This is a genomic window from Mariniradius sediminis (assembly GCF_021491425.1).
GTDB lineage: Bacteria > Bacteroidota > Bacteroidia > Cytophagales > Cyclobacteriaceae > Mariniradius > Mariniradius saccharolyticus.
This window is the reverse complement of the sequence record NZ_JAKEVZ010000004.1, coordinates 115344-173014: the sequence shown is the minus strand read 5'-3', so window position 1 is coordinate 173014 and position 57671 is coordinate 115344. Positions and strand designations below refer to the sequence as shown.

At 46.7% G+C, this 57671-nt stretch carries 49 protein-coding genes (1 of these 49 only partly in view); 31 read left to right on the top strand and 18 right to left on the bottom strand.

Annotated features, from left to right (window positions below):
* The 3 genes from L0U89_RS06860 to L0U89_RS06850 form a co-directional block, all read right to left on the bottom strand.
* On the bottom strand, positions 1-2216 hold the 5' portion of the coding sequence (locus L0U89_RS06860; RefSeq protein WP_234860852.1) for a T9SS type B sorting domain-containing protein. It extends 1255 nt beyond the left edge of the window; only the first 2216 of its 3471 coding nucleotides appear in the window; it begins with the start codon at positions 2214-2216; its stop codon lies beyond the left edge, outside the window.
* Between the two features lie 304 nt (positions 2217-2520).
* Positions 2521-3270: a peroxide stress protein YaaA gene (yaaA, locus tag L0U89_RS06855; protein WP_234860851.1), complete on the bottom strand. Its 750-nt coding sequence runs from the start codon at positions 3268-3270 to the stop codon at positions 2521-2523.
* Positions 3271-3273: 3 nt separating this feature from the next.
* The gene (locus L0U89_RS06850; RefSeq protein ID WP_234860850.1) at positions 3274-8700 is read right to left on the bottom strand and encodes a T9SS type B sorting domain-containing protein; all 5427 of its coding nucleotides are present in this window, start codon (positions 8698-8700) and stop codon (positions 3274-3276) included.
* A gap of 151 nt (positions 8701-8851) precedes the next feature.
* Between L0U89_RS06850 and L0U89_RS06845 the strand changes: the two genes are divergently transcribed.
* The 4 genes from L0U89_RS06845 to L0U89_RS06830 all read left to right on the top strand — a co-directional run bounded on the left by L0U89_RS06845 (position 8852) and on the right by L0U89_RS06830 (position 12407).
* Positions 8852-9898 carry a PorP/SprF family type IX secretion system membrane protein gene (locus L0U89_RS06845; RefSeq protein ID WP_008625399.1) on the top strand — a complete coding sequence of 349 codons (1047 nt, stop codon included), beginning with the start codon at positions 8852-8854 and terminating at the stop codon, positions 9896-9898.
* A 2-nt stretch (positions 9899-9900) separates the two neighbouring features.
* Positions 9901-11136, top strand: coding sequence for a M48 family metallopeptidase (locus tag L0U89_RS06840; RefSeq protein ID WP_234860848.1), 1236 nt, complete (start codon positions 9901-9903; stop codon positions 11134-11136).
* A gap of 109 nt (positions 11137-11245) precedes the next feature.
* Positions 11246-12109, top strand: coding sequence for a phytanoyl-CoA dioxygenase family protein (locus L0U89_RS06835; RefSeq protein ID WP_234860847.1), 864 nt, complete (start codon positions 11246-11248; stop codon positions 12107-12109).
* A gap of 73 nt (positions 12110-12182) precedes the next feature.
* On the top strand, positions 12183-12407 hold the full coding sequence (locus L0U89_RS06830; RefSeq protein WP_008625406.1) for a hypothetical protein: 225 nt from the start codon (positions 12183-12185) through the stop codon (positions 12405-12407).
* Between the two features lie 48 nt (positions 12408-12455).
* On the opposite strand, the gene L0U89_RS06825 is transcribed toward L0U89_RS06830, so the two are convergent.
* Positions 12456-13826, bottom strand: coding sequence for a transglutaminase-like domain-containing protein (locus L0U89_RS06825; protein ID WP_234860846.1), 1371 nt, complete (start codon positions 13824-13826; stop codon positions 12456-12458).
* A 172-nt stretch (positions 13827-13998) separates the two neighbouring features.
* On the opposite strand from L0U89_RS06825, the gene L0U89_RS06820 reads away from it, so the two are divergent.
* A complete protein-coding gene (locus tag L0U89_RS06820; RefSeq protein ID WP_234860845.1) occupies positions 13999-14418 on the top strand; it encodes a rhodanese-like domain-containing protein in 420 nt (139 codons plus the stop codon).
* A gap of 708 nt (positions 14419-15126) precedes the next feature.
* Here the strand turns inward: L0U89_RS06820 and L0U89_RS06815 are convergent.
* Both L0U89_RS06815 and L0U89_RS06810 read right to left on the bottom strand, forming a co-directional pair.
* Positions 15127-15474 (bottom strand): hypothetical protein, encoded by a 348-nt coding sequence (locus L0U89_RS06815; protein ID WP_234860844.1) that lies wholly within the window; start codon positions 15472-15474, stop codon positions 15127-15129.
* 62 nt (positions 15475-15536) lie between these two features.
* Entirely contained in the window at positions 15537-15980 is a 444-nt protein-coding gene (locus L0U89_RS06810; RefSeq protein WP_234860843.1) for a DUF8192 domain-containing protein, read from the bottom strand.
* Between the two features lie 394 nt (positions 15981-16374).
* Here L0U89_RS06810 and L0U89_RS06805 point away from each other — a divergent pair, with 394 nt between their 5' ends.
* Positions 16375-16905, top strand: coding sequence for a hypothetical protein (locus tag L0U89_RS06805; protein WP_234860842.1), 531 nt, complete (start codon positions 16375-16377; stop codon positions 16903-16905).
* A gap of 48 nt (positions 16906-16953) precedes the next feature.
* Here L0U89_RS06805 and L0U89_RS06800 read toward each other — a convergent pair whose 3' ends face one another.
* The 8 genes from L0U89_RS06800 to L0U89_RS06765 all read right to left on the bottom strand — a co-directional run bounded on the left by L0U89_RS06800 (position 16954) and on the right by L0U89_RS06765 (position 24381).
* Positions 16954-18648 carry a GMC oxidoreductase gene (locus tag L0U89_RS06800; RefSeq protein WP_234860841.1) on the bottom strand — a complete coding sequence of 565 codons (1695 nt, stop codon included), beginning with the start codon at positions 18646-18648 and terminating at the stop codon, positions 16954-16956.
* Positions 18649-18659: 11 nt separating this feature from the next.
* Positions 18660-19211, bottom strand: coding sequence for a gluconate 2-dehydrogenase subunit 3 family protein (locus tag L0U89_RS06795; RefSeq protein WP_234860840.1), 552 nt, complete (start codon positions 19209-19211; stop codon positions 18660-18662).
* Positions 19212-19412: 201 nt separating this feature from the next.
* Complete coding sequence (locus L0U89_RS06790; protein ID WP_234860839.1) at positions 19413-19817, bottom strand: hypothetical protein; 405 nt, start codon at positions 19815-19817, stop codon at positions 19413-19415.
* On the bottom strand, positions 19814-20662 hold the full coding sequence (locus L0U89_RS06785; protein ID WP_234860838.1) for a hypothetical protein: 849 nt from the start codon (positions 20660-20662) through the stop codon (positions 19814-19816). The genes L0U89_RS06790 and L0U89_RS06785 overlap by 4 nt, the downstream gene beginning before the upstream one ends.
* Positions 20663-20805: 143 nt before the next feature.
* Entirely contained in the window at positions 20806-21540 is a 735-nt protein-coding gene (locus L0U89_RS06780) for a 3-keto-disaccharide hydrolase (protein ID WP_234860837.1), read from the bottom strand.
* Entirely contained in the window at positions 21540-21965 is a 426-nt protein-coding gene (locus L0U89_RS06775) for a c-type cytochrome (protein ID WP_008625423.1), read from the bottom strand. The genes L0U89_RS06780 and L0U89_RS06775 overlap by 1 nt, the downstream gene beginning before the upstream one ends.
* A 21-nt stretch (positions 21966-21986) precedes the next feature.
* Positions 21987-23039, bottom strand: a complete 1053-nt coding sequence (locus L0U89_RS06770) for a sugar phosphate isomerase/epimerase family protein (RefSeq protein WP_234860836.1) — start codon at positions 23037-23039, stop codon at positions 21987-21989.
* A gap of 172 nt (positions 23040-23211) precedes the next feature.
* Positions 23212-24381, bottom strand: coding sequence for a Gfo/Idh/MocA family protein (locus tag L0U89_RS06765; protein ID WP_234860835.1), 1170 nt, complete (start codon positions 24379-24381; stop codon positions 23212-23214).
* A gap of 268 nt (positions 24382-24649) precedes the next feature.
* Between L0U89_RS06765 and L0U89_RS06760 the strand changes: the two genes are divergently transcribed.
* From L0U89_RS06760 to L0U89_RS06740, 5 genes are all read left to right on the top strand, one after another.
* Positions 24650-25882, top strand: coding sequence for a nucleoside permease (locus tag L0U89_RS06760; protein WP_234860834.1), 1233 nt, complete (start codon positions 24650-24652; stop codon positions 25880-25882).
* Positions 25883-25896: 14 nt separating this feature from the next.
* Positions 25897-26775, top strand: coding sequence for a hydroxypyruvate isomerase family protein (locus L0U89_RS06755; protein WP_234860833.1), 879 nt, complete (start codon positions 25897-25899; stop codon positions 26773-26775).
* 26 nt (positions 26776-26801) lie between these two features.
* Positions 26802-28481: a GMC oxidoreductase gene (locus L0U89_RS06750; protein ID WP_234860832.1), complete on the top strand. Its 1680-nt coding sequence runs from the start codon at positions 26802-26804 to the stop codon at positions 28479-28481.
* A gap of 18 nt (positions 28482-28499) precedes the next feature.
* Positions 28500-29057 (top strand): gluconate 2-dehydrogenase subunit 3 family protein, encoded by a 558-nt coding sequence (locus L0U89_RS06745; RefSeq protein ID WP_234860831.1) that lies wholly within the window; start codon positions 28500-28502, stop codon positions 29055-29057.
* Between the two features lie 113 nt (positions 29058-29170).
* Positions 29171-30070 carry a sugar phosphate isomerase/epimerase family protein gene (locus L0U89_RS06740; RefSeq protein ID WP_234860830.1) on the top strand — a complete coding sequence of 300 codons (900 nt, stop codon included), beginning with the start codon at positions 29171-29173 and terminating at the stop codon, positions 30068-30070.
* Between the two features lie 58 nt (positions 30071-30128).
* Here the strand turns inward: L0U89_RS06740 and L0U89_RS06735 are convergent, their stop codons facing one another.
* Complete coding sequence (locus tag L0U89_RS06735; protein WP_234860829.1) at positions 30129-30782, bottom strand: MCP four helix bundle domain-containing protein; 654 nt, start codon at positions 30780-30782, stop codon at positions 30129-30131.
* Between the two features lie 217 nt (positions 30783-30999).
* Between L0U89_RS06735 and L0U89_RS06730 the strand changes: the two genes are divergently transcribed.
* Genes L0U89_RS06730 through L0U89_RS06720 form a run of 3 tightly spaced genes read left to right on the top strand, consistent with a single transcriptional unit; the run spans position 31000 to position 33657 of the window.
* Positions 31000-32160 (top strand): dipeptidase, encoded by a 1161-nt coding sequence (locus L0U89_RS06730; RefSeq protein ID WP_234860828.1) that lies wholly within the window; start codon positions 31000-31002, stop codon positions 32158-32160.
* A 1-nt stretch (position 32161) separates the two neighbouring features.
* Positions 32162-32887, top strand: a complete 726-nt coding sequence (locus L0U89_RS06725) for a VIT1/CCC1 transporter family protein (RefSeq protein ID WP_234860827.1) — start codon at positions 32162-32164, stop codon at positions 32885-32887.
* Positions 32887-33657 carry a DUF5995 family protein gene (locus L0U89_RS06720; protein WP_234860826.1) on the top strand — a complete coding sequence of 257 codons (771 nt, stop codon included), beginning with the start codon at positions 32887-32889 and terminating at the stop codon, positions 33655-33657. Before L0U89_RS06725 ends, L0U89_RS06720 begins: the two co-directional genes overlap by 1 nt.
* Here the strand turns inward: L0U89_RS06720 and L0U89_RS06715 are convergent.
* Positions 33638-34678, bottom strand: a complete 1041-nt coding sequence (locus tag L0U89_RS06715) for a DUF4407 domain-containing protein (protein ID WP_234860825.1) — start codon at positions 34676-34678, stop codon at positions 33638-33640. The genes L0U89_RS06720 and L0U89_RS06715 overlap by 20 nt on opposite strands.
* Positions 34679-34919: 241 nt before the next feature.
* Here L0U89_RS06715 and L0U89_RS06710 point away from each other — a divergent pair, with 241 nt between their 5' ends.
* The 9 genes from L0U89_RS06710 (at position 34920) to L0U89_RS06670 (ending at position 44828) form a co-directional block, all read left to right on the top strand.
* Positions 34920-35600 (top strand): GDSL-type esterase/lipase family protein, encoded by a 681-nt coding sequence (locus L0U89_RS06710; protein ID WP_234860824.1) that lies wholly within the window; start codon positions 34920-34922, stop codon positions 35598-35600.
* 95 nt (positions 35601-35695) lie between these two features.
* Positions 35696-35983 (top strand): thiamine-binding protein, encoded by a 288-nt coding sequence (locus L0U89_RS06705; protein WP_234860823.1) that lies wholly within the window; start codon positions 35696-35698, stop codon positions 35981-35983.
* Positions 35984-36133: 150 nt separating this feature from the next.
* A complete protein-coding gene (locus L0U89_RS06700; protein WP_234860822.1) occupies positions 36134-37303 on the top strand; it encodes a hypothetical protein in 1170 nt (389 codons plus the stop codon).
* A gap of 3 nt (positions 37304-37306) precedes the next feature.
* Positions 37307-39697 (top strand): OmpA family protein, encoded by a 2391-nt coding sequence (locus L0U89_RS06695; RefSeq protein WP_234860821.1) that lies wholly within the window; start codon positions 37307-37309, stop codon positions 39695-39697.
* 387 nt (positions 39698-40084) lie between these two features.
* Complete coding sequence (locus L0U89_RS06690; RefSeq protein WP_234860958.1) at positions 40085-40429, top strand: PadR family transcriptional regulator; 345 nt, start codon at positions 40085-40087, stop codon at positions 40427-40429.
* A gap of 51 nt (positions 40430-40480) precedes the next feature.
* Positions 40481-41167, top strand: a complete 687-nt coding sequence (locus L0U89_RS06685) for a hypothetical protein (protein WP_234860820.1) — start codon at positions 40481-40483, stop codon at positions 41165-41167.
* Positions 41164-41868, top strand: coding sequence for a hypothetical protein (locus tag L0U89_RS06680; RefSeq protein ID WP_234860819.1), 705 nt, complete (start codon positions 41164-41166; stop codon positions 41866-41868). The genes L0U89_RS06685 and L0U89_RS06680 overlap by 4 nt, the downstream gene beginning before the upstream one ends.
* A 268-nt stretch (positions 41869-42136) precedes the next feature.
* On the top strand, positions 42137-44059 hold the full coding sequence (locus L0U89_RS06675) for an ATP-binding protein (protein ID WP_234860818.1): 1923 nt from the start codon (positions 42137-42139) through the stop codon (positions 44057-44059).
* Positions 44060-44210: 151 nt separating this feature from the next.
* Complete coding sequence (locus tag L0U89_RS06670) at positions 44211-44828, top strand: response regulator (protein ID WP_051069519.1); 618 nt, start codon at positions 44211-44213, stop codon at positions 44826-44828.
* Positions 44829-44867: 39 nt separating this feature from the next.
* On the opposite strand, the gene L0U89_RS06665 is transcribed toward L0U89_RS06670, so the two are convergent.
* Positions 44868-45905: a hypothetical protein gene (locus L0U89_RS06665; protein WP_234860817.1), complete on the bottom strand. Its 1038-nt coding sequence runs from the start codon at positions 45903-45905 to the stop codon at positions 44868-44870.
* 295 nt (positions 45906-46200) lie between these two features.
* Here L0U89_RS06665 and typA point away from each other — a divergent pair, with 295 nt between their 5' ends.
* Together typA and L0U89_RS06655 are read left to right on the top strand one after the other, a co-directional pair.
* Complete coding sequence (gene typA, locus L0U89_RS06660; RefSeq protein WP_234860816.1) at positions 46201-48006, top strand: translational GTPase TypA; 1806 nt, start codon at positions 46201-46203, stop codon at positions 48004-48006.
* 274 nt (positions 48007-48280) lie between these two features.
* Positions 48281-49342: a serine hydrolase domain-containing protein gene (locus tag L0U89_RS06655; protein WP_234860815.1), complete on the top strand. Its 1062-nt coding sequence runs from the start codon at positions 48281-48283 to the stop codon at positions 49340-49342.
* 68 nt (positions 49343-49410) lie between these two features.
* Here the strand turns inward: L0U89_RS06655 and L0U89_RS06650 are convergent, their stop codons facing one another.
* Positions 49411-50865: an NADP-dependent isocitrate dehydrogenase gene (locus tag L0U89_RS06650; RefSeq protein WP_234860814.1), complete on the bottom strand. Its 1455-nt coding sequence runs from the start codon at positions 50863-50865 to the stop codon at positions 49411-49413.
* A 213-nt stretch (positions 50866-51078) separates the two neighbouring features.
* Between L0U89_RS06650 and L0U89_RS06645 the strand changes: the two genes are divergently transcribed.
* From L0U89_RS06645 to L0U89_RS06620, 6 genes are all read left to right on the top strand, one after another.
* Complete coding sequence (locus L0U89_RS06645) at positions 51079-51864, top strand: enoyl-CoA hydratase/isomerase family protein (RefSeq protein ID WP_234860813.1); 786 nt, start codon at positions 51079-51081, stop codon at positions 51862-51864.
* 24 nt (positions 51865-51888) lie between these two features.
* The gene (locus L0U89_RS06640) at positions 51889-53412 is read left to right on the top strand and encodes a lipopolysaccharide biosynthesis protein (protein WP_234860812.1); all 1524 of its coding nucleotides are present in this window, start codon (positions 51889-51891) and stop codon (positions 53410-53412) included.
* Complete coding sequence (dut, locus tag L0U89_RS06635) at positions 53409-53843, top strand: dUTP diphosphatase (RefSeq protein ID WP_234860811.1); 435 nt, start codon at positions 53409-53411, stop codon at positions 53841-53843. The genes L0U89_RS06640 and dut overlap by 4 nt, the downstream gene beginning before the upstream one ends.
* 125 nt (positions 53844-53968) lie before the next feature.
* Entirely contained in the window at positions 53969-55696 is a 1728-nt protein-coding gene (locus L0U89_RS06630) for a tetratricopeptide repeat protein (protein WP_439651539.1), read from the top strand.
* A complete protein-coding gene (lolB1, locus tag L0U89_RS06625) occupies positions 55689-56423 on the top strand; it encodes a lipoprotein insertase outer membrane protein LolB1 (protein WP_008625481.1) in 735 nt (244 codons plus the stop codon). Before L0U89_RS06630 ends, lolB1 begins: the two co-directional genes overlap by 8 nt.
* Before the next feature lies 1 nt (position 56424).
* Positions 56425-57669: a murein hydrolase activator EnvC family protein gene (locus L0U89_RS06620; protein WP_234860808.1), complete on the top strand. Its 1245-nt coding sequence runs from the start codon at positions 56425-56427 to the stop codon at positions 57667-57669.
* The last annotated feature ends 2 nt before the right edge of the window (positions 57670-57671 follow it).

Below are 57671 nucleotides of genomic sequence, written 5' to 3'. Positions count from 1 at the left end.
TCAAAATCAACCAAATCTTGGCTTGTCGATAGAGTCAAAAATTTCCGTCCAACTTCACACCCCTGTTCATTATACATGACTGTCTCATAGGTTCCTGGCTTGCTGACGCTGATTTCCCGCAAATCGAGGTAATTCTCAAGCGATTCCTGGCGCCCGCTTTGGTCGATGTACAACCAGACGATCTTTTTCACAATGTCAAAATCCGTCGTAAGCTCGAGCGTCGTCTGGGTGCCTGGACAGAGTACCCCTGATTTCAATTCCGCAGCGACCTCCAAAACGGATCTTTCAATCATAAATGTCTTGGGTGGCACCGGACAAACCTCCGAATCCTTTGGCTGAACATCGAGTTTGAATTCGCCAAAAGAAGTCGGGAATAGAAACTGCTCGGTGCCAACAACCTCGTTTTTCTCATTGAACCAGCGGATATTGACCTTGCTGGGGTCTGCACCAAAGAGGTTGACCCTATATTGCTTGTTGCCAAAACAGTCCGTGGATATCAGTTCGGGCTGATATTCGATCGGGTTGGTTAACCTTACAAAAAAGCTCAATTCTCTCGGACACAATCCATCCACGGTGTTTTCGTCCAAACCTAGGATGGTGTATTCTCCTTCCTGATCAAGCCTGAAGGATTCCCCTTTCGACTTGGTCACGATCTGGTTGTCGGGATAGGTGAGTCTGAAGAAAAGGTTTTGGCTAGTGGTAGGTACAAAATCGAAGTAGCTACAGACAGTGAATCTGTCGGGCACGGAGAAGTTGACCTGGCCTTTGGTTCGGATGATAACCCGATTCGGTGCCGGAAAAACACATCCAGTCGCGTTCGTGATTTCGAGGAAATAGGTTCCAGCTGGCGCAGTGATCTCAAAATCCTGCAAACCCTCCAGCTGGCCAGTTCGAATCACAGATCCAGTAGACCCCAAAAGTCTGAAGGAGCCCTTAAAGCCAGCATCAGCCATGCGTACTTTGATCTTTCCGTCCACTTTCCCGTTTTCGTTGCATGTCTCATCGACGACTTCCGTGATTTGGAACTGCATATCCGCAGGGGGGTTGACCAATGGGACCACCAGCACCCTTGTTCTTCCACAGGAACCGAGGCTTCCTGATGCCCTGTACAAACCCGGCGCTAAACCCGAAACCTTGAAAGTCTCCCCTTTTTTGACATTTTCAAATCGCGCGATCTCCGTGTTGTCCCTTCTCAGGCGCAGCAAAGTCAAGTCAGTCAATGCCTCCAAAACCAACTCCCCATTTCTAGCATCGCAGGCATCCGCAGGCTTTTCCAAACGCATGGCAACATCGCCAGTCTCGAACACATTCAAGGCCACGGATTCTGAAAGCTTGCAATAGCGCTTCTCGGAATTATCTACTTCAAAAATGATCTGGTAACTGCCAGGCCCACCCAAAGAATTGCTCAAGAAATCAACCCTGCTTCCTTCCCCGATTAATCGCCTCTCCGTTGTACCGTCCAATTGGGCATACCACTTGCCAAAGACGCCTGAACCGGCACTGAGGCGAATTTGCGCTTGTCCCTCACAGACATTTTGGGTGTTGATACTTACCTTAAAATCTTTGGGGATGTAAACAAAAGTATTGATGCTAAAGGGGCAAGTCTCGTTGCCAAATTCATCAAGCAAGGCAAAATTCACGGTGTACTTACCTTCTTTGGAAACGGTAATCTCATTTGAATTGCCGATCTGTTTGCCGCTTGGATCCAGCCATTGGATCTTAAGTTTGTCCTTTTGCGGGGAACTCGGATCGACCAAACTTAGTGTTGCTGTACCTGCTTCACAGAGCAGATAGCTGTTTTGGATCACCAAGTCGGCCCCGGGATTGATCTTGATGGACTTTTTTCCCGAAAAGACAGGATCAACCCCCCGCCTCACTTCCAATTCAATGGTGTAGACCCCGATTTCGGAAAAAGTATGGCTGAAAGTCTGGAAACCACCTTCCCTGTCTACCAAAACCGTTCCGTCTTCTTTCAGTACCTTCCAGCGAAAGACGTCTGTCATATCTCCTCCACCGAAAAAATCGCCAATCACACTGCCATAATAAAGACAAAGTTCATCCGGTCCAGCAATACCCCATTGAAGCATCTCTGTGGGATCGATCGTGTCATAATCGTTCAGATTTGGTGCAGACGCCGGTGTATTGGCCGAAGCAAATCGGACAGAAAGGAATGCGTACAACGCAAGAAAACGAAAAAACAAAACCTTCTGATACATGCGAGATAGGACCTTTAGACGCTGGTTCTTGGCTCAAATCTAGGATAAAAAATTATTTGAACAAATTTTTAATGTATTTAAAATACATTTTTTACGTTTTAAAAAATTTATAATAAATATTTACACACAAAATATCATGACAAATGTATTTCATCAAAAAATTGACCATCAAACTTTCTTCAAAAAGATGTGATTATCCCAATCCGACTATTTGGCGGAAGCTACCCAGGCATATCCTTTGGCGACAAATTGAAAAAGGACACAATCCCTAAAGGTCAAAAATAGAGGAACTGAAAGAGTATGATTACCTCACAAATCTCCAAGTCCCCTCTGCACCTTCTCCAGCATACTCATAGTTTGCCTCTCGGAAGGCCTTCAATTGTTCGGGGTCCTCGATACGGTTTTTGACAATATGGTTGACCATCATGCCTCTCGCTTTTTTGGCAAAAAGTCCGATCGTCTCGTATTTCCCATTTCGGTACTCTAGAAAAATCGGTGTCACTACCGAAGATTTCAACTTTTTGGTATCAACTGCCTTGAAATACTCTTGGGATGCAAGATTGACAATTGGCTGCTTATCGGCTGCTTGATTGATGGCTTTCGCAATTCGAGAACCCCAGAACTCATATAGATTCTTGCCCTTTTTGTTTTCGAGCCGCACCCCCATTTCCAACCTGTACGGTTGAATCAAATCCATGGGACGCAGGAGTCCATAAAGCCCCGAGAGAATCCTCAGATGGCGCTGGGCAAACTCAAAATCCTCCTTTGAATAGGACTGCACTTCGATTTGGGTATACACATCCCCATGGAATGCCAACAAGGCCTGCTTCGATGTGCTGAAGTCAAATCTCTTCTGGAAATCCAAATAGCGCTTTTTATTCAATACTGCTAGATTATCCGAAATATCCATCAATTCCTTGATATCCTCTACGGACTTCTTTTTCATCACGGAGACCAATTCGAAAGTCTCCTTCTGAAAATCAGGCAATGAATGGAAATCAATAGATGGATCAGACCAATCTAATGTCTTGGCGGGTGAAATAAGGGTAAGCATGTTTTACTCGATTACAATGATGGATTTGGTAATGGAATTGGTGACACCCTGCCTTTGGCTGCGGTACTTGACGACCACGGGATAAACTCCGATGGGTACGTACTTGCCACCAACTGTTCCGTCCCATTGGCAAACATTGATCTCGCCGTTGATGTTCGACTGTTGGCAATAAAAAATCAATTCTCCCCACCGATTGAATATAAATACCTCAAGATCAGAGACAAAATCATTGGTATACACTGCGAAGCGCTTGTCCGGATTGCTTGGAGTCATTGCATCAGGGAAAATCACCCTCAATGCACAATCCTCATTGACTGTGAACGAAACGGTGTAGGTACAGCCCAAGTCATCACCTACAGTCAACAGGTAACTCCCAGCTTCCGTCGGGGTCAATTGAGGTTCGGTACTAATTTCCACACCATTCAGAAGCCATCTGTAAGTCGAATATGTTCCAGGGGTAATCGTCGCAGTCACGCCCTCGATCGCACATATCGTATAAACAGGATCAATAACCGGAGGCACGATGGTCGATCGGATTACTTGGATTTGCTCCCTTGCCAATTCGCATCCATCAACGCTTGTCAGAACAACTTGATAGATTCCTTCGTCCGAAACGTTGATCGAAGTCAAATTCTCATATTGCGGCAGCGCTACTGGATTGTTGTTCACCACAAAAAACCAGTCAATCCGCTCCACAAAAGTCTGGTCAGCCTCCAGCGAAACCACTGTAAAGGCATCTTCCACGCAGAATGGAATCACTTCCAATGTGGCATCCACACTCAAAGCATAAGGTGGTGCGGTAAATGTGATGATTCTCGGCGGGCAAAGCGCACCCGACCTAGGCTGGACTTCCAATGAATAGGTTCCCGGAGCTGGGGGGAAAAACCGCTGATCACGTCCCACTATATCACCTGCCTGGTTTCTCCAGAAGAAATTGACGTTTGCAGGATTCGTATTGTTCAGGATCGCATCAAAATACTGTCCGAGCGCACAATCCACTTGGGCAAAGCTCACCGCAAAATCTACGAAAATATTGTTGAGGATCGTTATTTGCCTTTGGGCAGGACAAAGAAGCCCATTCGGATCTGTGCCTGTCATCGTGTATTGACCGGTTACGGAAATCGTGTAAGAGCCATCTTGGTTCGGATTGATAGGTTGACTGTTGGGCCCTACAAGGGTATAGACAAGATTTTGTTGCGAAACTGGGGTAAAGGTAAACTCCTGGCAAATAGACAAATCATTTGGAATTGAAAACTCCGCCGGTTCCCTTTCATCCACAATGTATTGACCTGGATCAGGAACCGAGCAATTGAATTGGTCGATAATCTCGATGGTATAGGTTCCTGCCTCCACCGAAATTCTGACCGAATCTTCATTGGTAAAGGAACCGGTCGTTTCCAGGCCATTTTCGGTCCGGATTGCCCTGTAGGTACCAGTCTGAGGACCTGCAGGGAATATCACCAAAAGCTCACCATTTTCGACACCAACCGGGCCGCAGACCTCTGGGCTTGCTTGTACGATGAAGTCTTCAATCCCTGTAGGCGGATTCAGATTTCTGATTTGAACTGGAAGCGAAAACTCGCAGCCTGTATCATTTGTAGCCCTGACGGTGTACACTCCCGGCTCCAAATTGGAGACAATTGGTAGGACGTCTCCTGCATTTACATTGGTGAATCGCTGACCAGTTTCAACTACGATGATCTCATCAGCCGCAGTTAACGCGGTAATCTCAAAACTTCCCGTAGGCTGGCCACAAGCATCTGCGTCGGTCAATACCACAGCCTCAACTGCCGGAAGTGGCCAAACGATCAATTCCACCACCTTCTCAACCAAGCAACCTGGGACAATCGGATCTTCGGCTACAAAAATGATATCGTAGATTCCAGGTCCGGGTAGGGTATTTGCCACCAATTCCAATTCAAAGAAGTCACCAAGAGAAACCCGGTTGTTGGTCCCTTGAACCTGGTAAAACCATTCGCCAACTATTGGGGTATTGGGCGCAAACACCACCAAACTCTCATCAAAGCAAACTTGGTCAGCAGTCTGGGTAAGGTCAAAATCAAACGGAGGGCCTACAAATACCGATGCAGTGGCGGGACATGGATTGAAGAATTCGGCAGGAATATCATCAGGTCTTCTGTGCGACACAGTGACAGTAAAAATGCTTTCCTCATTTACGAAAATCGTGTTGGAATTGCTGTCGCCAAAAAGCGTCCCTTGGGCATTTCTCCACTCAAAATCATACAATCCATCGGCAGGATCATATCCGTCTATAGCGGTCAAAGAAACTGGATTTCCCGAACAAAGTGTCGCATCGCCCGGCAAAGTCAATGTCGGTGGAGCGATCACCTGTACCTCCAAGGATGCCTCATAAAAATCCGGATCACCGCACCTGTCTACGCGAAGGCTGACGGTGTAAGTGCCAGGTCTTGTAAACGGCTGCTCCAAAGTTTGGAAATTTTCTCCTGGCCCACCAAAATTGTTCAAGATCGACGTCCCATCCTCGTGGACAATCGTCCAAAAATAACTGTCAATATCCGGCTCTCCGCCCCCTTCGAACTCTCCCAAGGCTCCGTTTTGCGGATCGATACACAGGAAGGGAGTTCCCGCCAGCGCTGGTTCCGGAATACTGCTGCCCGACTGTTGCACAAAAGAAGGCAATCCAAGATTGGAGGTACCAAGTAAAGTCGATGTACCGTTTTCATTGTAGGCGCTTCTGTTACAGTCTTGTCCCGCATTGATCGTTCCTAATACATTTTGGCCTGGTCGGGCAACGTAAATTTGACCGTCTGGACCGATCTGCAAAGCGCCAAAAGGTCCAGAAGTTGTCAGGGTATTTCTAACCGTGGAATTCAAAATACATGCCTCACGCTGTGGCCTTGTGGTGGCGCTGCTGAAGCAAGTTGCACAAGGAATTGGGTTATTTCCCGTCTGTTCAGGGGCCTGGATCAAAAACTCGTCGATTTTCCCGTTGCCTCCCCGATAGGATACATAGACGCGGCTGCCGTCGTTTGAAAATTCCAAACCATATACTTGATCATTGTTGCAACCCAAATCCAATAGGGCATATTCGGTCATTTCGCCCGTGTTTTGGTCGAAATCAAATATCTCCAAGCGGCTACATGCACCGTCCGAAATCGTCACGGCCACCTTGGTGCCATCCGGACTGAATTTCATGCTTCCGACGCCACTATTGAAACCATGCGAGGACCCGACCGAGGAAAGAACCGGCCGACCTATCCCATGGATAGATACAGGATAGGCCCTGAACGTATTGTTCCCCAACTCATGGAACAGCACCCAAGTCGTATCCCCTGCCGCCAAGGCGGCTGAATGCTCTGTCGAAGGACTGAATAGGAAATTATCCTTCGTCACCACATTCCCGACACCATTTTGGTTTTCGGCTTTGATATCGACCACGGAGAACTTGACTTGATTACTGCCATCTTGGGCCAGTTGGGTCGTAAAAAGATAGAAAATGGTCTCATCCGTGGGGACCGGGACAGCTATGACACTTTGCGAGGAAAGGTTGCTTCCCCCGATGGAATCACCGTTTTCCATGATGTTGCCGTTGAGGTCCCAAACTGTTTCTCCATCCGTGAAAAACAATACTTGTCCCGTTCCATCCGAAATGGTGGTGGTCCCTGCGGGAATATTCTGGTTGTGCCCTACCGGTCTTGGCAAAGGCGCATTTGGATTGTTCGGATCGGGATTGAAGTCAAGTCCTGCTCCATCGCCAAAGTACCAAACGTTATTACTTTGGTCCAAAAGATCCCAAATCCGCACCCTTACGCTTCCATAGGCATAGCAGGATGAACCCGGTTCCCTGACCAAAACCCAATACAAGCCTGGCAAATCCACGCAGTTGTCTTTGCTGGAACGCCACTCGCGGATATTGGACCAGAAATACTCGTAATTGCCTTGGCCGCCACCTTGTCCCCCTCCTTGCCCACCGCCCTGCTGCACTTCGAGCATCGAGCCAATGTCCACGCAGGCTCCTTCGCAGACTGTGGTGTCTTGCGAGCTAAATTGCACCTGAAGATCATTTTCCAACAAAGAAATGGTCTTGTTGACCGTTTGGGTCGAACCATCTGCAAAAGTCACAGTCAGAGTCACATCAATGCTTTGGTTAGCCGTCGCATCTTCAGGAATCAACAGATGCTCTTGTGTAAAATCAATGTCCACCGGCTGCCCATCCTCATCGACCAAAGGCGGATTAAAGGTCCACTCAAAGCTAACCGGCCTGTAATTTTCCGGCGTGATCAAGCTCGTAAGTTGCACAGGATTGTTGCTACAGGGTTGGTCAGGCTCCCAAGTAAAGTCAACCGTGGGCGATATGGTGGCGTTTGGTGCAAACTTGGGGAAAATACGTCCACAGAAATCAGTGCCATTAAATGGATCCTCAGCCAACACCAAGTCATCCAAAACCGGCTCATTTGGATTATTGACCCGCCCGATCAACTGTGGGCCGCCAAGCACTTCCTCATAGATATAATAGAGCCGCCCGTCCGGCCCGACTTTCACATCGTAAATTGCATGAACTGGATTATCCAGCGGAATTGGCTCCGGCGCTGCGGTCAAATTGTTTGATGGAATTCTGAAAAGCTGGTTTCCTCTTGAGAAGTAAATAAATGCCCCATCTGGGGAAAAGCTCGCTCCGCCGTATGCCTGACCGTTTGAAGACTGGGAAATTGGCTCCTGACTTCCGAAAGTCCCGCTTGCCGTGTCGAAACCCAGGACAACAATATTTTGGTTGGGATCATCAGGGATCAGAATGATTCTTTGGGATGCCTCATCAAACACCATAAACTTTGGTGTGAATGGAACCGCTGCATTTGAAATGAGTGTAAATTCCCCTGGATTGGCTCCGATCCTTCTGGAAACTATCGAACCGCCTTCGATGCTGATAAGATAAGAAGGGGATTGAGGGGTTTTGACAACGAGGATTGGGCCATTGACCGCGCCGACGACCACCTGGTCCTTCTCAATGATTTCACCCAAGGGCGGCTCATTGCCAACGGCCTGACCCGGCGCATTCATGTCTATCAGGGCATATTGGAGGTCGCCCGCGGGACTGACATAAAATATATAATATAACCTATCTCCCTGAGGTTCATAGGACAAAATCCCAATACCCACCTGCTGTTGACCATTGATATCACCGTTGATCCCAGGAGCGACGCCTTCGAGGATTTGGTTGTTGGCATCGTAGACCAAGACACCGTTTGAATAAAAAATAATGTTGCCAGATATTGGATCAATGGCGACAGCGTTGTTATTTTGCCCAACTATCACCCCTGACGGTAAAGTCCTTACAATCGGATCACCCCCTTTACCAAAAGATAAATAATTGTTTTGACCGGTGCCACAGTCACCAAACACCCATTCATTGTTGTTGAATCCTTGACCAAAAACAATTGTCGGATTCATCCAAAAGTTCAGAAGCGTTACTCCAACAAAAAAAAAGATAATTTTTATGGAAATAATAGGGCTTTTCATAATTTACACCTTGCGACTAAAACAACCAAACGCATTCAACGTTGCTATGGTGGGTTTGAACACTAACATAACGAATAACAACTTGCGAAGGTCTTTTTTCTACCGTCTTTTTTTTATGGGCCTTATCCTGTTGGGCTCAGGAAAAGCTTTGGCGCAGGATCCACAGTTTAGCCAGTATTACGCAGCGCCTCTGTACCTAAACCCTGCATTTGCCGGATCCGAATTGTTGCCGCGTATCGGCGCCAACTATCGAAACCAATGGCCTGGCTTAGAAGCGCAGTTTACGACATTTTCGGCATACTTCGATACCTACTTAGATAATTACAATTCCGGCCTCGGCTTCTACGTGATGAACGATGTCGAGGGCGGTGCCAAACTGAGGTCTTTCACCTTCGCGGGGCAATATTCCTACGAACTTCGCATCAGTGACAACGCCTATTTCCGCCCTGGTTTCCAAGCCGCCTACATGCGGCGCGATATCGGCTATTATGAAAATCTGGTTTTTGCGAACCAAATCAATCCGGGTGATCCATTCGGGCCCCTACTTCCGAGCAATGGACTCGACGGCTCCGGAGATCCGGTAAACCTTCTTTCTCTTTCATTCGGGGGCTTATTCTTTACAGACAAGTTTTGGTTTGGCATCTCCGCTCACCATGTCAATGAACCCAACCAATCGTTTTTGGAAGGGGTGAGCCCATTGCCTGCAAAATACTCCATCCATACTGGTTATAGGATTTCATTGGGGACTGGCACTTATCGGAGGGATTTTACCCATTACAGAAAGGATAGATACCTTTTGCCAACCCTGAATTACAAGCGCCAGGGGCCATTCGAACAGTTGGACTTGGGCGCGTATATTCACTTAGAGCCGATCAATTTTGGCCTTTGGTATCGGGGCGTGCCATACAGACCTGTGGAAAACCAAAACAACCGGGACGCCATCGTCATGATGATTGGCTTGAACCTTCCGACTGGCATGAGCATGGGCTACAGCTTTGACTATACCGTTTCCCAACTTGGTATCCAATCGGGCGGCGCCCATGAGGTCAGCATTGCGTTTCTACTTGCAGATAAAAACAGGTCAAAAACCAACAAAAGAGAGACAATCCTACCCTGTCCCAAATTCTAAACATGCAGCCATTGGAAATCAAATACCTGATCCTGGGCATTCTAAGCCTGGGATTTTTTGCTGATAAGGTATTGGATTACCTCAATATCAAGCGACCGGTTCCCCGCGTGCCGAAAACTTTGGAAGAGTACGTCAATCCCGAAAAACTTGAAAAAGCCAAAGAATACCAATGGATCAATTACCGATTCGGCTTGGTGACCGGCGCAGTCGCTTTCTTTCTAACTTTTTTGTTGATCATCTCTGGCGCTTTCGGAGTATTGGATCAGTGGCTATCAGCCCTTATCCCAAATCCAATCCTGCTTTCCATCGTCTTTTTTGGAATCGTCTTCATCGGGAGCGATATACTGTCGATCCCGTTTGACTACTACCAAACCTTCGTGATCGAGGAAAAGTACGGATTCAACAAAACCACCCGAAAAACCTATTTCCTTGACAAAATCAAAGGCTACGTGCTGTCCATCATCGTGGGAGGTGGATTGCTCGCCCTGCTACTGTTTCTTATCCATCAGATAGGGAAGGATTTCTGGTGGCAGTTTTGGCTGATTTCGGCCATCTTTATGGTTCTGGTCAATCTTTTCTACACCTCTTGGATATTGCCTATTTTCAACAAACTGACCCCACTCGAAAATGGGGAATTGAAGGAAATGATCATCCGATATGCCAAATCGGTGGATTTCCCGCTGGAAAATATCTTCGTACTCGACGGCAGCAAGCGCTCTTCCAAGGCCAATGCCTTTTTCTCCGGTTTTGGGAAAAGGAAGAAGGTGGTACTTTTCGATACCCTGATCGAGCAGCATACACCCCAAGAACTGGTTGCGGTTTTGGCCCATGAAATCGGCCACTACAAGAAGAAGCACATTCTTTCCGGGATGTTCCTTTCTGTGGCGCAAGTCGGTCTACTGCTTTTCATTCTTTCGGAATTTATTTTCAGCGAAAACATGAGCCTCGCTCTTGGTGGCAGCCACATGGCAATCCACCTCAACATCATAGGCTTTACCATATTGTTTTCGCCTATTTCCACGGTATTGGGAATAGGCATGAACATGATCAGTCGAAAAAACGAATTTGAAGCGGATGCCTACGCCAAGGCTACTTTTGATGGAATCCCGCTCGCCGAAGCTTTGAAAACCCTCTCGGTCAATACCTTGAGCAATATCAATCCGCATCCTTGGTATGTATTCGTCCATTATTCGCATCCCCCACTTTTGCAGCGATTGGAAAGATTGGAGGCGGTTTGACAGGGATTTGTTTTTCTCGTTTTATGCCGGAGCCATCCTTTCAAAAAACATTTCCCAAATTCATTTTTCGGATTAAATTGGTGGAGATTAACCCAAAATCGCTCCAACCATGCAGGACCTTTCGCATTTTCACCAACCCATAACGGATTTGTTCTCTTTTCCAAAGACGGCAAAAGATTGGGAACCCTACCGCCTCAGCCAAGAACAACTCGATTTCTTTGACGAATACGGATACCTAAGCGGCATCAAGCTACTCGACGAAAATCAGATCGAAACCCTCAAAAAGGAACTCGATGAGGTAGCAGATCCCAAGCATCCGCTTCACCACCTGTTCCATGAGTTCCACAGCAACGAATCCGCGGACCCCAATACGGTACTTTTCCACTCCCTAGGACATTGGCGGATTTCGAAGGCATTTCACGATGTGATCTGGAATCCCGCATTTGTCATGGCAGCATCTCAGTTGCTGGGCGATCGAAAGGTACGTTTCTGGCACGACCAGCTTTTCTGCAAACCTGCCCATCACGGCGGTGTAGTGGCTTGGCATCAAGACTATTCCTATTGGACCCGAACTATCAAAATGCAGCACCTTACCTGCTGGTGCGGATTGGATGATGCCACGACCGAAAACGGCTGTCTGTACTACGTGCCGGGAAGCCACAGATGGGGACTTTTGGAAAAACCTGCTCTTGCAGGCCAAATGGACGGGTTGATGGAGTTTTTGACTGAGGAACAAAAAGTGGCTTTCAAACCCGTCGCGATCGAGTTGAAAGCTGGATATGGCACTTTCCATCATCCACTACTCGTCCATGGAAGCTATGAAAACCGCTCGCCAAGAAGCCGTAGGGCCTTTGTGCTCAACGTGTTTGCTGATGGCACGATTTCCAATTCCGACGATGAACTTTTGAAAGGCGTCCCTGTGATACCAAAAGGGCATAAAATGGAAGGGCAGTTTTTTCCTTTGCTCAACTGATTGACATTGCGAAAGAAATTTCCGTACCTTCGATGTGATTTACCAACCTTATTCAACCAAAACATTCAAAATCATGTTGAAAAAAATGAAATTATTCGGAGCAGCAGCGATGGCTTGCTTTTTCCTAGTATCCGTTTCCCTGACATCTTGCGGTGGCAAAAAAGAAGAAGCCACTGAGCAGACTGAAAGTACTGATGCTCCTGCTGAAGCAGAGCACCCTACTGAAGGTGGAGAACACCCAACCGAAGGTGGCGAGCATCCTGCAGCAGACACTACTGCAAAAGAAGCAAACGGTTAAGATTATTTGACCCATTCAAATGGCGGCACGGTCCAACCGTTGCCGCCATTAATTTTTTCGCTCAAAACTGAATGTCGTCAGGGGGAAAATCTGTTCTCCGTCCATTTCCACCAATGGGTAAGCCAAAAAGTTGATCGGCCCGGATGCGGGCAAGGGCTGAATATCCAAATCCCTTCCCCTGCTGAGTTCGATCCTATTGGCTGGATGTCTTCCGAAATAATAGGTGGCAAGCGCCGTGTACTTGTTGCCCTCGCTGATATCGACAGGCCACCACTTGCCCTCTGCGTAGAATTCCGCCCAACAATGGTATCCGTCTATTCCCCCCTCATTGCGGTCTGAAGGAATAGAGGCGCCAATCGCAAATCTTGCAGGAATACCGATGGACCTCGCGAGAGAGATGAAAAAGGAATGGAACTCGGTGCAATTTCCGGTCTTGGAATCGCAGGCATAGTTGGAATCCCCACGTCCGTACTTCCCAAACTTCATGTAGCGCATGTTGTCGATGATGTAATCGTACAAGGCCCGCGCATGCACCAAGTGCCCATCGTTTTCTTTTCCCTTGATCGCTTCCTTGGCGATTTCCTCAAACCTCCCGCCAATCGGCATCAACAGGTTTGGCTCAAGGTAAGGATGGTCAGCCGGTAATTCGGCCTCATAGGGGGCCTTTTCGACTCTTTGCACCTGATAGGTGATTTCCAGTTCCTTGTCGCTATCCGCGGGCGACAATTCCAAAAAAAGGATGAAGTTGCCGTTCTGTTTTTCTTCCAATAACTGCTGCTTACCGGGCGCCTTCATAGAGACAAGTTGGATATCCTGAAAATCATCCGATTGGGCAATGGGAATCCAAGCCTTTGCTGGTTTGGTCAATTTTGGGATTTTGGCGGTGTAGAAAAAGGTAAAGTTGTCGGAACCTTCCCGCACACCCAGCAAGTCCGATGTGGATGTCTCCACAGGTACGCGGCGCCAAGTCTTGTCGACCATTTGCTTCCAGGAATAAAATGGCTTCCCGTTGAGCTTGTGGAGCGAAGTCTCCGTGACCTGCATTGCCCCCGGTTCCCCTTCCATAAAGAAATCAACATCATAAACGTCCCCCTTCTCATCCGCCAAATCCACGCAGGCAAAATGCTTGCTCGGTCCGAGGTTGGAAAGGTATTCCGTGTGTACCCTGACCAACTTGAGACGAAGCTGCCTTTTTTCGTCATTGACCAGAAAATAGCCTCCGTTTGCCTCCTTCTCCCGCACAATATAAGCCTTAATGCCTTCCTCAATCTCGGCAATAGAGACTCTCTCCGGCTTGCTTCCTGTTTGGACGATCTCTTGGGCAGGCTTTTGTCCGCAGGAGATAAGGACTTGCAAGACTACAAAAAAGCCGAATGCCAGAATCCCCAGCGGTATTGATCTATTGGGCAATGATTTCATGATGTGTAGGTTCGGAAGCTTCGAATTTAAGCGATATTTCACAAACCGTATCACCGTCCATGGCATTGTCGACAACTCTGGGCGCAAACATCCGCCTACTTCGGTATCAAAAATCACCAATTCAAAAAAGTAAAATCACGACCTTTGCCCCAAATCCATTTTCCCCCACACCATGAAAACATTTGTGACATTTCTAGTTGCCCTGAGCCTCCTGAGTGCCTGTGGCAAGAGTCCCTCCGAAAGCGGCAGTACCCAAACGACACAAGCCACGGGAAGCATCGAGCAAGTAGATGCCGCTCAGTTCAAGAAATTGACCGAATCGCCCAATGCCTTGGTTTTGGATGTGCGAACCGCTGCGGAAGTCGCCGAAGGGCATCTTCCCAATGCGGTCAACATTGACATTTATGGTTCGGACTTTATGGCCAAGGTCCAGGAACTTCCCAAGGACCGGGAGATTTTGGTGTATTGTACCGTCGGTGCCCGCAGCCAACAAGCTGCCGACATCCTTTCCAAGCAGGGCTTCGCCAAAGTCTATAACCTCGATGGCGGCATCGTGGCCTGGCAGAGAAACGGTTTTGAGGTGGTGAGGTAGATTCACCGATCAGTCTCGCTTTAGAGCAAAATTTTGAAGGTTTCAGGAGTAGGTGTCATCTACTCCTTTTTCATTAGTGGAATTTGTGATTAAACGGAATAGATGGTAGATTTCGTTTAAGCGTTGGGAGACTTAAATTGTCTACCAGCGAAAGTCTGAAATTCATGACTTCGAAAAAAAAACTTAAAAAGCAGTAGTTAAATGATGATTTTAGCCATCTTTCTTTGGCTAAGCTTCCCGAAAGACTTGCCAATTAAAAAAGAATCGGAAGATTGTTATTTTGTTTCAAAAGGTTACCGTCATACCGATTTTTTGATATTTTTTGATGATGGGACTGGGAAACTTTATGATTGGGGAGGGAGCTTCCGATCAAAATTTGATTTTGAATGGAGTCGAATAGATAGTTTGTATATCATCAATTTTAAAGACGATACCCATCAAAACGAATCATTGATCCACGATAAAAGAGGTGACCTCCATTTAAACGAATCCAACTTGAATCCTTATCAAAACACTCGAGTTTTGACGGATTATCAAGAATTCAAAAGAGTTGGCGAAAAGAGATTCCACCGGAGGTACAAGGAATTTCTTGAACAGGGATTCAACTAATTGGAAATTTGGAGTTTCTTCTGGTTGAGTATAACTTGGCGTAAAAGATCAGCAAAAGCTCTCCAGTCGGGCAAGATTTTTTTTGCTAATCAGTTTAGTTTATTCGTTTAGCTTTTTCCAGACTTCATTGGCTTTTTCCTTTATACTCTCTTCGCTGTAATGAACACCATATTTCTCAATTTCCTCTTTATTGGATGAATATCTTGCAGCAAAATCTGAAAAATTTCTAAACAAATGGTACCGCTTCTCCCCGAGCGAATCATAGTCAGTTTCTTGCCCATAAATAACGGTAAACATATCTGTGAAAAAGGAAACATCTATTTTCCCGTCAAGGTAATCCTTTATCAATTTATCCAATCTATTATCCATTTTCGCGTATGTTAATTGATCGCTGGTAAAGGCCCCTCTCTCGGTGTAGTATGGACTTTCGGTGGTGGCTGGGTGCATCCCCATCTGGTTATAGATTCTACCCAGAAGGGGATGACCGGAATACGTGCCCGAAATCGTCACTAATGAGAAGTGCCGGATTTCAGCTTTTTCACTAGCTTTTCATTTGGAATTAAAACTTTGCTCCAATACACAACCGCCGCGTCATATCCCCCACTTTCCGATTTCTGAACAGAATCGAATACATAAAGAGCAGAGCCTCCTATGGGAGTATCTTTTCGGCAAAATCGCTCTTTTAACTCACCAAAATACTCACTTTTATTACTAACATTTCCTCGGTGTAAAAACCCGACTTTTTTCCCGATAAAATCAAAGCCATTTAGGTTCTCTTTGAAAATTTCATTCAAATACTTACCCTCATAGATACTCAAGGTCGACAATGTATCAACTCCCATTTGGTCAATCTTTTGCAAAATCTCAATCGGAATATCCTTAAACGTTAATATTTGTCCAATTGAAACGATTGGGGAAATTATTAGAAATAAACCTAAGATATATATAGCCATCGTTTTCGAGTTCCATAAAGGTAGGGACCCCCCGTGAGTGTAGAATAGACTTTCGGTGGTGAACTTTGGTGGAATTTGTAATTCCACCCTCTTATTCTTCCAATTTGTAATTGGAATACACTTCTTCCAAACACCGCATCGGAATATAGTTTGAGATCGGGTGAATTACAAATTCATTGGAATTGAAAGCCGTAATTTCAAATCATACCTAACGCCTACGCCACATTTCATCCAGGCTGGGGTGGGGCTTTGTGAAACATCTGTTTATCGAAATTTATGGCTATTATCTACTCCTTCTACCAAAGCACATTCCTTGTGCATCGTTCCTACGCTTTTCAACAAATCCCTAAAAATCATCCAGCTTCCTAAAGAAAAAAATAACGAATTTTACAAAATGAGAAAAATCCTGATTTTTTACCTCTTCGCTGTGCTTATCAATTCCTGTGCGATACGCAAAAATCTAGAAAGTGGCCTTGAAAGGGCGTTCGGTGCTCTTTTTTTACCACAACTTGGTTTCGCAAAGGCCTTATTGGAATCCGCTTCAGAAATCTATTTCGTGGATTCGATCGAAATTGGAAAGCCAATTTTCATTCGATCATTTAGGGCGAACTTCGTCGGCAAAATAGACTCCTTTGAACTCGCTGTTGATAGTATTGAAGTTACCATGAAAAATGATTCCGTCATGGTATTCAAAAGAGTCCATATCATTTCGGATTCTATCTTTTACAGCGATGTGTCTCTACCTGTACTTGATACACTTAAATCGATGGAAACCATTTCCAAAATGAAAGTTGTTAGCCAATATTGGCCATATGCAAACTACCGACAAATGGATAGGGAAAACAATTGCTTGACAGCCAGCTACACGCTTATTGAAAAGACTTTTTCAATTGAGGAGAAATTTAGCAAGTGCAGGGAGTATTAGGCCCGCCTAGGCGTAGTATAGATATTGAGTGGTGGCTGGGTGCATCCCTCAAAGATTCATCCGATTCAGTTCCTCCACCGCATGGTCGGCAGCGCGGGCAGTAAAGGCCATAAACATCAACGTGGGATTTTGGGTGCTTGTACTTGTAAAACTTGCCCCATCCGAAACAAATACATTCTTGCAGGCATGCAATTGGTTCCATTCATTCAACAAGGACGTTTTCGGGTCTCTGCCCATTCTGACGCCGCCCATTTCATGGATATCTGATCCTGGAGGTGCCCCTGAGTCTTCGACCTTGATATTGGTAAAGCCCGCCTTCTCATACATCTCGGTTTGCTGTTGGATAAAGTCAGCGGTCATCTTGTCGTCGTTGTCTGTCCACTCTACTGAAAGGATGATTTTTGGTATCCCGTATTTATCAGTTTGGTCTGTGCTGAGACGCATATGGTTGGATTCAATCGGGACGGTTTCCCCCTGCATCCAAGCAGACATGTGCCAGTTGCCGTATTTTTGGTTCAATAGATTATCCCTTAATTCATGCCCGATCATACTGGTATCGGACCCCAGTCCCCTACCGCCTGCCATCCCAATGGAATAGCCACGGAGGAAATCTGTTTCTTGTTTGAAAACATTTCTGAACCGTGGCACATACGCATGTCCTGCATGACGCCCCTCGGTAGCTTTGTCAAAAAAGCCCTCGAAAGTTGCGCTACCTTTGCCTCGATAGTTATGGCAGGCCAAGAATTTCCCCATCAGTCCATTGTCGTTGCCGATTCCATTGGGAAAGCGTGATGATTTGGAATTGAGCAAAATGGCATTGGAAGCAATGGTCGAAGCATTGACAAATATGATCTTGGCATAAAAGTCGATCGCGTCCTTGGTGTCGCGGTCGATGATGCGCACGCCAACGGCCTTGCCCTTTGCTTCATCATAAATGATGGACTCAACAACCGAATCAGGTCTGATGGTCAGGTTCCCTGTCTTTTCAGCCCAGGGTAGCGTGGATGCATTGGCCGAGAAATATCCGCCATACACACAGCCTCGGTTGCACATCCCTTGGTTCTGGCACTTGTAGCGTCCCTGCTTGAGGTGGATTTCCTGCGGATCGGTAAGGTGCGCACAACGTCCCTGGATCAAATGCCGAGAGCCATAGTTTTTCTTCAACTGCTCCTTGTAATAATTTTCAATACAGCTCAATTCAAATCCAGGCTGAACAATCGAGTCCGGCAGCTCCGCCAATCCATCCCTGCCTCCCGCAATTCCCGCAAAGGTCTCCACATAGTCCAACCAAGGCTCTAAATCTTTATACCGAACAGGCCAATCTACGGCAAACCCATCCCGCGCAGGACCTTCAAAATCATAGTCCGACCAGCGCTGTGTAGCCCGCGCCCATAGCAAAGACTTGCCTCCGACATGGTAGCCACGGAACCATCGGAAGGGCTTTTCTTCGATAATCGGCTGCTCGTCCTCAGCCAGTGCCCAATGGATCGTCTCCTCCCTCGCCCAGCGGGCCGCTCCGATGCCAGATCGCTTTTCGACCGGAACTGCTCCCCGAAACTCAAATTCCCAGGGGGCTTTGGAAGCCGTTGGATAATCATCAATATGGCGGACCATGCGGCCCCGTTCCAAGACGAGTGTTTTTAAGCCCTTTTCACACAGTTCCTTGGCAGCCCATCCCCCACTCGCGCCCGAACCAATCACTATGGCATCGTATGTTCTCTTATCTTTAGAATCTTGTAGCATTTCGTTTCAGGTTAAGCGTTCACTTCCACACATCCTCTGAAAAAACCTGGGGCGACTTTATAGCCCCGGTAATCAGCCATGACTTCCTTCACAGTGGTAAAGCCCATGATGGTTTGGGATTTCATCAGGTTAAAAAACTTCTTTTCAGATTCATCTTCTGATTCCCCAAATGCCAGCAGCAACTTTTCCCTTTCGTCTTGGCTGTTCTTGGCAAAGGCCTTCCCTGTTGTATCCTTTGCTTTCTGGTCCAAGGCAGCCAGCTGACTTTTTATCAAATCCTGTTCGTCCTGCTCATAGCAATGCTCAAAAAGCCGGTACAAAAACTTGTCCGTCCCGGTACTTAGCGCACCGATCGGCTTTGCATCTGAAGTAGGGACTTTTGGTGGCAAGCCGGCCGGAATGATCGTATCGGCAATTGCCGTGATCAATTGCTGCTCCTTGAAAGTGAAAAAGCCCTTGTGGGTCATTTGATCGACAAGCTGCCACTTCCAGTCCGCCAGGACTAACCCGGCAATGCCGAGCGCAGACCCTCCAAGGATCTTAAGAGATTTCCGTCTATCCATAGGGTTATTTGGGTTATTAACCAGTTCTAATATAGGGCATTGAAGGACAAAACACCTGAGATACCTGCCCAAAAAGTATCAATGGAAAATGGCTGGGATTGGTGGATGGATACCTAATATACTTTGGCAAACGCCGTCAAATAGAACCTTTTGATCGATTTCGAAAAAAGGATGAAGAAGCCAAGAAAACAGATGATTTGCTCAGGCAGTCTTCGCGTCAGCAATTTTTCCCGCCAATCCCTCCATGGACGTTCCAATTGCTTTGGGGTCTTTGCTGAGCAAAGCAGCAGCCAAGGCAACAGCCGCACCGGTAATGTCGATGGCTTTTTGGACATTGGCCAGATTTTTAAGCGTAGTTCCAATTTCAGCCTCGATTCCCCGGATTTGCTGAAGACTGGTTTCCAAGTCATCCAAAACCAACACCGCCGAAAGTGTGTACATGCTGCTGGACATGGACCACATTTCCATCATTTGTTTCGACATTGTATCCCGCTCTTCATGACTCAAAGCATCAAAATTCCCAAGATAATAATCTCTGATCTCGTCGCCCATTTTGGAAAATTGGTCGCCCAGTTCCGTGGCTTGTTCGGCAGATAATGTGCTCATGGTTGTAATTTTTTATAGTAGCCGTACAATTCCTCCAAATCCCCACCCAAGATTGAAAGTTGCGACTTCAGGTCCGCAAGGCTCCATTGATCGATGTTCTCCGCGAGTTCATGATGCCCTACACCGATCTTAGCCAACATTTGCACGTAAATGTCAATCTCCTTCCCGTACTGTTCGAGGGTACGTTTTCTGGCAAAATACTCCTGGGCGACCTGTCTTTTCTCAAATGCTGAAAGACTCGGGTCCCGGTACAACTGAAAATAGGTGACTTGGGACATGCTGGTTTGATTGCGCAAAATCCCCTTCAGATTTCTTGACAGGGTGAATTCCAAAAACCGGATCAATTCCTGAAAGGACGGATCCGCCTCGGTCACGTATTGGCGGACCTTGTTTTTTCGATAGCCGTTGCTGACGGCATTTCCGATGATATTGCCGATGTTGATATAAGCCGTAGCTTGCTCGGGACTGAACGTAATGCCGCCAAAAGAACCCGAGGCTACCTGGTCTGTTAAAGCCTTGGCATTGTACCTGGCTGTCTCATTGGCTGAAAGGCGATTGAGTCCATCCAAATAGGCTGATAAAGCTTGATAGATCACAAAAGTCGCAGAATCGGCTTTCGCTTCCTGTTGGCAGGGACAGGTCGGATTGAGATCGAGTTTTTGGATACTTTGTTCGAAGCACTTGTCCAAGCAGCTTTTTTCAAATCCATAACCCAAGGATTCGAAACTCGCCAATCCTTTCTTTGCCGAGCCAGAAAAATCGCTCACATGCCTCAGATTGGTGCAGGAAGAAATCAGCAACAGCATCCATAACAAGCCTAAAATCCCAACCTTACGCTTCTCCATGATCTTTCAAAAAAATAAATTCCTGCAAAAACGCTAGCCAGACTACCGATAGCGAGGATAAAATATAGCCCAATTTCTATTGGAAAGCAAAAAGCCTTCGGGAAGATTTCCCAAAGGCTTTTCTACTCATTGGTGTTGGGTCCTTAGAGTTTCTTGATCCTGATATTCCTGAACCATACTTCGTCTCCATGGTCCTGCAAGGCGATTTTGCCTTTCTTGTACTTCCCAAAACCAGGCATGTCTTTGAACTTGGACTTGGCAACCAAGGCTTCCCACTCAGGCGTCCACATGGTGGTAGATACTACCATGACCCCATTGAGGTGAAGTTCCAGGTTTCCGTCCTTGGCGATGATTTCAGCGAGGTTCCATTCACCCACCGGCTTCACAGTCTCCTCAGCACTAACAATCAGGTCGTACAAATCACCAGCCCTGTGGCTGACGATCTTGGCATCTGGGTGTCCGTCATTGTCCAAGACCTGCATTTCGGGTCCGGTCATCCAAGGATATCCAAACTCAGGCGCTTCGTGTACAAAGAAAATGATACCGGAATTACCGTTTGGCGCAATTTTCCATTCCACCTGCAAATGGTAGTTTTCAAATTCCTCATTGGTCACGATATCGCCTCCATCCCCTTCTTGCCAGTTGGCTTTGTTTTTGGCATCGAGGTAAATGGCGCCATCTTGGACTTTCCATCCTTTGCCCACTTCACCTCCGCCATATTTTGACCAGCCATTGAAGGTCTGACCATCAAACAAAGAAATCCATTCTGGCTCCTGTACAGTTACCTCCTCGACCTCCGTGGTCGTTTCGGTAGGTTTACCCCCACAGGCGAAAGCAAGGAAACCGGCAGCAATCAGGTAGAGATAAGTTCTTTTCATTATTTCTTCAGTAAAAGGACGTATTTGACCATGGTTTCTACATCTTCCTTCGCCAACTGCGGATGGGCAGGCATTTGGATTTCTCCCCAAGTACCCACATGTCCATTGATCACATGGCTTGTCAAAAGCTCGATATTTTCAGGCGTGCTTTCATATTTGGCGGCTACGTCGGCATAGGATGGGCCTACGATTTTCCTTTCGACCATATGGCAGGCCGTGCAGCCTGCTTCCTTGGTTTTGGCAGAACCCGCAATGAACACAGGGTCATCTTTGTATTTGTCTTCAAGGCTTACTGGCGCGGCCGCAGGCGGAGGCGTGGCTACCGTCTCGGTAGTCGTAGAAGTACTGGAACCCCCACCACCGCAGGCGTATGTTAAGAGCGATACGGCCATCAGGCCAAAAGAAATTGATTTTGAAAGTTTCATAAATATTTGAATTGGTAATAATTAAATGCCTAGGATTTTCTTGTTGAATGCTTCGTCTGCACCGGCAGAAGCGAAGTCATCGAATGCTTTTTCTGTCACACGAATGATGTGGTCTTGGATAAATGGTGCACCTTCCAACGCGCCCTGTTCTGGATGCTTGATGGCGCATTCCCACTCCAATACCGCCCAGCCATCGTAATTGTACTGCGCCAATTTGCTGAAGATACCGCTGAAATCTACTTGCCCATCGCCCAGCGAGCGGAACCTTCCTGCCCTGTCAACCCAGCCTTGGAAGCCTCCGTAGACACCTTGCTTTCCGGTAGGATTGAACTCGGCATCCTTGACGTGGAACATTTTGATCCTGTCGTGGTAGAAATCTATGAACTGCAAATAGTCCAAACATTGCAGTACAAAATGGCTCGGATCGTAGAGGATATTGGCGCGCTTGTGGTTGTTGACTTTTTCCAAAAACATCTCGAAAGTAATCCCGTCGTGCAGGTCTTCTCCTGGGTGCAGTTCGTAACAAACATCGACACCGTATTGATCGAAGGTATCCAGGATCGGGGTCCATCTTTTGGCCAACTCCGTGAATCCCGTATTGACCAGGCCTGCGGGCCTCTGCGGCCAAGGGTAAACGGTATGCCACATCAATGCTCCCGAAAACGTCGCATGGGCATTCAGACCCAGATTGGCGGAAGCCTTCGCTGCAAATTTCAGTTGCTTGGTAGCCCACTCCGACTTCCCTTTCAAATCCCCCGCAAGGCTGGCGGGTGCAAATGCGTCAAAAAGTTCGTTGTAAGCAGGATGCGTCGCGACCAATTGCCCCTGAAGGTGTGTCGATAGCTCGGAAATCTCCATTCCTGTTTCATTGACGATACCCTTGATTTCGTCCGCATAGGTTTTGCTTTCCGCAGCTTTCTGCAGGTCAATCATCCGCGCGTCCCAAGAAGGGATCTGTACACCTTTATAGCCTGCCTTTGACATCCACTGGCAGATGTTTTTGAGGTTGTTGAAAGGCGCTTTGTCATCGGCAAACTGTGCCAAGAATATCGCCGGTCCTTTGATGGTTTTCATAGGTTTATTGATTGGGATTGAAAGATTTCAAAATTAGGAAATTGGAAAATTGGATGAGTGAGTTGGGGAATTATTGGTTATTGGTTATTGGTTATTGAGTTATTCGTTCTCGAAACTTGGTACATCGTACTTCGTACTTGGCGCCTATTTCGCAAATCATAAATTATCCATCTCAATATTTCACTACAAACGGTGTCCATTTTTGTTCAGAAGCGGTACTTTTCAGCACCAACTCAATGAAGGCCATCCCGCGGATACCATCCTCTGCACCAGGGAAATCCCACCATTCTGCCTTCGGTTGTTCTCCTTTTCTAAGGGCATAGATGCATCTCGCGAAGTTGCGATAGATATTTGCGAATGCCTCGATGTATCCTTCCGGGTGTCCGGCGGGAGTACGGGTGTTTTCATTGGCCAATGAACCCAAGTAGCCTGTTCCGGCGCGGTAAATCTCGGCAGGTCTCCCGGGCCATCTTGCTATCAAGCTGTTGTTGTCTTCCTGCTGCCATTCGAGGCCTCCCTTGTCTCCATAAACACGGACCTTCAGGTTGTTCTCGGCACCACAGTCGATTTGGGAAGCGGTCAAGATACCGGAAGCATTGTTTTCGAATCTCAACAAAACGGCCCCGTCGTCATCAATTGGCCTACCCGGAACCTTGATATCCAAGTCTGCGCAGATTTTGGCCACCTTCATCCCTGTGACATACTCGATGAGGTTGAATGCATGAGTTCCGATATCACCAAAACAGCCTGCCTTTCCGTTTCTTGCGGGGTCGGTACGCCATTCTGCCTGTTTGTTGTTTTCGTGTTCGAGCAGCTTGTACAGCCATCCTTGTGGATATTCGACATAGACTTTCCGAATGGTACCGATTTCACCATTGGCGATCATCTGCTTCATTTGCTTCACCATAGGATAGCCGGTGTAAGTATGGGTCAGGCAAAATAGCTTGTCGGAGCCTTTGATGACCTTGTAAAGCGCCTTTGCTTCGTCATAGGTCAAGGTCATGGGCTTGTCCAACACCACATGGAAACCATTCTCGAGTGCCTTCTTCGTGGGGTCAAAATGCACGTTGTTCGGCGTGACGATGCTGATGATGTCAATCCTTTCGGATTCAGGAAGGGCGAGTTCCTTTTCGATCATTTCGTCGTAGGAAACATACACCCGAGAAGGATCCAACATCAATTCTTCGCCCGCCTGCCGGGATTTATCAGGATTGCTGCTGAATGCACCCGCGGTCAGTTCGATTAGTCCGTCCATCAATGCGGCGTTTCGATGAATCGCACCGATGAATGCACCCGGCCCGCCGCCGACCATTCCCATTTTGAGTTTCTTTTGAGCTGCCATTATGGATTCTGATTAATGGTGTTTAAAAGTGATTTATTTTGGGTAGAATTTTTCTGAAAGATAAATTATGATTTTGTCTCCACTCCCAACGAAACACATTAAAATGACCAATTGCAGTAAGTTGTTATGAGTGGTCAAGAACTCAATTTCATTATTACTTATTTGGAAACTGGTTTTGGGAGCAGTTAAAAATAAAGGAAAAACCTGAATTTGTTCCCAAAAATTGATACTTTACCTTCCCCTTTCATCAATCCAAATCGAATACGCTATGCCTTTTGGAACAAAACTGAGGCTGTCACTCATGATGTTTTTGAATTTTTTTGTCTGGGGGTCTTGGTATGTAACCATGGGGACCTTCCTCGGCCTTAACCTCAACGCAACGGGCACTCAGGTATCGGCGGCATTTTCCACCCAGTCATTTGGGGCCATCATTGCACCATTTATCATTGGGCTGGTGGCGGACAGGTATTTCAATGCGGAAAGAATTCTGGGCTTTTTACACTTGGTTGGTGCAGTCTTGTTGTATGCGTGTTACCAAGCCCAAAGCTTCTCGGATTTTTATCCTTTCATCTTTGCCTATATGGTTTTGTACATGCCGACATTGGCTCTTGCCAATTCGGTTTCCTTCAGGCAAATGAAAGACCCTGAAAAAGAGTTTTCCCCGATCCGGGTATGGGGAACAATCGGCTGGATTGCATCTGGCCTAACGATCAGCTATGTGTTTTTTTGGGATTCTGCCGAAAGCCTCGCGGATGGTTCGCTTCGCAACACCTTCCTGATGGCCTCAATTGCCTCCGTTATCTTGGGGATTTTCAGTTTCACCTTACCAAAAACCCCACCCAAAGGCAGGAGCAGCGACAAGGTCAAAATTTCCGATTTAATCGGATTGGATGCTTTGGGCTTATTGAAGGACAGAAACTATGCGGTTTTCTTCCTCTCTTCGATCCTGATATGTATCCCACTCGCCTTCTATTATCAAAACGCCAACCCATTCCTAGCCGAAATCGGCGTATCCGATCCAACCGGAAAGATGACCATCGGGCAAGTTTCCGAGGTGCTTTTCCTGCTGTTACTTCCTTTGTTCTTTAAAAGATTTGGATTCAAGGTGACCATTCTCGTTGGGATGCTTGCTTGGTCATTGCGGTATTTCCTATTTGCATTTGGAGACGCCAATGGTGGACTCTGGTTGCTCCTGGTAGGCATTGCGCTTCATGGCATCTGTTATGATTTCTTTTTTGTCTCGGGACAAATCTATACCGATTCAAAGGCTGGTGAACGATTCCAATCCTCGGCCCAAGGGCTGATTACACTTGCTACCTATGGAATCGGCATGTTGATTGGTTTCGCAATCGCGGGACAAGTCACAGACATTTTCCTCACCGAGGCGGGCAGCCATGATTGGAAATCGATTTGGATGATTCCATCCGGCATCGCGATCTTGGTGGTCATCGTATTTTTGGTGTTCTTCAAAAACGAGTCCGTTTCAAAAAAATTCAATTAAAACCCTCTCTTCATATGACCCAACTTAGCCGTAGAAACAGCCTCAAAAAAATACTGCTTTCTGGCATGGCAGCCGGAACGCTTCCGCTTAGCGCTTCTGCAATCGAAGAAATGAAAGCTGCAACCCCGCTCAAAGGCAACGTCAACCATGCCGTTTGCCATTGGCCATTCAACCCCATGACGATTGAGCAACTATGTGTAGGAATCAAGAAAATCGGATTCAATGCCATCGACCTGATCGGCCCCAACAACTGGAAGATTTTGCAGGCCAATGGCGTGGAATGTTCGATGTGCAACGGCGCAGATATGGGTATTGTACAGGGATTCAACGACAAACAATATCACGAACAATTGATTAACGGCTATACCGAGGTGATTCCTTTGGTCGCGAAAAACGGTTACAAGAACCTGATCGCATTTAGCGGCAATCGCAAAGGAATGGATGAAGAGACGGGCTTGAAGAATTGTGCGGAGGGTTTGAAAAAAATCATGGCATTGGCCGAAAAACACAATGTGATGATCATCATGGAACTGCTGAACAGCAAAGTAGACCACAAAGACTACATGTGTGACAACAGTGCCTGGGGAATAGAATTGGTAAAGATGGTTGGTTCACCCAACTTCAAGCTCCTGTACGACATCTACCACATGCAAATCATGGAGGGGGATATCATCCGGACTATCAAACGGGACCACCAATATTTCGGACATTACCATACCGCCGGTAATCCCGGCCGGAATGAAATCGACGAAACACAGGAATTGAATTACCCGGCGATCGTACGGGCAATTTTGGATACTGGATATAAGGGATATTTCTGTCAGGAATTTGTCCCAAAAAACCCAGACAAGATGGCTTCACTGGAAAAAGCCGTCCTTTTATGCGATCTTTAAAAAACAATTAACAATACCAATTTATTATGGCAGACAATTCATATGATGCAATCGTAGTCGGTTCGGGAGTTAGCGGAGGCTGGGCTGCGAAAGAATTGACAGAAAAAGGGCTGAAAGTGCTCTTGCTCGAAAGGGGACCGGACGTGAAGCACGTGGCAGACTACAAGACAGCCACACTAGCACCTTGGGAAGTTCCACACCGTGGCCGCAGGACTACAGAGATGCTGGAAAACCACCCCAATCTCAAGCGGGATTATGTTTTAAATGAACTCAACCTCGACTGGTGGGCACACGAATCTGATTCCCCCTACATCGAGAAAAAACCCTTTACTTGGTTCAGAGGCTATCAGGTAGGTGGCAGGTCCCTGCTTTGGGGAAGGCAAAGCTACCGTTTGGGAGATATTGATTTCGAAGCAAATCTAAAGGAAGGGATTGCCATTGACTGGCCGATCCGGTACAAGGATTTGGCGCCTTGGTACAGTTATGTGGAAAAATTTGCCGGTATTTCAGGCAGTAGGGACGGCTACGAAATCCTTCCTGACGGCGACCTTCAGCCACCCATGCCGCTCAATTGTGTCGAAAAAGATGTAGCCGCACGGGTGAAAGAAAAATGGGGTGGGAAAAGACTCGTCACAATCGGACGGGTTGCCAATGCTACCCAAGACCTACCCGGCAGGACCAAGTGCCAGTACAGGAACAAATGTTCGCTTGGCTGTCCGTTTGGCGGGTACTTCAGCACCCAATCCTCTACCCTTCCGGCTGCCATGGCTACAGGAAATCTCACCTTGAGGCCTTGGTCAATCGTGACCCGACTTATCTATGATAAAGACAGCCAAAAAGCAACCGGGGTAGAAATCGTGGACGGCGAAACCAACCAAACCTATGAGTTCAATGCCAAGATTATTTTCCTTTGCGCCTCCGCTTTCAGTTCGACCTCCATCCTGATGCGTACCGCGACGGATATATGGCCGGAAGGATTGGGCAGCAGCTCGGGCGAATTGGGCCACAACGTGATGGACCACCATTTCCGCTTGGGTGCCAATGGTACAGCAGAGGGTTACGAAGACAAGTACTATTTCGGAAGAAGGCCGACCGGTGTCTACATTCCAAGGTTCAGAAATGTCGGTGACGACAAACGTGATTACCTCAGGGGCTTTGGCTATCAAGGGGCAGCGTCGAGATCAGGCTGGAGCCGAAATGTAGCCGAGATCAATTTCGGGGCTCCATTGAAAGAAGCGCTTTCTGAACCAGGACCATGGTCGATGGGCATCACGGCATTTGGCGAAATACTTCCTTATCACGAAAACACCATCAAGCTCAGCAAGGATGTCAAGGACAAGTGGGGTATTGCCGTACTTGAAATGGATGCCGAGATCAAGGAAAACGAGAAAAAAATGCGGGTGGACATGATGAATGACGCCGCTGAAATGCTGGAAGCAGCCGGTCTGAAAAACGTCAAAACCTTTGACGCAGGCTACACGATGGGCCAAGGCATCCATGAAATGGGAACAGCGAGGATGGGACGCGATCCAAAAACCTCGGTCCTCAACGGCAATAACCAGGTATGGGATGCCAAGAACGTGTTTGTCACCGATGGCGCCTGCATGACTTCGGCGGCGGCACAAAACCCTTCGTTGACCTACATGGCGATGACAGCCCGGGCTGCGAATTTCGCGGTCGAAGAACTCAAGAAAAGAAATCTCTAATCTCAAAAGAACTGAATCATGGCAATCAATAGACGTGACGCAATCAAAAGCTTTGTCATCATGATGGGCGGGGCTATGGTAGGTGCCAATGCCATCCTGACCGGCTGCAAACCCGAGCACCAAATCATTGGACTGGAATTCAGTCCCGATGATATCGCTTTCCTGGACGAGATCGGCGAAGCTATCATTCCGACCACAGATACGCCCGGAGCCAAAGCCACCAAGATCGGTGAGTTTATGGTCATGATGGTGAAAGATACCTATCCCGCCGAACAGCAACAGGCCTTTACAGATGGATTGAATTTCATTATCAAGGATTTCAAAGCTAGCCAAGGCAAAGACTTCATGGAGGCAACGGTAGAAGAAAGAACCTCCTACCTTAACGGACTAAAAGCCAAAGCTGAAAATCCAGAAGACAAAAACGCCGCAGTGGTCAAAATGCTTCAAGACTTGACTGTTTTGGGCTACTTTACATCGGAAATTGGAGCGACGCAGCAACTTCGCTACTATGAAGTCCCAGGGAGATATGAGCCCTGTATCGATTACAAACCCGGTGACAAAGCCTATGCGATCTAATTTGCGATTTGTGCATTAAATCGAGTATTCCCACGGTGCGCTCTTCCGATCGGTAAAACTGAAAGGGCTGTCACCGTGGGAAATTAATTTTGAACCAAAACCCAGCAACCCGCATGACAAACAGAAGAAAATTTATCCAAATCAGCTCTGCGCTTGGCGTGGGAGCTTTCCTTCCGCTCCAATTTTGCAGTCCCGCCAAAAAGGAAGAATCCACTACCGATGCGATATTGGATGCGGCTAAGGGTATCCTCGATGACTTTGGCCTCCAACTGTACTCGGTCAAAGAAAACATGGCTGAAGACCCCATTGCCACCATCAAAGCCGTGGCGGGATTTGGCTATACCCAATTGGAAGGGTTCGACGGAGGAAAAGGTATTTTCTGGGGCATGAGCCCCACGGAGTTCAAGAAATTGATGGATGATTTGGGAGTGAAGTTCATAGCTTCGCACGCCAATACCTTCGAAAACCTCGAGCAACAAGCAGAACAAGCCGGCTCGATCGGCATGCAATACCTGATTTGCCCTTGGGTCGGTCCACAAAAGTCCATGGACGACTTCAAAAGGTTGGCGGACGATTTCAACAAACAAGGCGAGATTTGCAAAAAGCACGGCGTGAAATTCGCCTACCACAATCACGGCTATACCTTTGACCTTTTGGACGGACAAATCCCCCAAGACTATCTAATGGAAAATACCGATCCGGGATTGGTCGATTTTGAAATGGACACTTATTGGGTGTATACCGCCGGAAAAGATCCAATCGAGTACATCAAAAAATATCCGGGAAGATTTACGCTAGGCCACGTCAAAGACAAATCCGGCGATTTGCCTTTCTCCGAGCCAAACGGATCCACCATCGTTGGAACGGGAATCATGGATTTCCCGAGCATCCTCAGGGCTGGAATGGACAATGGGATGAAATATTTTATCGTAGAACAAGAGCGGTTCGAAGGAACCAACCCCATGGAGGCGGCTGAAAAAAACGCTGCCTACATGAAAAACTTGGTTTTTTGAAATCATTAAAAACCACTGAAAAATGCGAATGCCTACCCGAGAAAGGTAGGCTTTCTTTTTAATTCACAAATTCCGACCTGATGGACCGGGAAGTATATATCAGCAAATAGATAATCACAATCAGTATCACCAATGCGGCAACTTCAAATTGTGCCCATATCTTTGATTTATTGACCGTCTTCTCTGCCTTTTTGGCGATTTTTTGGCCTTCCTCCAATTGGATTTGGGAGAGTTTTTCCAAATCCACCAAAGCACGCTCTATTGAACTGTTGTATTCCTTTACTTTCTGGGTATTGATGCCTTGGGTGTCGCTATAGAGTAGCGCATAGTCAGCAATCCTCAGGTTTTCCTGGATAATCTTCTTGAAATCGGTCAAATACCCTGCTTCTGCGATCGTTAAGTCTGTGTCTTCAAACTCCTCCACAATCTTCAATATATCGTTTTCGCGTTTGGTGATTTCCCCGACGGCGTTGGAATAATCACTCTCAAAAGCGCAGTGGTTTACCAGAAGCTTGATCCTAAAAAGTTCCTCTGAAATGGAGAATATATAACTCTCCACAACGAGCCTATCATCATAAAAGGAAACGAATGAATTACCTAGTTCATTGAAATTTCTACGCTCCAAAATGTTTTTTCCAAAAATCATGATGATAAGGACTGTAAGAATGGTAGCTACTTTCAGTTTTCTTTTTTGAAGTTGGGTTCTAGACATGATGGGGTATACTATGGGTGTATGACATTCTGGCCAGCCAAATTAGGTCCTTCTAATGTCAAGGCCTTAAATTGCCACCCAATTAAATTTTTTGCGGTGACATAACCTAAAGTTTCCCGATTTTTTTGAGTTCTCGAACCATAACCATAGGCTCATCTGTAATTTGGGTATTGGGGATATAAGTTTTTGTTTATATTCAAAGCGCAACTGATCCTAAATGAAAAAAATCCTCATTGCGCTTGTCTGCTTGATTCTGTTGTATTGGCTAGCGACGCTTATCGTTCCGGGAATCATCGAAAAACGCAACAACCCTGTCAAGCAGCTACCGCCCTACTCCGTATCAGAAGAAGCTTCAGAGCTATATGCTTCACTGGATTTTGTGGCAGATCTTCACTGCGATGCATTGTTATGGGGACGTGACCTGACGAAACGTGGAAAGCGCGGACATGTGGATTTTCCGCGGATGCAGGAGGGTAATATCGCCCTGCAGGTGTTCACTGTTGTTTCCAAATCCCCCAAGGGCCAAAACATGGAATCCAACAGTGCCGACACGCAGGATAACATCACCCTTCTCAACATCGTGCAGGGGCGACCGATATCCAATTGGTTTAGCCTGATGAAACGAACCCTCTACCAATCTGCACAATTGGAGGAATTTGCAGCAGAATTTCACGATGAGTTCATCATTGTAAAAAATCCAGAAGATGTACTGGAACTGGTTGAGAAAAGGAAAGCAGATAAGCATGTCATTGGCGGTCTTTTGGGAATCGAAGGTGCCCATGCGTTGGAAGGGAAAATGGAAAACCTCGAAAAAGCCTTTGAGGCTGGCGTAAGGCTGATCGGCCCGATGCATTTTTTTGACAATGAAATGGGTGGATCAGCCCATGGTATCAGTGGCGAAGGACTGACTGATTTTGGAAAAGAGGTTATCCGACGCATGAACGAGCTAAATATGATCATCGACTTGGCGCATGCTTCCCCAAAAATGATCGAGGAAATCTTGGAGATGTCCAGCAAGCCGGTGATGGTTTCGCATACCGGCATCAGGGCTGTGCTGAATTCACCAAGAAACCTATCCGATGAGCAGATCCGTAAGATCGCCGCCAAAGAGGGAATCATCGGCATCGCGTTCTTCGATATGGTTCAGGGACCGGACGAACTTCGGGGAATTGTCTCCAGCATGAAGCGTGTCAAAAACCTCGTCGGCGTGGAGCATATTGCCTTGGGCAGCGACTACGACGGAAGCGTTGCCGTGCCTTTTGACATTACTGGCTTGCCTTTGATCGTCGATGCGCTTTTGAAAGAAGGATTTACCCACGATGAAATCCGCGCCATCATGGGCGAAAACGTGAAAAATTTTCTCTTGGCAAATTTGTAAAATGGAAAGCCAAATACATCGACAGATTTCATTTCTGGGTAGGTTTCAGCACTACCTGCGGGAATTTGTGTATGGTGGCATAGACGGGGCGGTGACTACTTTCGCGGTTGTCGCAGGAGCAGTCGGAGCCAATCTCGACACCTCAATTATTCTGATTCTTGGGTTTGCAAACTTGTTGGCAGACGGGTTTTCGATGTCCGTGGGTGCTTACCTTTCCGCCAAATCTGAAAAGGAAAATTACCAAAAACACCGCGCCATTGAATATTGGGAAGTGGACAACATGCCTGAGATGGAACGCGACGAAGTCGTCCAAATCTACAAAGCCAAGGGATTTGAGGGCGAATTGCTGGAAAAGGTCGTGGATGTCATCACCGCGGACCGCGAAAGATGGGTCGATGAAATGATGAAAAACGAACTGGACATGATAGAGGATTCCAAAAGCCCTTTCAATATCGGGTTGGCGACCTTGATCTCGTTCATCATCGTGGGATTCATTCCTCTGGCGTTCTATGTATATGATTTTGTCTTCGAATCAGGCATTTCACTATTCCTGTGGACGAGTATTGGCACAAGTGTCGCTTTTGTGGTCGTGGGCTGGTTAAAAAGTTACGTAAACCAAACACCGGTTTTAAAAAGTGTCTGGGAAACTCTCGCCCTAGGCATCGTAGCCGCGCTGGTAGCCTATTTTGTGGGTGATATTTTGGAAAGTATACTGATCAACTCCTGATGGAAACAATCAACGAAGCCATCGCCGAGATGGACACGATCGTCCAATCTTGCCGCGACAAGAGCAGCCGAATCGGATATTTTGCCGTTTTGTACCGGATGGTTACGATTCGCGTGAGGGATGGGATTCTGGCGGGTGAGTTTGAAGACAATCCAAGGATGGAGAAGTTGGATATCATCTTCGCCAAGCGCTTTATCGATGCCTACCACGCCTACCAAACCGAACAGCAGATTACCGAAAGCTGGAAATTGGCGTTTGACGCGGCCGTATCGACGAAACACCTGGTGCTACAGCACCTGTTGCTTGGGATGAATGCGCATATCAACCTTGATTTGGGAATCGCCGCTGTAGAGACCATGAAAGGGAAAAACCTCGAAAATATCGAAGGTGACTTCAACAAGATCAATCAGGTATTAGGCGATTTGGTAGATGATGTCAAGCTCAACATCGGCACAATTTCCCCCACGTTCTCCCGATTGATTCGTTTGTCAAAAGGCAAGGAGGAAATCCTGGTCAACTTCAGCATCAAACTGGCGCGGGAAGGCGCCTGGAAATTTGCGAAGCGGCTTGCAGAGGCAAAGGACCAATCAGATACAATCGGAAAGCGGGACAAAGTCATTAGCCTGCTCGCCAAAGGACTCATCAGGCCCGGCCTCAAGCTAAGGTTATTGATTTGGATCGCGGGTCTCTCCGAATGGAAATCCGTGCCCGAGATCATGGACCAACTCGGCAAAATTGCCGAGGCACAGATTACAAAGGCTCAGGCCTGATATCCAAGCTTGTCTGAAAATCCCGAAGCCTTTTGTCGCTGCTGCCATCTACTTTCACGGTCTGCTCCTTGGTGTAGGATTTCACCCGGTGCTCCGCCAAATCCAAAAGCTCATCATAGGGACCTCTTGGGGAAATCAGCTTAACAAAAATCGGGGCTGTCTCGACGGCCACGAACAATAGCATGATAAAAATGTTGGCCATCGCCATTGCATTGCTCTCCTCAGTCAACACTTGCAATCCGTCAAGTCTCGCCGCCAATCCGTCGAATCCATCGATATTGGGCTGTATCTTGTCAAATTCAGCTTGACGAAGTGCCGTCAGGCGCTGAATTTGTGCATCCAAAGTATCGATCCTGACTTGGTGGGCGACTCTCAAGTTGTTCAGATCATTTTGGGCGGCATCGAGTTGCTGCTCCTTTTTCTTCGCGTTGGTTCCGATTCCGACGATACCCGAAGTTCCGTCCGATTTGGTACCGAAGCGCTCAAAATCATATTCTTTCTGAAGTTTGTCCCGGAATACCGTCGCAGCCTCCACTTCGGCACGAAGACTGTCCTTCTTGGCTTCAAGATCGTTGATTTCACCAAATCCCAATTTCAGTCGCTCCTTACTTTGCGCGATCATTTCCGTCTTCTTTTCGTCCAGTTTTCGGTTGATTTCACGTTCAAAAATCTTGATTTCCAAAGGTTTGGAAATAACGATGGCCAGAAGCACAGCAAATACCAACCTTGGGATCGCCATCTTCCATTCTGCCCAGGCATTGTTCCGCTTTCTCATGCTGGAAACGATAAACCGATCCAAATTGAAAATCATCAAGCCCCAGACCAGGCCAAAGCCTATCGAATACCATACAGACTGAAAAACCGTGAACAGTGCATACCCTGCGGAAATCGCAGCCAACAATCCCGTAAAAAACACGGTGCCGCCGATACCGACGTATTTGTGGGTCTCCGTAGGTGATTTTTCCAAGAGCGGGGCATAGGCACCTGAGCAGAACCAAAAAAAGCGCGTGAGTTTCTTCATGAAGGAAAATGGATTGAATGGTTTGGCAAACTTTCTACAAAAAACGGGCAAGACCTTCCAAAATTGTTGCCCTGCCATCACCTAGCCCCGTAAATGGGGCGAAACCTTCGAAATTTGTGTCGGACGCAGTACCTAGTCGGGGGACTTTTTTTCCTCCAATACCAATAATCCTCGATTTCCTCCTGTCCATTATTGGTACAATCGAAAAAAACGGTCAACTTTTGTCCATAAATGCACACTTATGAAAGCCATTTACAAGGGTTTTAAACCTTACTTTCGAATCCAATTCCTGCTATTCTTTGCAATCCTGTTCATCGGCCAAGCAGCATTTGCCCAAGAAATCGGATTCAAGGAAGAGGTGGCTGGCTTGGTGGAAAACCTCGACCAACAGGGCTGGGAAAAGGGCGGTATTGTCTTCACGGGCAGCTCCAGTATCCGATTTTGGAAAACACTCGCCGAAGATTTCCCGAAAACAAATACCATCAATACGGGTTTTGGTGGATCACAGGCGCACGAGTTACTGCATTACCTAGAGCCTTTGGTGATACGCTTTGCGCCGAGGAAAGTATTTATATACATCGGCGAAAACGACATCAACGCCGGCAAATCTGTCCGACAGACCATGACAGAAATCAGCCTCATCATAGATCGGCTCCAGTCAGAACTCCTGGATGTGGAGTTGTACTTCATCGGAACCAAGCCAAGCCCAAGTCGTTGGGAAAAGAGCGGTCAAATGCAGGCCCTTAATGCAGAATTGAATACCATGGCGCTTAGCAAAGACAATGTGTACTACATCTCTATTTGGGATAAAATGCTGGACAAAAAAGGACAGCCCAAAGAAACGCTGTTTGTCGAAGACCGACTACACATGAATGAAAAGGGCTATAAAATCTGGAGGAAAAGTGTGAAGGGTTTTCTATAAGGAATGTGCCATTTTATCAAGATCCAAGACTTAAGGCTTCCGATGATAAACTTTCCCAATAACTAATAACTCAATAACTATCAACTGTACTCCCCATGCCCATCATCAACCTCGGAATCCAGATTGTTCCCAAAAGCAAAACCCTAGATAGCTACGCGCTTGTCGACAAAGCCATTGAAGTCATCCAGCAATCAGGTATCAAACATATCGTGACTCCCTTCGAGACCGTGATGGAAGGCCCACAGGAGGAATTGATGGAAATTGCCAGACGGGCACAGGAAGCAGTCCTCGCCGCAGGCGCCGAGGAAGTGTTGGTCTACTACCGCATGCAAATTCGGAAAAACAGCGACGTGAGCATCGAGGATAAAATCGGGAAATATTAAAATCATCTGACACCCATACCCTGAAAAATCACGGTTCTAGGCAATTTAACAGGCATTTTTTCATCTAATGTTGGCCGATTCCTTGATAAACGCCCGACCCCAATTGAAATCAATTCAATAAATTTCCGATTGGTTTTTAACTAACCTTCGATGCCGATTTTAAGAAAACTATGCGTCCTCTTTTTGTTTGGGATTTCGGGTACGCTGGCCCATGCGCAGATCAAGACAGTGAGCTATGACATCTTCAAAAATGAAATAAACGGAAACAACCCCTTACCGTCAGAAGAGGTGTTTTTTGTCCGCGGGCCCCTGCCAAAGGAAATCCTGATGGTAACCATGAAGGTGGGCCGATCCGGCAATCGCATGAGGTATTCTGAGGAATTCGCCTGGAGAAAAGCTTTTGATTTCAATGTCCCCCAGTTTGAGGTTTTTGTATCCCAACCAATCCGCAGCAATACCGAATACAACATTGTATTTTCTTTTTTCAAAAAGGCAGACAAATCCCAAATAGACGCAGTCAAGAACAGCATCGGCGGTAGTCTCGATTCATACATTCGGTCCAATCTCGAAGTGACTGGTTCAGGCATCAAGAGCCTCAACTCAAATTTGGTAATCATCAGCCAGATGAATCAGATCGTCAAAGACGCGCTCGAAGACTATAGACACATCTTGGGCCGGGAATTTGAAGGATTCAGTGATGTGGTCAGGTTGAAATTGGAACAAAAAGACCGCCTGAACCTCAAAAAAGCGAGATTCAACATTACCGGTCGAAACAAGGAAGACAACGCGAAGGCAGTTTATGCTGCGCAGTATGTCGACGAACTCATACTTGCGGTAAAAAATGAAGCGAATCAATACCTCGACAATGGACTCCTCACACTGGTGGAATCACGCTATCTGGCAAATTTTCCAACGGAGAAAAAGCCTGGCACTCTGCCTTTAAACGTCGGTTATGCTTCGATCCCAATCAAAAGGACGCTTGAAAACAGGGAGTACCTCCACGGTCCATACGCCGGGATTTCAATACCCTTGGGAAATAGCAAGTTTACCAAAGTCCTCGGAAATGCCTCCTTTTCCACGGGAGTCTTCCTCAGGAACTTCGAAGCAAGCACCGGGGAAAAGATAGAAGGAACGTTTATCAGACTTCCATTTTACGCTGGAGTTGGCTACAAGATGTTTCGCGTCTTCAGGATCAATGCCGGAGCCACGACTCTTCAAATTGAAGATTTGAATGGCGACGTTGGCCCGGTCTTGTTGCAGCCTTTCGTGGGCGTGAGCTTGGAATTCAAATTGTGGATTGGGTTTAGCGACAAAAGGTAATCCATGAAAAATCGAATCCTTGTCATCTGTTTATTGACACTTTTTTCCGCCTTCGGTACCCAAGCTCAGCAGAAGGAATTCCAATGGAGAATCGGATTCAGTGGTGGCTATGCCAACTATATGGGAGACCTGACTCCCAAATCGGTGCCCGGAGCGGAGAATCAAAGTCGTTTCCACCATATTTTTAGTTATAACAAAAACTATTCGACCCGGTCCTCATTCAAAGCAACACTCGAAAAACAACTATCTCCATCTACCGGCTTGTCCTTACACTTTGGCCAGTATTATTTCGGGATGAGTGACAGGTATGTCGACCGAAATGGGAACCTTTACCTTGAAAACCCAAACTTCCCACGCAGCCTCAACTTTACCAACAGAACCAAAGAAATCGGGCTGGCGATGGTCTTTCGTGCAGACAATGACATCCTACTTCCGGCTAGGTCACTGGTAGCCCCATACTTCTCCCTCGGAATGGGAGTAATGCATTTTGATGTCTGGGGTGATTTGTTGGACGAAAATGGAGAAAAATACGACAACACAATACCGAGTATCATCCATGACGGGGACTACGAAACATCACTTCCAGAGTGGGAAACGGAGCTGAACGGAGGCTATGGACAGGTGACTCTGACGACGACACTCGGCTTGGGCATACGATTTAGACTGACCAGAAATCTGGAAGCATTTGCCCAATCAGACTTTATTTTCACCTTCTCAGACTTTTTAGACGATGTCAGTGGTAGGTACCGAGAGGAGTTTTCCAGCAGTTTTCAGGAGTACGCTTCCAAACCGGGGTTCAATATCGTGGTTCCAGAAAAGCCGTATCGTGGCAACCCCAATGGCCGTTCTGACATAATATTCTATCATGGAATCGGTCTCAAATACAATTTTGGGGCAAGTAAAAGGTCCTTCAGGGGACCCAGGGTTTCTGCGGGATTCGTACAAGTATCTGGACAAATGCCCAGTAGCGCGCTAGTCATTGAAGAGGAAATACCCCAAACCACCACCACGAGATTTGTTGGGGAAAGGCCAATCAACGCAGACCAATTCCTTGTCTGGCAAAAAATCCAAAAACTGGACACGATCAAATATGAAAACCAAATCCTTGCTTGGAACCAAGAGATCCAAAAAAGAGAAAACCTCACGACCGCAGGGAAAGTGAAGGAAAGCGATCTCATCAAAGTTCAGACGCAGCTCGAGCGACAATACCAAACCATTCTCGATGACAATGTCCTCTCTGCCAGCGATAAGGAAACTTTTCTTCGAAACACAGATCAAAGCAGGTTCAACGTCAGGTACAGCCTCGATAGCCTTAGAAGGAAAGAGAGAGAACTCAAGCTGGAGATCGATAGCATTTCCCGTCTAAAGCAAGACCACCGATTAATCCCTACCGTGATGGTCGTGTATGCCGACACTACAAATTATCGCATGGCTGAAGCAGTGGTTCCAGCGACGGCGGGAGCGGAAAAATCTTCCGACGAAGAAAACCGAACGGTAGAATCTACCACCATCTCTGAAACCTCAGAAATCAAGGCTACGACGACAACTCAGGGCGCATTGACCCAAGAGGAGAAAGAACGGATCCAAGACCTGGAAGCTCAAAACAGGTATCTACAATTGGAGCGTGACCGCTTATTGGCTGAATCCGTCGCAAACGAATCCAAAGGCAAACAGAAACGCGAAAAACCGCCCAAGATCAAGAACAAAAAACGCAAGGATGAGGTGGTTATCCGGGATGAATCCGCAGAGGAAAACGAGACAAGGCGACAACGAAGGAGAAGACTCGCAGCTGCAGGCGCCGTCGTGGGCACCGTAGCAGTATTGTCCCAGAATGGGGATAACGAAGAAGCAGCCGACAACAATCAGGGGGCCATCGAACCAATCACGCCGACAGCATCGCAAACGGAGGCGCTTTCCTTGGCTTTTGCCGCGATGACCAAAGGTGCCTATATGCCTCAGGACACTAGAAAAACCGATCTTCAAATGGAAGAGGAAAACCTGCCCGACACTCCCACCACGCGCCGAAGAGCACTTCCAGAAAACTACTTCCAGCCGATCGAGACAATTTATTTTGACAGCAACCAAAGGGTCCCTGCCAAATCAGAAACCGACAAACTGAAGGAACTGACGGAATTTGTCCGCACACATGAAGGCTATGGCCTATTGTTGACCGGCTACACGGACAATACCGGTAGCCTGTCCTACAACCTCAAACTGGCGGAGGACCGGATGGCCAACGTGGCCGAAGCATTGGAAGACGAATACGGGATTTCCAAGGAGCTAATCCGTTACCAATCGGGCGGAAAAGTGCTGCGAGGTACGCAAAAGGCCAACAGTCCGCAAGATCGGAAAGTAGAGGTGAGCTTGATCGTACTGGAAGAAGACGAGGATTAAGGTTTTCAATGTCGATCCATTTTTGGAATCGGGTTGTTTGGCTGAATAACAATGCTGAGTTTGTTTTCTCCAAAAAACAGCAAAACAAAACCGAAAACGGCTTTTCCCGAGAGATTCGGTCCGTCGCCACCGCTCCCTTCACGCAGTAACCCTTACCTACGCCATCTTGTAGCTCCTTTTTCTTGAAGGCCTGACCTTTGACCCAAAACATGGGCAAAATCAATACTGGCATCGCAGTGCCATTACAATTCTCAATGAATGTAAATGATGAAGGATTCACCTGTTGACAGTTTCCCATATTGCTTCTCTGGTTGGAAAGTATTATTTAATACATAATTTTCTTATATATATAAGAATTTGATATATTTGAACATTGATTTCGAGAAAATGTCCAACAACAACCTACTCAAGGGAAGCCTACAGACGATCATCCTAAAGCTCCTGGAGGAAAATGATCGCATGTATGGGTATGAGATTACCCAAAAAGTGAAGGAACTGACAGCCGGTGAACTCAAAATCACCGAAGGTGCCCTCTACCCTGCCCTCCACAAGCTGGAGTCGGAAGGGCTACTAACGACCGAACTAGAGCAGGTGGACAATCGGGTCAGGAAGTATTACAGCCTGACCAAGGAAGGTAAAAAAGAAGTGAGTGCGAAGATGTCGGAGTTGCAGAATTTTGTCAGCAACCTACAGCGGATCCTTGACCCGGAGTGGAAGCCGGGTTTGGTGTAAAGGATTAGAGCAAATCACTTCAAGAATCACATCTCTATCAAAAATTGCCAAATGCGTCAACTTTCAGAAATAGAACTAAAGCATGTTCGCCATGCGATCTCAGCAAAAGGACTCCAAGCTGCTGAAATCCTCCTGGAAGTCTACGACCACTATGTGAGCCATTTACAGGAATATAAAGCGGAAGACTTTGATGCTGAGCTGGCCTCCTTGGAAGAAAAATTCACCTATGGATATTGCCACGCACTGCAGGCAAATCTGCAGAAATCCTTTCGGGCTGAAATCTCCCGTAACCAATGGAAGGTCGTCAGGAGCTATTTCTGCTTTTCCAGACTGATTTACAGCATTGGGCTATTGTTCATTCTTGTGACCGTTTCGATGAATCTCAAGTCTGATGAGCAATACTTGATAATGGTCTATGTTCCGCTTAGCTTACTGATGGGGTTTTCTTTGTTCGTGTTGCTGAAATGGCGTAAAAACCTCAAAATCGCAAAAGACATCTTTATCGAACAAAAAGATAGCATCAAATCCGTCACGACGGAAATCATGGTTTTAAAGATAATCCTGCCAGTATTGAGCCTAAATGCCATAATCATGATTCCCAAGACTTTTCTGGCTACCCATGACCTATCCTTTGCACTTCTTCCTCAAATCAGCCTGGTCCTGACAATGGCACTGCTCCTCTATGGAATCTCTCTTTTTGAAGTGTGGAAAATCAAATCCAAATCCCTGCGCGCATGAAACTCTCCAAATCCCAAATCGACCAACTGAAATCCTGGATTTCCAAAAAGGGATATCCAGAAATCGACGTGCAGTACGAGATATTGGACCATGTGGCTTGCAGAATCGAAAAACTGCTGGAAGAAAATCCCAGACTTTCCCTCGAATCCGCCTTTCAAAAAGTCCATGCCGAGTTTGGTGTATTTGGGTTCAGCAGCTTGGAGGAATCCTACAAAAAAATGATCGAGAAGCGACTCCGGGGATATTTTTGGGAAGCAGTCAGGTCCTTGGCAGCAAGCGCCAAGATACTCCTGCCTTTGGGATTGACATTTGTTTTCTTCCAAAGCAGCTATTTGTTGGAAAAAATCTTCGGATTCCAAGAAGGTGGATTGGCCTTGGTGGGTTTAGGTTTCCTGATCTTTATGGCCTTTTGGTGGTATTTCACCTTTGGCAAGGATTTCAAAAAATATCAAAACTATGCCTCTTGGCGCGGGAACCAGGGTATCTTGATGTTTACCTACATTCCCATGCAAGTGATGGCGCAGGGCTACAAGTATTTTGGCAACATCAATCTGTTGGATCCGGAAAACTTGAGACCATGGCAAATAATGATAGTGCTGCTGGTTTTTGCAGGATTTGTAGTGCTTTCCGTGCTACCAAGCCTGTTTAATCGAACGCTTCGTGTCACCCAAGCCCTCGAGCAGATGTATGGGGAAAATTAAGCCATCAGGCCTAGCGATAGATTTTCCATCCTGCGATTCGATATGGATACCATTGGACCCCAAAATGGTTAGAGATTCTTGATCGCTTTCTGGACACTGTAGGGTAGCAAAATATCGATAGCATCCACCAACAATGAGAAAACGCTACTTTGTCTTCAAATTTGAGTTTTTGGCATTTGAAACATGAAGACTTACAAATCGCCCATTATTAAAGGCTGGAATTTCATTTTTTCCCTCAAATAGCTATTTTGGAAGCAAATGTCAGTTGATGCGTCACCTAGTTTTATCACCCTTCATTTTTGTTTTTCTGATTTCTGCCAGTTTTGGTCAAGACCTGCTTCAATTATTGGATAGCGCGATTGCCCATCCGACAAAAAGTGAGGTATTCTTTCGAAGAGCAAAAGACCTAATCCAATCCGAAGATGATCAAATCAGGTATCAGATCGCCCGGCATATCCATTTCAGCAGTCTGAACAACCGGGATTCAATGCTGCATATTGAGCGGGATTTGCTCCCATTGATTGATTCCGAAGGATACGAGGTAGAGTTGGTCAAAACGTTCCAACGCATAGGCTACTTCTACGAGGTCACAGGACTCTACGACCAAGCGATAAAGTATTTCCTGGACGCCTTGAAGGTGGCTGAAAAACTGCAGGATATTGGGCTGGAGAGTGAAATCTTTAAGTCATTGTCACAGAACCACCGACTCTTCCATGATTACGCAAAAGCAGTAGAATACGGCAAGAAATCATTTGAAGTAGCGAAAAAGGGTGGCGATCAATATCTCAGTTATCAGATTTCAGGATTGAACATTACGGGTGCCGCATTCAGTGAAATGAATCTTCCTGACAGTACCTTGGTCTACTACGAAAAGATCTTGGCTTTGACCCCCTTGACGGACTCGCTCACCGTGGCGCCCACGATTGTCAATATTGGCTATGCCTACCTACTCAAGGGCGATATCGAGCGGTCCAGATACTTCAACAGGTTGGGGCTGAATATTTACAAAAAAACAAATAACGACTATGCCAAAGGGGTGGTCTACATCAATTCGGCAATGACCGAAAATACGGCCAAAAACTATTTGGGCGCCTTGGCCTATCTGGATTCGGGCCTGATATATACCCAAAAATCCGAATATGCCGAAATGTACAAGTGGATCTACGATGAACAGTACAAGATCTACAAATCCATGGGCAAGTATCCTGAGGCGATGAATAGTTTGGTAAAACTGCTCGCTATCAAGGATTCACTATTTGAAGCGGACCGTGCCATGTTTGCCAAAGATCTGGAAACGAAATACCAAACAGCGCTCAAAGACCGGGAAATACAGGAGAAAGCCAACGAACTCGCCGCAAATAAGGCCAAATTCAATCGCGTCGTTCTGATAGCGGTTCTACTGGTTGTAATCATCGGGCTTCTGGTGGTCATACATTTTCTCAATCAGAACAGGTTTAAGAAAAAACAGCAAATCCTTGAGAAAGAAAGGGAAATCCAGGTCAGGGAAACTGCCATCAAGTCCGCCCTTGCTTCCCAAGAGCAAGAAAAAAAGCGGTTTGCGAAGGATTTACACGACGGTTTCGGTCAATTGATCACAGCCCTAAGGATGAATATTTCGGGACTTGGCGATGAAAAAAGGATCGAAAACAAGATTGCACTTTTTGAACAGGCGGAAAACATCCTTTCTGAAATGCACAAAGAGATCCGGCAAATCGCCTTCGACCTGATGCCTGAGACTCTCGTGCAAAATGGGCTTTTACCAGCTTTAAAGGAATTTGCACACCGCCTCAGCGTCAATGGTAAGGTACAGGTAGAAGTACAGTCGTTTGATTTCGATGGGAGACTTGTCGAAATCCAGGAAATTTCTCTTTACCGCATTGTCCAAGAATGGTGCAACAATGTCCTAAAATACAGTGGTGCCAACAAAATCGAAATTCAAATCGTGAATGATACCGACGAGCTGAGACTGACTATCGAAGACAATGGAAAGGGATTTGACACCAAAGTATTGGCCCATGGACAGGGGCACGGTTGGAAAAACATTCAATCTCGGGTAAAGTTAATCAAAGGGGAGCTCGATATTGACTCCAATCCTGGAGCCACTGGCACAATCATAATCCTCATCTTCAGGCCCATTTCAAAACACTTGCAAAACCAAAATGTGGGGCAATGGTCAAAGGATCCAGCCTAATTTTAAATGGATCGCATGAGCAAGGTGAAAGAATGTATGCATCCACTGAAATCGTCTAGGATTCGAAAAATGAAGATTTGATGATTTTGCGGTAGAAGCACCCGCCGAATATGTTTCCATATATACCCAATTTTGGGATGAATTGACGACAATGAGAGTATTTCTAGTAGACGATCATGCGATTCTGTTGGAAGGGATCAAGAGCTTACTGCGCCAATTGCCATCGATGGAAATCGTTGGCGAGGCCTACTCTGCCGAGCATGCCCTTGATTCCCTCCAATCCAAAGAAATCGATTTGCTGATCACCGATTTCAATTTGCCTGGTATGGATGGGCTCAGTCTACTCAGGCTGGTGAAAAAAACTTCTCCCCAGACAAAAATCATTGTCTTGAGTATGCACGATGAATCCCATTTGGTCAAGGATATTCTCAAGGAAGGGGTAGATGGCTACGTGCTCAAAAACGACTCCCACAAAGAGCTTCTCCTTGCCGTCCAAGCCGTCAGTGAAGGAAAAATCTATCTGAGCAATGACATCAATCGAATCATCATTGATAGTCTACATGCTCCAGAAGAAAACAAACTGCTCACTGAGCGTGAAAGAGAAATCCTGAAATTGATTGCGAAGGAGTTTTCCAACCGACAGATTGCCGAGCATTTGTATATTTCGGAAAGGACCGTAGAAACCCACCGAAAAAACATCTTTAGAAAAACCAAGGCCTCTTCCTTGGTTGGGTTGATAAAGTTTGCCTACGACAACAATTTGCTTTAAAAAAAAAGCCGGGAGCGATCTCCCGGCTGTTGCACTTGGTCACTTACCCCCATTGGCCACACTTGCCAACGTTTTCGCAAATTCACGGCTGTATTCCGTGAACAATTCCCTTGCTGCTGCTTTGTAATCTTCCTTAGACATTTCAACAATCCTCGGGTCGAAGCTCACATCGGGCTTACTTTTCAAGGAAAACATTTGATTGAAAAGACTCTCTGCTTTTGCTTTGTCTGTATAGATTATTGCATTGTAGGCCTTACTTGCTACAAATTCTGATTGTAAAGCGGCCGGCGCTGAACTGGGGCTACCATCTGACCCCAAAAAGTCGAATGTATTGTAAGAAACACGCATTTTGGGATGCACTTTCATCTCCGCGGTCGTGGTCTTGCCCTTTTGGCCCGCATCCAACTGCACGTCCAATTCCACAGTCGTGAAGTCGATATTGATGTTTTGGAGAATCATCGTCGCCTCGGTCTCCGAATGGACTTTTTTGACCATCGTATAAAATGCCGGTCCGCCGCCCCTCATCGTTGATTTCTCGTCAAACATGAACAATGTGTTGGCAGGCATTACTTTGATTGTTCCATTTCCGATTTCTTCTTCAGACGTTTTTCCCTGCTTTTTATCGGTTTTCTCTCCATATTTTTCACGTACTTTCTCAAAGCTCGGGTACTTGTCTACTTCATTCATTCTAATTACTCCGAACCCGGCATTTTCGATTTCTCGATCCAAAATTGATTGGAAATCATTCGCCAACTCTTGAAAGTCCTCCAATTGCATACCGGCACTGAGGATCGTGGTGACGCGGGCAGACCCGCTTTTCTGTCCAGCGTATTGGCCGCCTTTGCTGTTGGCTTCAAACACGTTCTGAAGTTTGCTGAGCTTTCCCTCTTGCACTACTTGTGAAGTTTCCATGTACGTCTCAAAACCAATTTGGAAATGGGGTACAAAAAACGTCTTTGAGCCCTTGACCACCTTGTTGTAGCTTCCTTTCGCACCGATACCAGTAAAGAGTTCTTGTCCCAATACCATGGATGTACCAAAAAGGCAGAATACCACAGCTATCAATGTCTTTTTCATAATGATTTGTTTTGGTGATTAATATTTACTGTGGGTAAAATTCCTGAAAGTCCAAATACTGGAAAATACCCTTGATTGGGCATTTTCATATACCCACTGGTACGGATAACAATATCCAATACTAAAAGAAAATCTAACGGCAACGTGGCTGTTAATAACCTTGCGCGCATACACCTTGCACAGAAAAGCTGAATCGCCTATACATCATCAAATCGTTAAATATTAAGGACTTTCCAAATGGCTCAAACTGAAACCAAATATTCTTCCTACCTTTGCACCCTGATTTCAAAATACCATGCAGAATATTCGGAATATCGCGATCATCGCGCACGTTGACCACGGCAAGACTACCCTGGTGGACAAAATCATCCATGCCTCCAAAATCTTCCGTGAAAACCAACAGTTTGACGACTTGATCCTGGACAACAACGACTTGGAACGGGAACGTGGCATCACCATCCTCTCCAAAAACGTGTCCGTCAGATATAGAGACCACAAAATCAACATCATCGATACGCCGGGACACGCCGACTTTGGCGGGGAAGTGGAGCGCGTACTGAAAATGGCCGACGGCGTCATCCTCCTCGTGGATGCCTTCGAAGGACCAATGCCTCAGACGAGGTTTGTATTGGGCAAAGCCCTGAACCTCGGCTTAACGCCCATAGTTGTCGTCAACAAAGTCGACAAACCCAACTGCCGTCCCGACGAAGTTCATGAGGCTGTATTTGACCTGATGTTCAACTTGGACGCCACCGAGGAGCAATTGAACTTCGAGACGCTCTATGGTTCGGCCAAGCAAAATTGGATGGGCCCTGATTGGAAAAACCCAACAGATTCCATTCTGCCATTGCTCGATGCTATCATCGACCATATCCCTGCACCAAAAACAGAAGAAGGTAGCTTGCAAATGCAGATTACTTCTTTGGATTATTCATCTTTCGTAGGCCGAATCGCCATCGGGCGGGTACACAGAGGGGTGATCAAAGAAGGTGCGCAGGTATCACTTTGCAAGGCGGACGGGGTGATCAAAAAAGCAAGAATCAAGGAATTACACGTTTTTGAAGGATTGGGGAAAAACAAAGTCACTGAAGTCCAAGCCGGCGACATATGCGCTGTGACAGGGATCGAAGACTTTGAGATAGGTGACACGATTGCCGATATCGAAAATCCCGAGCCGCTGAAGCGAATTTCGATCGACGAGCCTACGATGAATATGCTCTTTACGATCAACAACTCCCCGTTCTTTGGCAAGGAAGGCAAATTCGTGACCTCGAGACACCTCAGGGACAGACTCTTTAAAGAGACCGAAAAGAACCTGGCGCTCAAGGTGGAAACGACCGACAACGAAGACAAATTCTTGGTGTACGGCCGTGGCATCCTCCACTTGTCGGTCCTTATCGAGACGATGAGAAGGGAAGGCTACGAACTTCAAGTTGGTCAACCGCAGGTGATTTTCAAGGAAATCGATGGTATGCAATGCGAGCCCATCGAAACCCTCGTGGTGGACGTACCGCAGGAAACTGCCGGAAAAGTCATCGAATTGGCGACACAGCGAAAAGGCGAACTTTTGGTCATGGAACCAAAAGGCGACCTGCAGCACCTCGAATTCAAAATCCCATCTCGGGGCTTGATTGGACTGCGGAACAACGTGCTGACAGCCACGCAGGGCGAGGCGATCATGAACCACCGCTTCATGGCTTTCGAACCATACAAAGGACCAATCCCAGGACGTATCAACGGTTCACTGATTTCCATGGAAGGCGGACAGTGTACAGCCTATGCGATCGACAAGCTACAGGACAGGGGATTTTTCTTCATCGAGCCGGGTGACGAACTCTATGGCGGACAGGTAATTGGCGAGCACTCCCGTGACAACGACCTTGTGGTCAATGTGCAGAAAGGGAAAAAACTGACTAACATGCGTGCCTCCGGTTCCGACGACAACGTCCGCATCGCTCCTCCAAAAAGGTTTTCCCTCGAAGAAGCCATGGAATACATCCAAAAAGACGAATACCTCGAAATCACCCCAAAGTCCATCCGAATGAGAAAGATCTACTTGGACGAGAACGAGAGAGCGAGGATGTCGAAGAAAGAAGGATAAAAGCTGCACCAAGTACAAAGTACGATGTACGAAGACTGACCCCGGAGGATTTAAGGCCTTCGGGGTATTTTTTTGACCTTTGATGTTATTGGTAATGGCGACGGTCTCAACATTGACAATCTGGGCTTTCTGAACTATGAAATCTGGAAAATCTTTCTTTTGCAGGATATGTTGCCTGCCCAAAAACAATCTTGTTGGCAACTAAACAACGCTTTTCAGATGGTTTCAAAAATGACCTGTGTTGACCATTTTGAATTTCTCTTACTTTAGGGAAATGAAAACCCTCTTTCCATTTGCGATAAGTTTCATGATTTTGTCTTCCTGTTCGCGAACCCTCGACCCAATCTCGGACATATTCATCGCCTACCAAGGAGAAAACCCTGGCGCGGTCGTTGCCATCATTCAAAACGGGAAAGTTGTCTATCAGAACGCGTTCGGACAGGCTGAACTGGAAAATCTGACTCCAGTGCAGCCCAATACCAATTTCAGGTTGGCTTCTGTCAGCAAGCAATTCACCGCCACAGCGATATTGATATTGGAGCAAAGAGGCTTGTTGGACTTAAGCTGGACATTGGAATCAGTGTTTGATAGCTTGCCGGCGTATGGTAAAACAATCCAGATTCAACACCTACTCAACCATACCTCGGGTATTTGGGATTATGAGGATTTTGTACCGGATGATGGCCCCCAAGTGACCGATGCTGATGTACTCGAAATTGTCAAAAACCATCCAAAAGTATACTTTGAAGCAGGTTCGGCATTCCGCTACAGCAATACTGCCTATGCGCTCTTGGCACTCGTAGTGGAGAAATACGCTAAAATGCATTTTCAAGACTTTTTGAAATCCGAAATATTCGATCGCCTGGAAATGAACAACACGCTCGCATTCGTACCCAACTACAATGAAGTCCCAAACCGTGCATTTGGATACAGTAAGGAAGACGGAGGATGGGTTAAAAGGGACCAAAGCAGCACCTCCGCCGTCCTGGGCGATGGTGGTATTTATTCAAACGTTCGTGATCTTTTCCTTTGGGACCAGGCTTTGTATGACGAGAAAATACTTCCCAAGGAAGCCCTCCAAAAGACATTTACCAAAGGAAAGCTAAATGATGGCAGCGAGATCCCCTATGGCATGGGTTGGCATATCAAGGAATATGATGGCGAAAAGGTCGTGTACCATACGGGGAGCACCGATTCCTTCCGTAACATCATATACAGGATTCCATCCAGAAACTTGAGCATCATCATCCTGACCAACAGGGATACTCCCGAAGAAGAAAATATGGTGAACTTGGCGGAAAGGGTGATATCAGAATTCGAAGAAAGGATCGATTGAACTCAACAAAAAAAACCGAGCATCCCTGCCCGGTTTCCTAAAAACATCCAATATCAAATCATAAATCCCTACTCTCCCTGCGCCAAGCTGTATGCCCGCACGCCGTCAAATGCGTAAAGGTTTTCCGTCTTGATGAAGTCAAATCCCAAGTCCTTGATTTGGGCTAGGAGATCCAGGATCTCAGCATGGCTGACGGGAGACTGATCCGGTTTCTGGAACCGGCATCTCCAATGGTCAGTGCAGAAGGTTTCCTTCATACCGCCCGGATATACCTTGATCCCACGGTTGGTGATCAGCAAGAGCACGAGGCCATTGGCACTGGCGCGTCTCAGCGTATCCCCGATCGTGTTGGGGTTTCTGCCATCTGCATCCCAATCGATAAAGACATCCACGCCGATCAGTTCTTTTTTGGACTTTTTGGCTGGCCTGAGTTTGATTTCGATAGGTGCAGTGGAAGATTTGTCAAAGGCTGCAGGCACCATATTGGCCGGCTTTTGACCCAATCGAGTGATGACGGCCTTGGCAAATTCATCGGTCCCGACTTTTTTGGAGGAAATCCCTTCTTGATAAATATCTCCGGTATGGATTCCATCCTCGAGGGTTTTCATCCAGGCATTGGCAATTTTCTCCGCAACCTCCGGCTGACCGATATGCACGAGCATCATGATGGCGCCGTTGAGCAATCCAGACGGATTGGCGATGCCCATGCCGGCGATATCCGGTGCCGAGCCGTGAATAGCCTCAAACATCGCCACTTCCTCACCCACGTTGGCGGAACCGCCGAGGCCTACCGATCCAGTGACTTGGGCAGCCACGTCGGAAATGATGTCTCCATACAGGTTGAGCGTAACGATCACGTCAAAAATCTCTGGCCGATCCGCGATGAGCGCCGTACCGATGTCGATGATCTTGTGGTCGGTTTGGATATCGGGATATTCTTTGGCGATTTCGTCGAAAGTCTTGTGGAAAAGACCGTCGGCCAGCTTCATAATATTGTCCTTGGTCATACAGGTCACTTTTTTGCGACCGTATTTTCTGGCGTATTCAAATGCGTAGCGGATGATTTTCTCGGTACCAGGCTTTGAAATAATCTTCAAACATTGGTAAACCTCCTCCGTCTGCCTATGCTCTATGCCTGCATACAGGTCCTCCTCATTTTCGCGGATAATCACCAGGTCTGTCTTTGGAAAATGCGTCTTCACAAAAGGTGAAAATGCCTTGCAGGGCCTGACATTGGCAAAAAGTCCAAATGACTTTCTTGTCGTCACGTTCAAGCTCTTGAAGCCACCGCCTTGGGGCGTGGTGATCGGGGATTTCAGAAAAACCTTCGTTTCACGCAAGGAATCAATGGCCTTGGGCTCCATTCCCGAAGTAATGCCCTTCAGATATACCTGTTCGCCGATTTCGATCACATCGTATTCCAGTTGGGCACCTGCGGCTTCCATGATGTCAATGGTAGCCTTCATGATTTCTGGTCCGATTCCATCGCCATAGGCGACCGTTATTTTTCTTTTGGATGACATGGGAAGAAGGTTTTAGATGAAAATTTCGTGGCGCAAAAATAGAAAAAATACCCCGAATAGGCTCCCTATGTTGGATTAATTCCAGCAATCCGGATGATTAAATAACTTGATGTGATCAAGCACAAACCTATTCGTTATTGTATTTTTCTAAGAAATACTTTGTGATTGCTTGCTGTCCCATGTATATTTGGAGCCCATCATTCACCTGAGCCCATGGCTGATAGCAAAAACATCCTTTCGGAAGTCAAGCAAGGGATTCTTTACCTTACGATCAACAGAGAATCCAAACTGAATGCACTCAATTTCGCAACCCTAACAGAACTTCGGGAAATCTTTGACGAAGTCTCCGACAACAGAGAGATCAAGGCGGTGATCATCACAGGCTCGGGAGATAAGGCATTTATCGCCGGCGCGGATATCTCTGAAATTGCCGAACTCAACGAGCTGAACGCCAGGAAATTCGCGGAAAACGGACAGGAGATATTCTCGATGATCGAAAACTGCCACAAGCCCGTCATCGCCGTCGTGAATGGCTTTGCACTTGGAGGCGGTTGCGAGTTGGCGATGGCATGCCACATGCGGATTGCGGTGGCACAGGCGAAGTTTGGACAGCCGGAAGTGAATCTTGGCATCATCCCAGGGTATGGCGGCACGCAGCGATTGACGTATCTGATCGGTCGTGGAAAAGCCAACGAACTGATGATGACCGGGGATATGATCGGCGCAGATGAAGCCAGGTCGCTTGGTCTTGTCAACCATGTATTGCCGACAAAAGAAGATGCCATGGCAAAAGCCGAGGAAATCATCCGCAAGATCATGAGCAAAGCACCACTTGCGATAGGCATGGTCATCGATTGCGTCAATGCAGTATTTGTGTCCGACGAGGACGGCTACCAAACAGAGGCCAACAGCTTTGCCCGCTGTGTCAAATCGGGAGACTACAAAGAGGGGACTTCGGCGTTCCTTGAAAAAAGAAAACCGGTATTCAAAGGGGAATAAGGCCCCTTTTTTCATTTTTTGCCCATGAGCCAACTCAAAAAACTCGCAAGCCAAACCGCTGTCTACGGTATCAGCAGCATCCTTGGCAAAACGATCAATTTTCTGCTCCTACCCATCTATACAGCCTATTTGGACAAGGCGGCCTTGGGTTCCTTCACCGCGATATACGCCTTTATCGCGTTCTTGAATATAGTCTTTACCTATGGGATGGAAACCACTTATTTTAGGTATGCCACCGGAAAAGGACTGGACCCAGAAAAAGTCTATTCCCAAATCCAATCCCTTCTGATCACAAGTTCACTCAGCCTAGGTGCCCTGCTCTACTTTTCTGCGGAGCCGATTGCGGATTGGTTAGGATATGCCGGCCGAGAGCATCTTTTTCGCTGGACTGCATGGATTCTGGCGATTGATGCGGTGATGGCAATTCCCTACGCCAAGCTGCGAAAAGAAAATAAGGCCTTTCAGTTTGCCTTTACCAAACTTGGAAACATTCTTTTGAATGTCGGATTCAATGTCTTCTTCATCGTATTCTGCTTTCACGTCTGGAATGGAGATATACTTTCGGATCTGAAGCCTCTGCTGGATGGAATCTACCGCCCTGATTGGGGCGTAGACTATATCCTGCTGGCAAACCTGCTGGCGAACGCTGCTATGGTTCCGATCGTTTTCAAATTGGCGGGCAAATTCCGCTTCCAAATAGACCGCGAGTTCCTTGCGCCGATGTGGCATTATTCCATTCCCTTGTTGTTTATGGGCTTGGCGGGCGTGACCAATGAGGTGTTTTCCAGGGGATTATTCGAGTATGTGCTCCCGAAAAACTTCTACGAGGGGCTCAGTTCCCGCGAAGCAGGAGGTGTCTTCGGCGCAAACTTTCGGCTGGCGATCCTGATGAATCTCGTGATCCAAGCCTTCAAATACGCTGCCGAGCCATTCTTCTTCAACCAGTCCGCAGACAAAAACAGCCCCGAATTGTTTGCAAAAGTCATGCATGCATTTGTCATTTTTTGCACGATCCTGATGGTTGCGATATCGGTCAATCTTGATTGGATTGGCCCGCTGTTTCTAAGATCCCCAGGCTACTTAGAGGGACTTTTCATCGTGCCGGCTTTGCTTTTGGGTTACTTGTTTTTGGGAATTTATTTCAATTTGAGTATTTGGTTCAAGCTGACGGACAAGACAAAATATAGCTTCTACCTCACGCTCCTTGGCGCTATCGTGACGGTCTTTGTAATCTTCTTCTTGGTGCCGATTTGGGGCTACTTGGGGGCGGCACTGAGTACCTTGTTTTGCTATGCAATAATGTCCGTGGTTTGCTACATGTTGGGTCAGAAATATTTTCCTATTCCCTATCAAACCAAGAAGGATATTGCGTTGATCCTTTTGTCCTTTCTGTTGAGTTATTTTGGTTTTTATTTGGATTTGGAAATCGGAATGGTACAATTTATTGTCCGAAACAGCCTTGTCATTGTTTTCGTTCTTGTAGTTTTGTGGCTGGAAAAGGACAGCATCAAGCAGCTCGAATTTTATCTGAAATCCAGAAAAAAATGATTCTGAAAGTTATCAACCAATCCAAGCATCCACTACCCGAATACCAAACACCCCTTTCGGCGGGTTTAGATCTTCGGGCTAATATCAGCGAACCGGTTGCCATTAAGCCCTTGGAAAGGAAATTGGTCGGAACGGGCCTTTTCATAGAGCTCCCGGCGGGCTATGAGGCCCAGATTAGGCCCCGAAGTGGATTAGCATTCAAGCATGGGCTTACCGTTTTGAATACCCCTGGGACTATCGATGCCGATTATAGGGGGGAAATCAAAGTATTGCTCGTGAACCTTTCTTCCGAAGAATTCGTCGTCCAAGATGGCGAGCGTATTGCCCAAATGGTCGTGGCCAAGCATGAGCAAATTCATTGGGAAACTACAGAGGTGCTATCCGACACCGAACGGGGTGCTGGCGGCTATGGAAGTACCGGCAAAGCTTAAGTTTAAAAAACATAAGGGAATATATTCCAAGCCTGAATGTTCGTTGATGGCTTACCCTTGCAACCAAATCACCGGCAAATCGGGGTACCGATCAGTGCCAAATTCGTCTTCAATAACTTATTTCTGTGAGATTAATCCTTAAATCAGCCCTTTTAATTCTCTTCTTATTGACAAGCTTGGATGCATTTCCCCAGGAAAAACAATCCAAAAAGAATCGAAAGCGCCAACAAGATGAGGCTATGGCTTCTCGACTATTCATAGACGGTCAGCGTTTTTTGATGCTGGAAGATTATGACAGGGCTTATTTTTATTTTCAGAAAGCACGGGAGAAAAGTCCCGACGAAGCTGCGATCAATTTTAAAATAGCAGAGATCCTGCTCCGCGCCAACCGTGTCGACCAAGCACTTGAGTTTGGAATGAAGGCAGTGGAAATTGACCCCGACAACAAGTACTACAACTTGGTAATGGCGGAGGTCTATTCCAAGCAAAACCAACCGATGAAAGCGGCCGAGATTTTGGAGAATCTGATGTCCAACACTGATGAAAACCAAAACTACATATTGGATTTGGCGCAGTTGTATTTGGCGGCGGGTGAGTTTGACAAGGCTTTGAGCGCACTTGACCGTGCAGAGGAATATTATGGAACGGTAGCGCCACTTACACTCCAAAAACAACGGATTTATCTCAGAAAAAACAACCTTGCAGCGGCCATCGCCGAAGGACAAAAACTGGTCGATGCCTATCCAGGCAACTCCGAGTATGTCCTCAATCTCGTTGAAATCCTGTTCAACAACGGCAGAACTGACGAAGCAATTGCTTTGGTGGAAAACTCGCTGGCTTCATACCCCAACCAACCAGAGCTTCAAATGGCAGCCTACGCCCTTTACAAGGAAAAAGGAAACGTAGACCGAGCTGAATCACTTATCAAAGAGGCCTTTTCGAGTCCGGATTTGGACCCGAAAGTAAAGGCACAGGCCTTCGCGGATATACTCCAAGAAACCAAAAGCGCTAGACGGGACGCTCTCCTCGAAACACTCGAAACCTCCATGTTGGAACACCATCCCAACGACGCGGGCGTGTTGACGGCCGTGGGCGACAAAAGGCTTTTTGAGGGGAAAAAAGAACAAGCGCTCGAGCTTTATCAGAAGTCCGTCCGCCTGGATCCTCCCAATCCACAGGTGATGCAAGGAGTCATCACTACGATGTTTGAGTTGGGCAAGGATTTTTCGGAGATTGAGACTTTCACTTCCACAGCCGTGGATGAATTTCCTGATAGAGCCGAATTTTGGTTCTTTGATGGGACCGCAAAACTTGCCCAGAAAAAAGGCCCAGAATCCGTAGCTTCTCTTGAGAAAGCGTTGGAAGTCAATGCAAACAAAAACCAACAAATCACGCTATTGGTCAACGGGCAAATCGGGGATGCTTACCATTTGGTTGGAAGAAAAGAAGACGCCTTCAAATCCTACGACGCGGTCCTCCAGGTAAACCCAACGGATGAACACGTCCTGAATAATTACGCTTATTACCTTTCGTTAGCAAAGGAAAACCTTGAGAAAGCAAAAACGATGTCGGAAGGTTTGGTGAAAAGATTTCCAAAAAACTCAACCTATCTCGATACACATGCATGGGTATTGTTCCAACTGAAAGATTACTCCAATGCGAAAGTGTACATGGAGCGCGCTCTGGAAAATGAAGAAAAGCCAAGCGGTGTGATGTGGGAGCATTACGGTGACATTCTATACCATTTGGGCCAAAGAAACGAGGCAGTTACCTATTGGAAAAAAGCCGAAGGAGGAGATGACGTATCCGAGCAGTTAAGTCAAAAAATCAAGGATAGAAAGTATTATGATTAGGAATACACCTTTTTTCATACTGGTTTTTGTTTTCATAGTTGGTTGCGCCAAGCAACCCAACCTGTATACTTCCGATGAAATTATGGAAGAATTCCATCCTGCCTATTTCGAATTCAAATATTTACAGGCGAAAGGAAGGATAGTCTTGGAAGAGCCCAGCGGAAAGATTACAAAAGGAACCATCACGCTAAGGGCAAAAAAGGACAGTGCGCTTTGGTTCAGCATCACGCCCGGGCTTGGATTGGAAGCGATCCGTGGATTGGTTACCGCCGAAAAGGTCCAAATCCGTGACCGGATGAATGGGGATGATGTGAATATGAGTTTCTCGGAAATCAAAGACCTGCATGGACTCAGCCTTACACTCCCGCTGATACAAAACATGGTCTATGCCAACATTCCTGAGGAGTTTTCCTACCGGGATAGACTTATCAGGATTGGGAAGTACTTTGAACTCACCCAAGTCAGGGAGGGAGTCAGGTACCATTCACGGGTAAGTACCAATATCGCCAAGGTATCAGAACTCAGCACCAACAGCTTGGACGACCGGGGCAACCTGGAGTTTAGCTATCCGGTTTTTGAGGATGTCGATGGACAGCCTTTCCCCAACAAAATGCTGATGAAACTTGCCATCAAAAATAAAGACGGTGAACAAAATACGATCATTCATATTGATTTCAGCAAAATAGAGACTTCTTCCACGCCGATTTCCTTCCCGTTCCATTATTGAAATGAGATCAAGATTGTTCGTCATATTTTTGATTACGGCGCTGAGTTTTGGACTTGGAGGGGAAGTCTTTTCCCAAACACAGAAAACCAGGGCACAGCTTGAAAAGGAAAAAAATGAGGTCCAAAAACGGCTGTCGGAATTTGACCAAATTTTGAAAAAAACCGCTGAAACGAAGAAAGTGTCCATCGGACAGCTGAATGCGGTCAATAAACAGCTGCAGAGTCGCGTTTCATTTATTCGGACACTCAGCAGAGAAGTTACCCTGATCAACAAGGAAATCAAGGAAATTGAAACCAATATTACCCAGCTTGAAAATGACCTCCAGACACTCAAAAAGGAATACAGCGGGATGGTTTACACAGCTTCCAAGCTGAATGCAAACCTTTCGATCACCGCCTTTATCTTCAGTTCAGCCACGTTCAAGCAGTTTTACATGCGGCTCAAATATTTGAAACAATATTCTGACGCACGCAAAAAGCAGGTAGAACTGATCAACAGCACCAGTATGGAGTTGGCTGAACAAAAGAAAATGCTCGAGGACAAAAAGAACCAAAAACAAGAAGTTCTCACCCAAGAACAGGAGCAGAAGGAGAAACTCGACAAATCCAAACAGGAACAGCAGAAGATCGTCAACCAGCTTTCCAAGCAAGAATCGGAAATCCGCAAAAAAATTGCCGCCGCGAAAAAACAGCAGGAAAACCTCAATGCCATGATCAAGCGGATCATCGAGGAGGAAATCCGCAAAGCTGAAGCTGACGCCAAAAAAGCCAATTCCAATGCCAGTCGTGCATCAGGAAGCAGTATTCCGCTCACACCCGAAGCGGCCGCGCTTTCCAGTTCATTTGCAGGAAACAAGGGTAAACTCCCATGGCCGGTCGAAAGTGGATTTATCAGCAAGCGATTTGGTACGCACCCGCATCCGACCGTAAAGGGGGTTGTCGAAGACAATGACGGAGTCGACATCCAAACCACTCCAAACGCGAATGTCAGGGCCGTGTTCGATGGTGAGGTCACCAAGATCGGAACCTTGCCCGGATATGGAGGCACGATCTTGGTAAAACACGGGGAGTATTACACACTCTACAGCAAACTAAAGGTGATTTCCGTGAAGACAGGCGACAAAGTAAAGGCAAAACAAGTCCTTGGCCAAGTGTATACCAACAAGGATGGAATCGCGGAAGTACACTTTGAAACTTGGAAAGGATTGCAGCCTTTGGACCCATCATTCTGGCTAGCAGGACGCTAAAA

What these genes read in the sequence shown, in the direction of transcription:
- L0U89_RS06740 (WP_234860830.1), top strand. Translation starts at nt 29,171, where the DNA reads ATGACAAACAGAAGAAAATTTATCCAAATCAGCTCTGCGCTTGGCGTG.
- L0U89_RS06775 (WP_008625423.1), bottom strand. Translation starts at nt 21,965, where the DNA reads ATGAAACTTTCAAAATCAATTTCTTTTGGCCTGATGGCCGTATCGCTC.
- L0U89_RS06835 (WP_234860847.1), top strand. Translation starts at nt 11,246, where the DNA reads ATGCAGGACCTTTCGCATTTTCACCAACCCATAACGGATTTGTTCTCT.
- L0U89_RS06790 (WP_234860839.1), bottom strand. Translation starts at nt 19,817, where the DNA reads ATGAGCACATTATCTGCCGAACAAGCCACGGAACTGGGCGACCAATTT.
- L0U89_RS06780 (WP_234860837.1), bottom strand. Translation starts at nt 21,540, where the DNA reads ATGAAAAGAACTTATCTCTACCTGATTGCTGCCGGTTTCCTTGCTTTC.
- L0U89_RS06650 (WP_234860814.1), bottom strand. Translation starts at nt 50,865, where the DNA reads ATGTCATCCAAAAGAAAAATAACGGTCGCCTATGGCGATGGAATCGGA.
- L0U89_RS06655 (WP_234860815.1), top strand. Translation starts at nt 48,281, where the DNA reads ATGAAAACCCTCTTTCCATTTGCGATAAGTTTCATGATTTTGTCTTCC.
- L0U89_RS06815 (WP_234860844.1), bottom strand. Translation starts at nt 15,474, where the DNA reads ATGCACCCAGCCACCACCGAAAGTCCATACTACACCGAGAGAGGGGCC.
- L0U89_RS06645 (WP_234860813.1), top strand. Translation starts at nt 51,079, where the DNA reads ATGGCTGATAGCAAAAACATCCTTTCGGAAGTCAAGCAAGGGATTCTT.
- L0U89_RS06785 (WP_234860838.1), bottom strand. Translation starts at nt 20,662, where the DNA reads ATGGAGAAGCGTAAGGTTGGGATTTTAGGCTTGTTATGGATGCTGTTG.
- L0U89_RS06690 (WP_234860958.1), top strand. Translation starts at nt 40,085, where the DNA reads ATGTCCAACAACAACCTACTCAAGGGAAGCCTACAGACGATCATCCTA.
- L0U89_RS06765 (WP_234860835.1), bottom strand. Translation starts at nt 24,381, where the DNA reads ATGGCAGCTCAAAAGAAACTCAAAATGGGAATGGTCGGCGGCGGGCCG.
- L0U89_RS06755 (WP_234860833.1), top strand. Translation starts at nt 25,897, where the DNA reads ATGACCCAACTTAGCCGTAGAAACAGCCTCAAAAAAATACTGCTTTCT.
- L0U89_RS06805 (WP_234860842.1), top strand. Translation starts at nt 16,375, where the DNA reads ATGAGAAAAATCCTGATTTTTTACCTCTTCGCTGTGCTTATCAATTCC.
- L0U89_RS06700 (WP_234860822.1), top strand. Translation starts at nt 36,134, where the DNA reads ATGCCGATTTTAAGAAAACTATGCGTCCTCTTTTTGTTTGGGATTTCG.
- lolB1 (WP_008625481.1), top strand. Translation starts at nt 55,689, where the DNA reads ATGATTAGGAATACACCTTTTTTCATACTGGTTTTTGTTTTCATAGTT.
- L0U89_RS06810 (WP_234860843.1), bottom strand. Translation starts at nt 15,980, where the DNA reads ATGGCTATATATATCTTAGGTTTATTTCTAATAATTTCCCCAATCGTT.
- L0U89_RS06725 (WP_234860827.1), top strand. Translation starts at nt 32,162, where the DNA reads ATGGAAAGCCAAATACATCGACAGATTTCATTTCTGGGTAGGTTTCAG.
- dut (WP_234860811.1), top strand. Translation starts at nt 53,409, where the DNA reads ATGATTCTGAAAGTTATCAACCAATCCAAGCATCCACTACCCGAATAC.
- L0U89_RS06730 (WP_234860828.1), top strand. Translation starts at nt 31,000, where the DNA reads ATGAAAAAAATCCTCATTGCGCTTGTCTGCTTGATTCTGTTGTATTGG.
- L0U89_RS06710 (WP_234860824.1), top strand. Translation starts at nt 34,920, where the DNA reads ATGAAAGCCATTTACAAGGGTTTTAAACCTTACTTTCGAATCCAATTC.
- L0U89_RS06715 (WP_234860825.1), bottom strand. Translation starts at nt 34,678, where the DNA reads ATGAAGAAACTCACGCGCTTTTTTTGGTTCTGCTCAGGTGCCTATGCC.
- L0U89_RS06670 (WP_051069519.1), top strand. Translation starts at nt 44,211, where the DNA reads ATGAGAGTATTTCTAGTAGACGATCATGCGATTCTGTTGGAAGGGATC.
- L0U89_RS06665 (WP_234860817.1), bottom strand. Translation starts at nt 45,905, where the DNA reads ATGAAAAAGACATTGATAGCTGTGGTATTCTGCCTTTTTGGTACATCC.
- L0U89_RS06720 (WP_234860826.1), top strand. Translation starts at nt 32,887, where the DNA reads ATGGAAACAATCAACGAAGCCATCGCCGAGATGGACACGATCGTCCAA.
- L0U89_RS06680 (WP_234860819.1), top strand. Translation starts at nt 41,164, where the DNA reads ATGAAACTCTCCAAATCCCAAATCGACCAACTGAAATCCTGGATTTCC.
- L0U89_RS06620 (WP_234860808.1), top strand. Translation starts at nt 56,425, where the DNA reads ATGAGATCAAGATTGTTCGTCATATTTTTGATTACGGCGCTGAGTTTT.
- L0U89_RS06685 (WP_234860820.1), top strand. Translation starts at nt 40,481, where the DNA reads ATGCGTCAACTTTCAGAAATAGAACTAAAGCATGTTCGCCATGCGATC.
- L0U89_RS06695 (WP_234860821.1), top strand. Translation starts at nt 37,307, where the DNA reads ATGAAAAATCGAATCCTTGTCATCTGTTTATTGACACTTTTTTCCGCC.
- L0U89_RS06840 (WP_234860848.1), top strand. Translation starts at nt 9,901, where the DNA reads ATGCAGCCATTGGAAATCAAATACCTGATCCTGGGCATTCTAAGCCTG.
- L0U89_RS06850 (WP_234860850.1), bottom strand. Translation starts at nt 8,700, where the DNA reads ATGAATCCGACAATTGTTTTTGGTCAAGGATTCAACAACAATGAATGG.
- L0U89_RS06760 (WP_234860834.1), top strand. Translation starts at nt 24,650, where the DNA reads ATGCCTTTTGGAACAAAACTGAGGCTGTCACTCATGATGTTTTTGAAT.
- L0U89_RS06675 (WP_234860818.1), top strand. Translation starts at nt 42,137, where the DNA reads ATGCGTCACCTAGTTTTATCACCCTTCATTTTTGTTTTTCTGATTTCT.
- L0U89_RS06770 (WP_234860836.1), bottom strand. Translation starts at nt 23,039, where the DNA reads ATGAAAACCATCAAAGGACCGGCGATATTCTTGGCACAGTTTGCCGAT.
- L0U89_RS06795 (WP_234860840.1), bottom strand. Translation starts at nt 19,211, where the DNA reads ATGGATAGACGGAAATCTCTTAAGATCCTTGGAGGGTCTGCGCTCGGC.
- L0U89_RS06745 (WP_234860831.1), top strand. Translation starts at nt 28,500, where the DNA reads ATGGCAATCAATAGACGTGACGCAATCAAAAGCTTTGTCATCATGATG.
- typA (WP_234860816.1), top strand. Translation starts at nt 46,201, where the DNA reads ATGCAGAATATTCGGAATATCGCGATCATCGCGCACGTTGACCACGGC.
- L0U89_RS06830 (WP_008625406.1), top strand. Translation starts at nt 12,183, where the DNA reads ATGTTGAAAAAAATGAAATTATTCGGAGCAGCAGCGATGGCTTGCTTT.
- L0U89_RS06825 (WP_234860846.1), bottom strand. Translation starts at nt 13,826, where the DNA reads ATGAAATCATTGCCCAATAGATCAATACCGCTGGGGATTCTGGCATTC.
- L0U89_RS06640 (WP_234860812.1), top strand. Translation starts at nt 51,889, where the DNA reads ATGAGCCAACTCAAAAAACTCGCAAGCCAAACCGCTGTCTACGGTATC.
- L0U89_RS06750 (WP_234860832.1), top strand. Translation starts at nt 26,802, where the DNA reads ATGGCAGACAATTCATATGATGCAATCGTAGTCGGTTCGGGAGTTAGC.
- L0U89_RS06735 (WP_234860829.1), bottom strand. Translation starts at nt 30,782, where the DNA reads ATGTCTAGAACCCAACTTCAAAAAAGAAAACTGAAAGTAGCTACCATT.
- L0U89_RS06800 (WP_234860841.1), bottom strand. Translation starts at nt 18,648, where the DNA reads ATGCTACAAGATTCTAAAGATAAGAGAACATACGATGCCATAGTGATT.
- L0U89_RS06705 (WP_234860823.1), top strand. Translation starts at nt 35,696, where the DNA reads ATGCCCATCATCAACCTCGGAATCCAGATTGTTCCCAAAAGCAAAACC.
- L0U89_RS06820 (WP_234860845.1), top strand. Translation starts at nt 13,999, where the DNA reads ATGAAAACATTTGTGACATTTCTAGTTGCCCTGAGCCTCCTGAGTGCC.
- yaaA (WP_234860851.1), bottom strand. Translation starts at nt 3,270, where the DNA reads ATGCTTACCCTTATTTCACCCGCCAAGACATTAGATTGGTCTGATCCA.